Source organism: Phycicoccus endophyticus (assembly GCF_011326735.1).
In the GTDB taxonomy this organism is placed as follows: domain Bacteria; phylum Actinomycetota; class Actinomycetes; order Actinomycetales; family Dermatophilaceae; genus Phycicoccus; species Phycicoccus endophyticus.
Map to the genome: position 1 here is coordinate 1 of NZ_JAANCN010000004.1, position 55,631 is coordinate 55,631.

Annotated in this window: 58 protein-coding genes (1 of these 58 running past the window's edge); 13 read left to right on the forward strand and 45 right to left on the reverse strand. The window is 74.8% G+C overall.

Annotated features, from left to right (window positions below; translation table 11 throughout):
• The 4 genes from G8D98_RS05895 to G8D98_RS05910 form a co-directional block, all read right to left on the reverse strand.
• A partial coding sequence (locus tag G8D98_RS05895; protein WP_276509390.1) for a translation initiation factor IF-2 N-terminal domain-containing protein occupies nt 1-343 on the reverse strand: 343 nt, incomplete at its 3' end.
• A 110-nt stretch (nt 344-453) separates the two neighbouring features.
• Nucleotides 454-882: a YlxR family protein gene (locus G8D98_RS15655; RefSeq protein ID WP_308788827.1), complete on the reverse strand. Its 429-nt coding sequence runs from the start codon at nt 880-882 to the stop codon at nt 454-456.
• Nucleotides 801-1,865, reverse strand: coding sequence for a transcription termination factor NusA (nusA, locus tag G8D98_RS05905; RefSeq protein WP_166100346.1), 1,065 nt, complete (start codon nt 1,863-1,865; stop codon nt 801-803). The genes G8D98_RS15655 and nusA overlap by 82 nt, the downstream gene beginning before the upstream one ends.
• A 3-nt stretch (nt 1,866-1,868) precedes the next feature.
• Nucleotides 1,869-2,372 (reverse strand): ribosome maturation factor RimP, encoded by a 504-nt coding sequence (locus tag G8D98_RS05910; RefSeq protein ID WP_166100348.1) that lies wholly within the window; start codon nt 2,370-2,372, stop codon nt 1,869-1,871.
• 100 nt (nt 2,373-2,472) lie between these two features.
• Here G8D98_RS05910 and G8D98_RS05915 point away from each other — a divergent pair, with 100 nt between their 5' ends.
• Genes G8D98_RS05915 through G8D98_RS05925 form a run of 3 tightly spaced genes read left to right on the forward strand, consistent with a single transcriptional unit; the run spans nt 2,473 to nt 6,309 of the window.
• The gene (locus G8D98_RS05915) at nt 2,473-3,399 is read left to right on the forward strand and encodes a hypothetical protein (RefSeq protein ID WP_166100350.1); all 927 of its coding nucleotides are present in this window, start codon (nt 2,473-2,475) and stop codon (nt 3,397-3,399) included.
• Nucleotides 3,396-4,292, forward strand: a complete 897-nt coding sequence (locus G8D98_RS05920) for an aminoglycoside phosphotransferase family protein (RefSeq protein ID WP_205859716.1) — start codon at nt 3,396-3,398, stop codon at nt 4,290-4,292. Before G8D98_RS05915 ends, G8D98_RS05920 begins: the two co-directional genes overlap by 4 nt.
• 28 nt (nt 4,293-4,320) lie before the next feature.
• Nucleotides 4,321-6,309 (forward strand): thioredoxin domain-containing protein, encoded by a 1,989-nt coding sequence (locus G8D98_RS05925; protein ID WP_166100352.1) that lies wholly within the window; start codon nt 4,321-4,323, stop codon nt 6,307-6,309.
• Between the two features lie 486 nt (nt 6,310-6,795).
• On the opposite strand, the gene G8D98_RS05930 is transcribed toward G8D98_RS05925, so the two are convergent.
• The 19 genes from G8D98_RS05930 to G8D98_RS06020 form a co-directional block, all read right to left on the reverse strand.
• Entirely contained in the window at nt 6,796-7,575 is a 780-nt protein-coding gene (locus G8D98_RS05930; RefSeq protein ID WP_166100355.1) for an FAD:protein FMN transferase, read from the reverse strand.
• A complete protein-coding gene (locus G8D98_RS05935; RefSeq protein WP_166100357.1) occupies nt 7,572-8,165 on the reverse strand; it encodes an FMN-binding protein in 594 nt (197 codons plus the stop codon). Before G8D98_RS05935 ends, G8D98_RS05930 begins: the two co-directional genes overlap by 4 nt.
• Before the next feature lie 20 nt (nt 8,166-8,185).
• Nucleotides 8,186-9,616, reverse strand: coding sequence for a ferredoxin reductase family protein (locus tag G8D98_RS05940; protein WP_166100359.1), 1,431 nt, complete (start codon nt 9,614-9,616; stop codon nt 8,186-8,188).
• 91 nt (nt 9,617-9,707) lie between these two features.
• The gene (locus G8D98_RS05945; RefSeq protein ID WP_166100364.1) at nt 9,708-10,487 is read right to left on the reverse strand and encodes a TSUP family transporter; all 780 of its coding nucleotides are present in this window, start codon (nt 10,485-10,487) and stop codon (nt 9,708-9,710) included.
• 3 nt (nt 10,488-10,490) lie between these two features.
• Complete coding sequence (locus tag G8D98_RS05950; protein ID WP_166100367.1) at nt 10,491-11,246, reverse strand: HAD family hydrolase; 756 nt, start codon at nt 11,244-11,246, stop codon at nt 10,491-10,493.
• Nucleotides 11,243-13,012: a proline--tRNA ligase gene (locus G8D98_RS05955; RefSeq protein WP_166100369.1), complete on the reverse strand. Its 1,770-nt coding sequence runs from the start codon at nt 13,010-13,012 to the stop codon at nt 11,243-11,245. The genes G8D98_RS05950 and G8D98_RS05955 overlap by 4 nt, the downstream gene beginning before the upstream one ends.
• A gap of 81 nt (nt 13,013-13,093) precedes the next feature.
• Nucleotides 13,094-13,849 carry a sulfite exporter TauE/SafE family protein gene (locus tag G8D98_RS05960; RefSeq protein WP_166100372.1) on the reverse strand — a complete coding sequence of 252 codons (756 nt, stop codon included), beginning with the start codon at nt 13,847-13,849 and terminating at the stop codon, nt 13,094-13,096.
• Between the two features lie 24 nt (nt 13,850-13,873).
• Nucleotides 13,874-14,761, reverse strand: a complete 888-nt coding sequence (locus tag G8D98_RS05965; RefSeq protein WP_166100375.1) for a GNAT family N-acetyltransferase — start codon at nt 14,759-14,761, stop codon at nt 13,874-13,876.
• A gap of 18 nt (nt 14,762-14,779) precedes the next feature.
• On the reverse strand, nt 14,780-15,625 hold the full coding sequence (locus G8D98_RS05970; RefSeq protein ID WP_166100377.1) for a GNAT family N-acetyltransferase: 846 nt from the start codon (nt 15,623-15,625) through the stop codon (nt 14,780-14,782).
• A gap of 29 nt (nt 15,626-15,654) precedes the next feature.
• Nucleotides 15,655-16,815 carry a flavodoxin-dependent (E)-4-hydroxy-3-methylbut-2-enyl-diphosphate synthase gene (ispG, locus tag G8D98_RS05975; protein ID WP_166100380.1) on the reverse strand — a complete coding sequence of 387 codons (1,161 nt, stop codon included), beginning with the start codon at nt 16,813-16,815 and terminating at the stop codon, nt 15,655-15,657.
• Nucleotides 16,816-16,951: 136 nt separating this feature from the next.
• Nucleotides 16,952-18,316 (reverse strand): M50 family metallopeptidase, encoded by a 1,365-nt coding sequence (locus G8D98_RS05980; RefSeq protein ID WP_308788828.1) that lies wholly within the window; start codon nt 18,314-18,316, stop codon nt 16,952-16,954.
• The gene (gene dxr, locus G8D98_RS05985) at nt 18,313-19,509 is read right to left on the reverse strand and encodes a 1-deoxy-D-xylulose-5-phosphate reductoisomerase (protein WP_166100383.1); all 1,197 of its coding nucleotides are present in this window, start codon (nt 19,507-19,509) and stop codon (nt 18,313-18,315) included. Before dxr ends, G8D98_RS05980 begins: the two co-directional genes overlap by 4 nt.
• Before the next feature lie 47 nt (nt 19,510-19,556).
• Complete coding sequence (locus tag G8D98_RS05990; RefSeq protein ID WP_166100386.1) at nt 19,557-21,017, reverse strand: NAD-dependent succinate-semialdehyde dehydrogenase; 1,461 nt, start codon at nt 21,015-21,017, stop codon at nt 19,557-19,559.
• A gap of 85 nt (nt 21,018-21,102) precedes the next feature.
• Nucleotides 21,103-22,368 (reverse strand): saccharopine dehydrogenase family protein, encoded by a 1,266-nt coding sequence (locus tag G8D98_RS05995; protein WP_166100389.1) that lies wholly within the window; start codon nt 22,366-22,368, stop codon nt 21,103-21,105.
• Nucleotides 22,369-22,385: 17 nt separating this feature from the next.
• Nucleotides 22,386-23,189, reverse strand: a complete 804-nt coding sequence (locus G8D98_RS06000; protein ID WP_166100391.1) for an ABC transporter permease — start codon at nt 23,187-23,189, stop codon at nt 22,386-22,388.
• A complete protein-coding gene (locus G8D98_RS06005; RefSeq protein WP_166100394.1) occupies nt 23,186-24,103 on the reverse strand; it encodes an ABC transporter permease in 918 nt (305 codons plus the stop codon). Before G8D98_RS06005 ends, G8D98_RS06000 begins: the two co-directional genes overlap by 4 nt.
• Nucleotides 24,100-25,239: an ABC transporter ATP-binding protein gene (locus G8D98_RS06010; protein WP_166100396.1), complete on the reverse strand. Its 1,140-nt coding sequence runs from the start codon at nt 25,237-25,239 to the stop codon at nt 24,100-24,102. The genes G8D98_RS06005 and G8D98_RS06010 overlap by 4 nt, the downstream gene beginning before the upstream one ends.
• A complete protein-coding gene (locus tag G8D98_RS06015; protein WP_166100398.1) occupies nt 25,239-26,480 on the reverse strand; it encodes an ABC transporter substrate-binding protein in 1,242 nt (413 codons plus the stop codon). Before G8D98_RS06015 ends, G8D98_RS06010 begins: the two co-directional genes overlap by 1 nt.
• Before the next feature lie 10 nt (nt 26,481-26,490).
• Complete coding sequence (locus tag G8D98_RS06020) at nt 26,491-27,936, reverse strand: gamma-aminobutyraldehyde dehydrogenase (protein WP_166100401.1); 1,446 nt, start codon at nt 27,934-27,936, stop codon at nt 26,491-26,493.
• Between the two features lie 175 nt (nt 27,937-28,111).
• Here G8D98_RS06020 and G8D98_RS06025 point away from each other — a divergent pair, with 175 nt between their 5' ends.
• Genes G8D98_RS06025 through G8D98_RS06040 form a run of 4 tightly spaced genes read left to right on the forward strand, consistent with a single transcriptional unit; the run spans nt 28,112 to nt 32,540 of the window.
• Nucleotides 28,112-28,603, forward strand: coding sequence for an Lrp/AsnC family transcriptional regulator (locus tag G8D98_RS06025; protein WP_166100403.1), 492 nt, complete (start codon nt 28,112-28,114; stop codon nt 28,601-28,603).
• A complete protein-coding gene (locus G8D98_RS06030) occupies nt 28,600-30,039 on the forward strand; it encodes an aspartate aminotransferase family protein (protein ID WP_166100406.1) in 1,440 nt (479 codons plus the stop codon). Before G8D98_RS06025 ends, G8D98_RS06030 begins: the two co-directional genes overlap by 4 nt.
• 2 nt (nt 30,040-30,041) lie before the next feature.
• Nucleotides 30,042-31,415 carry an NAD(P)/FAD-dependent oxidoreductase gene (locus G8D98_RS06035; RefSeq protein ID WP_229661913.1) on the forward strand — a complete coding sequence of 458 codons (1,374 nt, stop codon included), beginning with the start codon at nt 30,042-30,044 and terminating at the stop codon, nt 31,413-31,415.
• Between the two features lie 30 nt (nt 31,416-31,445).
• The gene (locus G8D98_RS06040; protein ID WP_166100409.1) at nt 31,446-32,540 is read left to right on the forward strand and encodes an LOG family protein; all 1,095 of its coding nucleotides are present in this window, start codon (nt 31,446-31,448) and stop codon (nt 32,538-32,540) included.
• 19 nt (nt 32,541-32,559) lie between these two features.
• Here G8D98_RS06040 and rlmN read toward each other — a convergent pair whose 3' ends face one another.
• Nucleotides 32,560-33,756 carry a 23S rRNA (adenine(2503)-C(2))-methyltransferase RlmN gene (gene rlmN / locus G8D98_RS06045; protein WP_166100411.1) on the reverse strand — a complete coding sequence of 399 codons (1,197 nt, stop codon included), beginning with the start codon at nt 33,754-33,756 and terminating at the stop codon, nt 32,560-32,562.
• A 201-nt stretch (nt 33,757-33,957) separates the two neighbouring features.
• On the opposite strand from rlmN, the gene G8D98_RS06050 reads away from it, so the two are divergent.
• Complete coding sequence (locus G8D98_RS06050; protein WP_166100414.1) at nt 33,958-34,686, forward strand: hypothetical protein; 729 nt, start codon at nt 33,958-33,960, stop codon at nt 34,684-34,686.
• A 15-nt stretch (nt 34,687-34,701) separates the two neighbouring features.
• Here G8D98_RS06050 and G8D98_RS06055 read toward each other — a convergent pair whose 3' ends face one another.
• From G8D98_RS06055 to pyrH, 3 genes are all read right to left on the reverse strand, one after another.
• The gene (locus G8D98_RS06055) at nt 34,702-35,655 is read right to left on the reverse strand and encodes a phosphatidate cytidylyltransferase (protein ID WP_166100416.1); all 954 of its coding nucleotides are present in this window, start codon (nt 35,653-35,655) and stop codon (nt 34,702-34,704) included.
• 5 nt (nt 35,656-35,660) lie between these two features.
• The gene (gene frr / locus G8D98_RS06060) at nt 35,661-36,218 is read right to left on the reverse strand and encodes a ribosome recycling factor (RefSeq protein WP_166100418.1); all 558 of its coding nucleotides are present in this window, start codon (nt 36,216-36,218) and stop codon (nt 35,661-35,663) included.
• 91 nt (nt 36,219-36,309) lie between these two features.
• Complete coding sequence (gene pyrH / locus G8D98_RS06065; protein WP_229661914.1) at nt 36,310-37,068, reverse strand: UMP kinase; 759 nt, start codon at nt 37,066-37,068, stop codon at nt 36,310-36,312.
• Nucleotides 37,069-37,182: 114 nt separating this feature from the next.
• Here pyrH and G8D98_RS06070 point away from each other — a divergent pair, with 114 nt between their 5' ends.
• A complete protein-coding gene (locus G8D98_RS06070) occupies nt 37,183-37,671 on the forward strand; it encodes a phosphoribosyltransferase (protein WP_166100421.1) in 489 nt (162 codons plus the stop codon).
• Nucleotides 37,672-37,692: 21 nt separating this feature from the next.
• Here the strand turns inward: G8D98_RS06070 and G8D98_RS06075 are convergent, their stop codons facing one another.
• The 3 genes from G8D98_RS06075 to rpsB form a co-directional block, all read right to left on the reverse strand.
• A complete protein-coding gene (locus tag G8D98_RS06075; protein WP_166100424.1) occupies nt 37,693-38,445 on the reverse strand; it encodes an endonuclease/exonuclease/phosphatase family protein in 753 nt (250 codons plus the stop codon).
• A 105-nt stretch (nt 38,446-38,550) separates the two neighbouring features.
• Nucleotides 38,551-39,381: a translation elongation factor Ts gene (gene tsf / locus G8D98_RS06080; RefSeq protein WP_166100426.1), complete on the reverse strand. Its 831-nt coding sequence runs from the start codon at nt 39,379-39,381 to the stop codon at nt 38,551-38,553.
• 42 nt (nt 39,382-39,423) lie between these two features.
• A complete protein-coding gene (rpsB, locus tag G8D98_RS06085; protein ID WP_166100428.1) occupies nt 39,424-40,383 on the reverse strand; it encodes a 30S ribosomal protein S2 in 960 nt (319 codons plus the stop codon).
• Between the two features lie 283 nt (nt 40,384-40,666).
• Here rpsB and G8D98_RS06090 point away from each other — a divergent pair, with 283 nt between their 5' ends.
• Both G8D98_RS06090 and G8D98_RS06095 read left to right on the forward strand, forming a co-directional pair.
• Nucleotides 40,667-41,833, forward strand: coding sequence for a pyridoxal phosphate-dependent aminotransferase (locus G8D98_RS06090; protein WP_166100430.1), 1,167 nt, complete (start codon nt 40,667-40,669; stop codon nt 41,831-41,833).
• A gap of 111 nt (nt 41,834-41,944) precedes the next feature.
• Nucleotides 41,945-42,535 (forward strand): murein hydrolase activator EnvC family protein, encoded by a 591-nt coding sequence (locus G8D98_RS06095; protein WP_229661915.1) that lies wholly within the window; start codon nt 41,945-41,947, stop codon nt 42,533-42,535.
• Nucleotides 42,536-42,551: 16 nt separating this feature from the next.
• Here the strand turns inward: G8D98_RS06095 and G8D98_RS06100 are convergent, their stop codons facing one another.
• The 9 genes from G8D98_RS06100 to rplS all read right to left on the reverse strand — a co-directional run bounded on the left by G8D98_RS06100 (nt 42,552) and on the right by rplS (nt 49,363).
• Nucleotides 42,552-43,463, reverse strand: a complete 912-nt coding sequence (locus G8D98_RS06100; protein WP_166100432.1) for a tyrosine recombinase XerC — start codon at nt 43,461-43,463, stop codon at nt 42,552-42,554.
• An 86-nt stretch (nt 43,464-43,549) separates the two neighbouring features.
• Nucleotides 43,550-44,704, reverse strand: coding sequence for a DNA-processing protein DprA (gene dprA / locus G8D98_RS06105; RefSeq protein WP_166100435.1), 1,155 nt, complete (start codon nt 44,702-44,704; stop codon nt 43,550-43,552).
• Entirely contained in the window at nt 44,701-46,245 is a 1,545-nt protein-coding gene (locus G8D98_RS06110; RefSeq protein ID WP_166100437.1) for a YifB family Mg chelatase-like AAA ATPase, read from the reverse strand. Before G8D98_RS06110 ends, dprA begins: the two co-directional genes overlap by 4 nt.
• Complete coding sequence (locus tag G8D98_RS06115; protein WP_166100440.1) at nt 46,242-46,628, reverse strand: YraN family protein; 387 nt, start codon at nt 46,626-46,628, stop codon at nt 46,242-46,244. The genes G8D98_RS06110 and G8D98_RS06115 overlap by 4 nt, the downstream gene beginning before the upstream one ends.
• 126 nt (nt 46,629-46,754) lie before the next feature.
• Nucleotides 46,755-47,069, reverse strand: a complete 315-nt coding sequence (locus G8D98_RS06120) for a DUF2469 domain-containing protein (RefSeq protein WP_166100443.1) — start codon at nt 47,067-47,069, stop codon at nt 46,755-46,757.
• A complete protein-coding gene (locus G8D98_RS06125) occupies nt 47,066-47,806 on the reverse strand; it encodes a ribonuclease HII (protein WP_229661916.1) in 741 nt (246 codons plus the stop codon). The genes G8D98_RS06120 and G8D98_RS06125 overlap by 4 nt, the downstream gene beginning before the upstream one ends.
• On the reverse strand, nt 47,803-48,570 hold the full coding sequence (gene lepB / locus G8D98_RS06130) for a signal peptidase I (RefSeq protein WP_420813542.1): 768 nt from the start codon (nt 48,568-48,570) through the stop codon (nt 47,803-47,805). The genes G8D98_RS06125 and lepB overlap by 4 nt, the downstream gene beginning before the upstream one ends.
• Nucleotides 48,571-48,572: 2 nt before the next feature.
• Nucleotides 48,573-48,947, reverse strand: coding sequence for a S26 family signal peptidase (locus G8D98_RS06135; RefSeq protein WP_166100445.1), 375 nt, complete (start codon nt 48,945-48,947; stop codon nt 48,573-48,575).
• Nucleotides 48,948-49,003: 56 nt separating this feature from the next.
• Nucleotides 49,004-49,363, reverse strand: a complete 360-nt coding sequence (gene rplS, locus G8D98_RS06140) for a 50S ribosomal protein L19 (protein ID WP_166100447.1) — start codon at nt 49,361-49,363, stop codon at nt 49,004-49,006.
• A gap of 269 nt (nt 49,364-49,632) precedes the next feature.
• On the opposite strand from rplS, the gene G8D98_RS06145 reads away from it, so the two are divergent.
• Nucleotides 49,633-50,391 carry an ABC transporter permease gene (locus G8D98_RS06145; RefSeq protein WP_166100450.1) on the forward strand — a complete coding sequence of 253 codons (759 nt, stop codon included), beginning with the start codon at nt 49,633-49,635 and terminating at the stop codon, nt 50,389-50,391.
• 20 nt (nt 50,392-50,411) lie between these two features.
• Here the strand turns inward: G8D98_RS06145 and trmD are convergent, their stop codons facing one another.
• From trmD to G8D98_RS06170, 5 genes are all read right to left on the reverse strand, one after another.
• Nucleotides 50,412-51,632, reverse strand: a complete 1,221-nt coding sequence (trmD, locus tag G8D98_RS06150; RefSeq protein ID WP_166100452.1) for a tRNA (guanosine(37)-N1)-methyltransferase TrmD — start codon at nt 51,630-51,632, stop codon at nt 50,412-50,414.
• Between the two features lie 4 nt (nt 51,633-51,636).
• Nucleotides 51,637-52,173, reverse strand: coding sequence for a ribosome maturation factor RimM (gene rimM, locus G8D98_RS06155; RefSeq protein ID WP_166100454.1), 537 nt, complete (start codon nt 52,171-52,173; stop codon nt 51,637-51,639).
• A 96-nt stretch (nt 52,174-52,269) separates the two neighbouring features.
• The gene (locus G8D98_RS06160; RefSeq protein ID WP_166100455.1) at nt 52,270-52,512 is read right to left on the reverse strand and encodes an RNA-binding protein; all 243 of its coding nucleotides are present in this window, start codon (nt 52,510-52,512) and stop codon (nt 52,270-52,272) included.
• Between the two features lie 2 nt (nt 52,513-52,514).
• Nucleotides 52,515-52,991 (reverse strand): 30S ribosomal protein S16, encoded by a 477-nt coding sequence (rpsP, locus tag G8D98_RS06165; protein WP_166100458.1) that lies wholly within the window; start codon nt 52,989-52,991, stop codon nt 52,515-52,517.
• Between the two features lie 161 nt (nt 52,992-53,152).
• A complete protein-coding gene (locus G8D98_RS06170; protein WP_166100460.1) occupies nt 53,153-53,614 on the reverse strand; it encodes an RrF2 family transcriptional regulator in 462 nt (153 codons plus the stop codon).
• A 124-nt stretch (nt 53,615-53,738) separates the two neighbouring features.
• Between G8D98_RS06170 and G8D98_RS06175 the strand changes: the two genes are divergently transcribed.
• Complete coding sequence (locus tag G8D98_RS06175; RefSeq protein WP_166100462.1) at nt 53,739-54,665, forward strand: sulfite exporter TauE/SafE family protein; 927 nt, start codon at nt 53,739-53,741, stop codon at nt 54,663-54,665.
• Here G8D98_RS06175 and G8D98_RS06180 read toward each other — a convergent pair.
• Nucleotides 54,655-55,631, reverse strand: partial view of an amidohydrolase family protein gene (locus G8D98_RS06180; RefSeq protein ID WP_166100465.1) — the 3' portion only. Its footprint extends 106 nt past the window's final position; only the last 977 of its 1,083 coding nucleotides appear in the window; its start codon lies beyond the right edge, outside the window — the gene reads right to left on this strand; it ends in the stop codon at nt 54,655-54,657. The two genes, G8D98_RS06175 and G8D98_RS06180, sit on opposite strands and share 11 nt — an antisense overlap.

A 55,631-nucleotide genomic window follows, 5' to 3' on the forward strand; every position in this document is an offset into this window, starting at 1 on the left:
CCGCGGCCGGGGTGGCCTGCGCGGCGGGCGCCTGCGGGGCCGGGGTCGGCTCGGTGGGGGCCGCCGGCGACGGGGCGGGCGGGGTGGGCTCGGCCGGTGCCTCGGGGGCCGGTGCCGGGGTGGCCTCGACGGCGGGTGCCGGCTTCGGGGCCGGGGCCTTCTTCGCCGGGGCCTTCTTCGCCGGCGCCTGGGGCTTCTCGGCGGCCGGGAACTTCTCGTTGTAGCGCCGGACGACCGGGGCCTCGATCGTCGAGCTGGCGCTCTTGACGTACTCACCCATGGCGTTGAGGCGCTCGAGGACGACCTTGCTGGTCTCCCCGCGCTCCTTCGCGAGTGCGCTCACACGGACTTTCGACACATCTCTCCTGTCCAGGTCCGTGCCGGGGTGGCGCGGACCGTCGTTACTGCTGGGGGGTGCTCATCGCTGAGTACTCATCGGGTGCTCATCGCGTGTCAAACCCGCTTCCGGTTCTCGTGCATCTGTGACGGTTGTCCCTGCGCGAGGCTCTCGACCCACCGGGCCACCTGTGTGGTGTCCGGGCCGGCCGCGGATCGCAGCGCACGCCCGAACGCCCGACGGCGGACGGCGAGGTCGAGACACGAGACGCTCGGGTGCAGCCAGGCGCCGCGCCCCGGGCGACGGCGCCCGGGGTCGGGGACGACGGCGGGGCCGTGCTCCCCCTGCCCGAGAACCACTCGCAGGAGTGCCGACCGGCTATCCGTCCGACGGCACCCGATGCACGTACGCAGCGGGCCCGGCGGCCGGGGTCCAGTCCGGTCGGTCGCCACGAGTCTACCGCCTAGGCAGGCTCGGGTGGGTCGGCGGGGCTCGCCGTCGTCGACTCCCCGGGCTGGGTGTCGGGCCGGATGTCGATCCGCCACCCGGTGAGCTTGGCCGCGAGCCGGGCGTTCTGGCCCTCCCGGCCGATCGCGAGGGAGAGCTGGTAGTCGGGGACGATGACACGGGCCGCGCGCAGCGTCGGGTCGACGACCTCGACCGAGGAGACCCGGGCGGGCGAGAGGGCGGCCGCGATGAACTCGCTCGGCTCGCTGCTCCAGTCGACGATGTCGATCTTCTCCCCCTGCAGCTCGGCCATCACCGCCCGCACCCGGCTGCCCATGGGCCCGATGCAGGCGCCCTTGGCGTTGAGCCCGGGGACGGTCGAGTGCACGGCGATCTTCGTGCGGTGGCCGGCCTCGCGGGCCAGGGCCGCGATCTCGACGCTGCCGTCCGCGATCTCGGGCACCTCGAGGGCGAACAGCTTGCGCACGAGGTTGGGGTGGGTGCGCGAGAGGCCGATCTGCGGGCCGCGCAGGCCCCGCTTGACGGACACGACGAAGGTGCGCAGCCGCTGCCCGTGCTGGTAGGTCTCGCCGGGCACCTGCTCGGCCGCCGGGAGGATGCCCTCGACGGCCCCGAAGTCGACGGTGACGTGCCGAGGGTCGGGGCTCTGCTGGACGATGCCGGCGACGATGTCGCCCTCGCGTCCCTTGAAGTCCCCGAGGATGGCGTCGTCCTCGATGTCGCGCATCCGCTGGACGATGACCTGGCGCGCGGTGGCGGCGGCGACCCGCCCGAAGCCGCTCGGGGTGTCGTCGAACTCGGGGCCGAGCTCGCGCCGCGGGCGGGCCGGGTTGCCCTCGTCGTCGACCTCGCCCTCCTCCGGCTCGACCTCGTTCTCCTCACGGGCCCAGATGACGACGTGGCCCGTCGTGCGGTCCAGCTCGGCGCGGGCGCTGCGGTAGTGCCCCTCGGTGCGCTGGTAGGCCAGCAGGAGGGCCTGCTCGATCGCCGGCACGATGACGTCCAGGGGGATCCCGCGCTCCCGCTCCAGGGCGCGCAGGGCGGCGAGGTCGATGTCCACCGGTCAGCTCTCCTTCTCGTCGTCGGGCCGCGAGAACTCGACCTGCACGCTGGCCCGGTCGACGTCGGCGTAGGCGAGGGTCTCGGGGACCCCGCCCGCGGGCTCCAGGGTGACCCCCCGACGGTCGGCCGCGGTGAGCCGGCCGGTGCGCTCGCCGCCGGCCGTGGCCACGGTGACCAGCCGGCCGACGTTGCGCTGGAAGTGCCGCGGCGCGGTGAGTGGCCGGCCGACACCCGCCGAGGAGACCTCGAGGGTGTAGGGCGACTCACCGAGGACCCCCGACGCCTCGAGAGCGTCCTCGACGACCCGGGTGGCCGCGGCGACCTCGTCGAGCGAGAGCGGAGGCGTGGGGGTGCTCACGCTCTCGACGTCACCGAGGTCGCGGTCGAGGAGCACCCGGACGACGCGTCGCCTGCCCGCCGGGGTCACCGTGACGTCCTCGAGGACGAGCTCGCCGCCGGCCAGGCCCTCCTCGAGGACGGGCCGGATGCGGTCCGCGGTCGCCATGGCGGTGCTCCTCTCGCTGTGCAGTTCTCGTGCCGGCGGCTGCCGAGCACCCCACTGTAGGCCCCGGGGACGCCCGGCCGCACCGTGGGATGATGACGCCGTGCCGGGCCAGGACCACCGGCGCCGCACGCCGCGGCGCCTCCTCCTCGTCGGGGCGGGGGCGGCGCTCCTCGCCCCGCTGTCCGGGTGCCGTGTCCGGCTCGAGGACGACGCGCCACGGGTCCCCCTCCTGCCCTCCCGGACGCCGGTGCCCGAGGAGGAGCGGCTCACGGCCCTCTCCCGCGGGTGCCAGCGGCTCGCGGCACTGGCCGACGGCCTCGGCGGGACGCTCGGGGCGCAGCTCACGGTGGCCCACCGGCGCCAGCACACCGTCGTGCGCACCGCGCTGCTCGCCGCCGGCGTCCCGGCGGACACCCTCGACCTCGACCCGGGTGCCGGGTCCTCGAGCCAGGCGCCGGACGGCCCGCGGGCGGTGCTCGCCCGGGCCGAGGCTGCCGGGACCGCCACCGCCGCCCGCTTCGCCGAGGTCGACGAGGACCTGCGGGTCCCCCTCGCGTCCCTGCACGCCCAGCGGTACGCCGCCGCCACGCTGCTCGGGGCGAGCCCCCGGGCCGACGGCGAGCCGGTCGACGCCGACGTCGTCGACGACCTCGGGCGGGCGGTGGAGACCTCCGCCTACCTGCTCGAGGTGGCCGGCGCGCGCTCGAGCGGTGCCGCGCGCCGCCGGGCGGCGCTGACGGTCCGGGCCCTGCGCCGCCTGCGCACCGACCTCGCCACCGGGCGTGAGCCGGCCGAGCCGGTGCTCGGGGTCCCCCTCCCCTACCGGGTCCGCACCGACGCCGACGCCTCCAGGCTGGCCGCCGACACCCTGAGCGACCTGCGGGCCACGATCGGGCAGGCCGCCCCGCGGCTGCTCGCCACCGACCCCGCCTCCGGGGCGGCCGCCGTGACCCGGTGGCTCGGCACCGCCGAAGCCGAGGCCCACCGCTGGGGCGTGCCGCTCGAGCCGTTCCCCGGGCTGTCGTGAGCAGCCTGTCCCTGCCGCCGGCCTGGACCGCCCGGGTGTCCGGCTACCCCCCGGACGGCGGCCCGAGCGGAGCGGAGTGGCTCACCCGCGTCCCCCGGCTCGTCGACGAGGCCCTCGAGCGCTGGGACCTCACCCGGGAGGAGGGCCTGCTCGGCTCCGGGTGGAGCGCCCTGGTCCTGCCGGTCCGGCGCGGCGGGGAACCGCTCGCGCTCAAGGTGGTCTGGCCGCACCCGGAGGCCGAGCACGAGCCGCTGGCCCTGCGCACCTGGGCCGGGCAGGGCGCGGTGCGGCTCGTCGCCGCCCTGCCGTCGGCGGGTCTGCTGCTCCTCGAGCGGCTCGAGGCCGAGGACCTGAGGACGACGTGGGACGAGGAGGCGTGCGAGGTCGTCGGCGGCCTGCTGCGCCGGCTGCACGTCCCGGCACCGCCGCAGCTGCCGCGGATCGCCGGCTACCTCGGGCCGCACCTGGAGCGGATGGCCGCCCGTCCCGCCGTCCCCGGGCGCGTCGTCACCCGGACGCTCGGGCTGGCCCGCGAGCTGCTCGACGACGACCCCGGCCTGCTCCTGCACACCGACCTGCACTACGAGAACGTCCTGCGCTCGCCCGAGCACGGCTGGACCGCCATCGACCCCAAGCCGGTCGCCGGGCACCCCGGCTTCGACCTGTGGCCGATGCTGCGCAACCGCTGCGACGAGCTCGGCACGGGCCGGGCCCTGCGGTGGTCGCTGCGCCGCCGGCTGTCGGTCCTGGCCGAGGCGGCCGGCATCGACGTCGAGACCGCTCGCGCCTGGACCCTGCTGCGAGCCGGCGTCGAGGTGAGCTGGGCGAGCGTCGTCGAGGGCGAGGAGGCGCTCACGACGTGCATCGCGCTGCACAAGGCCCTCGAGGACTGACCCGCGGCTCGGCACCTACCGTGGGGTGATGGCGAACCGGCTCGCGGCATCCCGCTCTCCCTACCTGCTCCAGCACGCCGACAACCCCGTCGACTGGTGGGAGTGGGGGCCCGAGGCCTTCGCCGAGGCCCGGCGCCGGGACGTCCCGGTCCTGCTGTCCGTCGGCTACTCGGCCTGCCACTGGTGCCACGTCATGGCGCACGAGTCGTTCGAGGACGAGGAGGTGGCCGAGGTCGTCAACGCGCACTACGTCGCGGTCAAGGTCGACCGGGAGGAGCGCCCGGACGTCGACGCCGTCTACATGGCGGCCACGACCGCGCTCACCGGCCAGGGCGGGTGGCCGATGACCTGCCTGCTCACCCCGGAGGGCGACCCGTTCTTCGCCGGCACCTACCTGCCGCGCACGCACCTGCTCGGCCTGCTCGCGAACGCCACGCAGGTGTGGCAGGACCGGCGCGCGGAGGTGCTCGCCTCGGGCGCGCACGTGGCGGCTCGGCTGCGGGAGGTCACCGGCCCGCCACCGGCGACGCCGCTGCCGGCCGAGGCCCTCGACCGCGCCGCCACGCGGCTGCGCACGGACTACGACGAGGCTCGCGGCGGGTTCGGCGGCGCCCCGAAGTTCCCTCCGTCGATGGTCCTGGAGTTCCTGCTGCGCCACCACGCCCGCACCGGCTCGCCGGACGCGCTCGCCATGGCGCGGGGCACCTGCACGGCGATGGCCCGGGGCGGCCTCTACGACCAGCTCGCGGGCGGGTTCGCGCGCTACTGCGTCGACGCCGAGTGGGTGGTCCCCCATTTCGAGAAGATGCTCTACGACAACGCCCTGCTCGTGCGGGCGTACGCACACCTGTGGCGGGCCACCGCAGACCCGCTCGCGCGCCGCGTGGCACTGGAGAGCGCCGACTTCCTGCGCCGCGACCTCGGGACACCCGAGGGTGCCTTCGCCTCGGCCCTCGATGCCGACACCGAGGCCGAGGGGGGTTCGCACGAGGGGCTGACCTACGTCTGGACCCCGGCCCAGCTCGTCGAGGTGCTGGGCCCCGAGGACGGCGCGCGGGCCGGCGCCCTCCTCTCGGTCACCGACGCCGGCACCGTCGAGCACGGTGCCTCCACGCTCCAGCTGCGCAGCGACCCCGAGGACGCCGACTGGTGGGCGGGTGTCCGCCGTCGTCTCCTCGCCGCCCGCCGGGCCCGCCCCCAGCCGGCGCGGGACGACAAGGTGGTCACCGGGTGGAACGGGCTGGCGGTCGCCGCGCTCGCCGATGCCGGGGCGCTGTTCGGGCGCAGGGACCTCGTCGAGGCCGCGGCCCGGGCGGCGAACCACGTCCTGGCCACCCACGACGTCGACGGTGTCCTGCGCCGGACCTCCCGGGCGGGCGCGGTGTCCTCCGCTCCGGCCGTGCTCGAGGACCACGGGGACCTGGCCGAGGGGCTGCTGGCCCTGCACCAGGCGACGGGCGAGGCGCGCTGGCTCACGGCCGCCGGTGACCTGCTCGACCGTGCGCTCGCCCGGTTCGTCGACGCACAGGGCACCGTCCACGACACCGCACACGACGCGCCCGCACTCCTCGCCCGCCCGGCGAACCGCAGCGACAACGCCGAGCCCTCGGGGGCCGCCGCCCTCGCCGGCGCGCTCGTCGGCTACGCCGCACTCACCGGCTCGCCCCGCCATCGGGAGGCCGCCGAGGGGGCGCTCGCCGCCTGCGGGGCGGTCGCGACGCGCGAGCCCCGGTTCGCCGGCTGGGCACTGGCCGTCGCGGAGGCGGTGGTCGCCGGCCCGCTCCAGGTGGCGGTCGCCGGGGAGGGACCCGGCGCCGCGGCGCTGCTCGCCCGGGTGCGCGCGTCGTCCTCGCCCGGCCTGGTCCACGTCGCGGGGGCGCCGGACGCGCCCGGCGTCCCGCTGCTCGCCGGGCGGCCCCTGGTCGGCGGGGCCGCGGCGGCCTACGTCTGCCGCGGGTTCGTCTGCGAGCGCCCGGTCACCGAGGTCGCGGACCTCGACGCGGCGCTGCGGGGCTGAGCCCGGTGCCGCCCCACGGTGCGGGGCGGCTCACCGTGGGACGGCCCCGCGGACACCGGGAGGCGCAGAGGGGAAGTGACCGGCGCCGCGGCCCCGGTCACCGCCGTCCCGGCATCCGCCGACCCGCCCCGGTGCCGCGCGGGCGTCCGGGAACGGGCCGAGCGGGTACCTCCGCGCGTGGCGGAGGTCCCACTGGGTCAGGACGGCGTGTCGTGCCCGGGAGTCGGCCCCGGGGACGGCAGGAGGCGCACGCCGGAGGAGGCGCCAGCGACCGGGCGCCGACGTGCGGCGCGGGCTGGGCGTCCGAGGAGGTCCGGGCCGGTCCGTGGACCCGTCCGGGCGGTGCGATGGACACATGGCACAGCCTGTGCTCGAGCCGGGTTCCCCTGCTGAAGCCCGACGGAACATGACGAATGTAGCAGCAGGGAGGGCCCGGTGGCAGGGCGCGAGCGCGGGACTGGACGCCGTCGGGGAACCCCTCGGGGCTCAGAGCACGACGAGCCGGTAGCCGGGGTCACGCTCGGCGAGCAGCCTCGCCGCCCGCCCCGGGTCGACCCATGCCGCCGTCGCCCACACGTCGGCCCAGGTCAGGTCGGGACCGACCACCGTGCACGAGCCGGCGCGCCGCACCGGGCGACCGGAGCGGGGGTCGAGGACGTGACCGCCGCGGGCGGACGCCCCGGAGGTGGCCACGCCCCCGCGGCGCAGGGTGAGCACCTCGGCCACCCGGCCCGACCGGTACGGGTCCTGCACCCCGACCCGCCAGGGTGGGCCGTCCGCGGACGGACCGGGTCCGGCACCGACGACGACGTCGCCCCCGGCGCCGATGCTGTAGGAGATCTCGGGGACGACGTCGAGGTGGGCTGCCGCGCCGGCCACCGCCCACCCCTTGACGAGGCCGGTCGGGTCGAAGACGGTCCGCCCGCCGGTGCGCGAGCGCCACGCGCGGAACAGGCCGTCGGTGCGCTCCTCGGCCTCGAGGGCCAGCTCGGCCACGTCGGCCACCCAGGCATGGGCCGTGTCGGTCTCGCCGTGCTGGAGACGCAGCAGGTCGCTGTCGGCCCGCCAGGTGGACAGCACCGTCTCGACCCTCCGCAGGTGGGCGACGGCGCGGTCGACCGCCGCCTCGACGTCGGCCCGGCCCGGGTCGAGCGCCCGGACGTGCACGCTCACCGCGGTGCCCATGACGTGCTCGACCCAGGCGCGGCGGGCCAGCACGGGCGGTCGGGGCCCGGCCGACGTCACGGGGATCTCCAGGGTGCTCATCGGCTCGCCTCGTCGATCGCCGACTGCAGCGACCCGAGGTAGCCCTGCGAGGTGAACGTCGCGCCCGAGACCATGTCGATGTCGGCACTCTGGGCCTGCACGGCCTCCGCGTTGAGGATAGGCACCGCCGCGGCGTTGATCTCCTGGTCGCGGTGGTCGCTCCACGGAACCTGGGTGACGACCGAGGAGGTGATCTTCCCGCCGGAGACGGTGATCTTCACCTGGACCGGCCCGTACCGGGTCTGGACCGCCTCGCCGGTGTACGTGCCGTCGGCGAGCCCGCCGGACGCCCCGCTCGCCGCGGACCCGGTGCCGGTGTCGCCCGAGGTGTCACCCGTCCCGGTACCGTCCGAGGCCGCGCCGGAGCCGTCCGACCCGGTGGTCGAGGAGCCGGTGGCGTCCGAGCCGGTGGCGTCCGAGCCGGTGGCGTCCGAGCCGGTTGCCGAGGAGTCCCCGGAGGTCGAGCCCGCGGCGCCGTTGGCGTCGGCGGCGACGGCGGTGCCGCCACCGGAGCCGGTCGAGGTGTGGTAGCTGAAGAGGAGGACGAGGGCCGAGACAGTGCTGAGCAGCCAGGTCGTGATCCGTCGCATCGTGGGGTCCTTGAAAGGTCTCAGTAGGTGAAGCGCTCGAGGTGGATGGCCGGCGCCGGCACCCCGGCGTCGAGGGCGGCCGTCCGGACGGCGTGCATCCAGCCGTCGCTGCCGCAGACGTAGACGTCGTGCTCTGCCACGTCGGGCACGAGCTCGCGCAGGGCCTGCACGTCGCTGAGGTGTGCGGCCTGCGTGGGCAGCCAGCTCTCCCGGCCGGCGACGCGCCGCCCCTCGACCTGGACGTAGCGGGCGCCACGGGTGGCGGCCAGGGAGCGCAGTTCGTCGGCGAGCACGGCCTCCTCCCGGCTGCGGACGCGGTGGACCACGGTGACGTCACCGGGTTCCTGGGGCAGCTCCTCGAGCAGCGCCCGCATGGGGGCGATCCCGATGCCGGAGCCCATGAGCAGCACCTTGCGCCGGGTGCGGACGCCGGCGTGCATCCGGCCGTAGGGCCCCTCGAGCAGGACGCGGGTACCGGGGCGCAGGCCGGCGAGGCGGGCGGTGCCGTCGCCGACGCGGGCCGCGGTGAGCCGCAGCGTCCGGCCGTCGGGGGCGGCGGAGACCGAGTACGGATGGGCGCGGCTCCAGCCCGGGCCGTCGAGGAAGCGCCACTGGAGGAACTGCCCGGCACGTACCGGCAGGTACCCCACGCCGGCGCCGCCGACGGTGACGGTCGTGGCGCCGGGCCCCTCGGGCCGCACCTCGAGGACCCGGACGGGCCCGCGCAGCGAGCGCCACAGGGGCAGCCCGAGGCGGAAGAGGAGGACCGCGAGCGCCGCGAGGGCCCACAGCCCCCACCAGAAGGCGGTCGCCACCGGTCCGTCGACGAAGTCCGCACCGGTCCACAGCTGGTGCGGGAGGACGAGCCCGGCACCGAGGTAGCCGTAGAGGTGGACCAGGTGCCAGGACTCGTAGCGCAGCCGGCGTCGAGCGGCCCGCAGCGAGGTGAGCACGACCATGACGAGCGCGGCGGTCCCGGCCCAGGCGAGCAGCATCCCCGGGTAGCTGACCGCGAGGTCCCACGTCGTGCCCCAGAGCCCGAGCGGCCCGCTCGCCGCGTAGCCCGCCGTGACGAGCACGATGTGGGTGAGCAGGAGGGTGAACGAGGTCAGCCCGACGAGCCGGTGGACGCGCGCGAGCTCGTCCTGGCCCCAGGCCTGCTCGAGCCAGGGCACCCGGGCCATCAGGGTGACCTGGACCAGGAGCAGGGCGGAGGCGAGCAGCCCGGTGAGCCGGCCGGTCGAGGTGAGGGCACCGGCGAGCGTGGACATGGCCTGCAGCCCGCCCCCGGCCACCCAGAGGGCGACGACGGCGAGCAGCACCGCCCATCCCGCCCCGGCCGTGGCGTCGCGCCACCAGCGTGGCACCGGCCGCGGGGCCGCCGGGGTACGGCGGTGCCGGGGGCCGGCACCCGAGAACGCATCCCCGGGGCTCGCGATACTCGTGGTCATGGCAGGACTGTGCGCACCCTGCCTATGTGCCACCTGTGAGGGCCCGGGGACCTGACCGTGAACGCGGGGGCGGCGAGCGCCCGGCCCCGGCTCACCACACGCCGAGCAGCTCCCCGCCGAGCCGGAGGGTGAACGCGACGACCACGACGACGAAGACCAGCCGGATGAACCGGCTCCCCCGGGCGACCGCCGTGCGGGCGCCGACGTACCCGCCGAGGAGGTTGGTCACCGCCATGACGGCACCGACCGCGAGCACGATGTGACCCCCCGGGGCGAAGACGGTCAGCGCCCCGAGGTTGGTCGCGAGGTTGGTGATCTTCGCCGTGGCGCTCGCCTCGAGGAAGGCGTACCCGAGCAGCCCGACGAGGGCGAAGACGAGGAAGGAGCCGGTGCCCGGACCGAGCGCGCCGTCGTAGGCGCCGATGACGAGGCCGGTGAGCACCGCGGCGGCGGTGTGCCGCCCTCCGCTCCACCGCAGGCGCGTCAGCTCCCCCACCGAGGGCCGCAGGAGGGTGTAGCCCCCGACGAGCAGGAGCATGACGAGGATGACCGGCGTGAAGACCGCCTTGGGGATGTGCAGCCCGAGCAGCGCTCCCCCGATCGCCCCGACGTAGGCCACCGCGGCCATCGGCAGGGCCGTGCGCAGGTCGGGTCGCACCCGGCGGTAGTACGTCACCGAGGCCGTGGCGGTCCCCCACACCGAGGCGACCTTGTTCGTCGCGAGCACCTGCGCGGGGCTGGCGCCCGGCAGGCCGAGGAGCAACGCGGGGAGCTGGACCAGCCCGCCGCCACCGACGACGGCGTCGACCCATCCCGCGAGGAAGCCGGCGAGCGCGAGGAGGGCGAGGACGTGCGGTGCGACGTCGCCCACGGCTCAGGCGGCGTTCCAGCCGTCGACGACACCGAGGACGTCGAGCAGCTCGTGGGCGCGCGCGTCCGGGACGGCGGTCACCTCCACCCGCTGGGCGGCGGGGATGTCGGAGTGGGGCACCCAGATGGCCCGCATCCCCACCTGCTGCGGTCCGTGGACGTCCTCGAACATCCGGTCCCCGACGTAGACCGCCCGTGTCGGCTGCACGTCGAGCGCGCGGCAGATCTCCCGGAAGACCTCCGGGTGCGGCTTGACGTGCTCGAGCTCGCTGGAGTACCGGTCGGCGTCGAGCAGCTCCAGCACGCCGTCCCGCGCGAAGATCTCGCGGTGGTACTCGCGCGTCCAGATGGTGTTGGAGAGCACGCCGACCTTGATCCCGCGCTCGCGCAGCCCGGTCCACAGCGGTCCGACCTGGGGGTCGGTGTGCGTGTGCGGCTCCCAGAACCGGCGGTAGGCGGCGAGCGCGAGGTGGTGGCGGTCGTGCGCGGCGTCGACGCCCGCCTCGGCGAGGATCGCCGAGAGTGCGGCCGAGGAGTGCTCGTCCCGCCCGCGGCGCCACGCGGCACTCTCGGCGGCGTGGATGCGCTCGGCGAGCCGGTGGGCCTGCTCCAGGTCCTCGGCGGAGACCTGCGAGGAGCCCACGGGCACGCCGTGGACCTCGCGGGCGAACACCCGCCACTGCTCGGGCAGGTCGACGTCGTGCCAGGGGGTGAGGGTGCCGCCCCAGTCGAAGACGACGGCCTCGACGGGACGGCTCACGAGCGGCCGACCTCCGCGAGGACCGCGGCGACGGCGTCGCCGGTGGCGACCTCGCGCCGCTCCCCCGAGCGCCGGTCACGCACCTCCACGCTGCCCTGGGCCAGGCCCCGGCCGACGACGACGAGGGTCGGTACCCCGATGAGCTCGGCGTCCTTGAACTTCACCCCGGGGCTGGCCTGGCGCCGGTCGTCGAAGAGCACCTCGACACCGGCCGCCTCGAGCTCGCGGGTCAGCTCCTCGCCGACGGTGAAGACGGCGTCGTCCTTGCCGGTGGCGACGACGTGGACGTCGGCCGGCGCGAGCTCCCGGGGCCAGACGAGCCCGAGCTCGTCGTGGTTGCTCTCGGCCACGCAGGCGACGGCGCGCGAGACGCCGACCCCGTAGGAGCCCATGACGACGGTGCGCAGCTTCCCGTTCTCGTCGAGCACCCGCAGGTCGAGCGCCTCGGCGTACTTCGTCCCGAGCTGGAAGACGTGCCCCATCTCGATGCCGCGCGCGGTCTCCAGCGCGTGGCCGCAGGACGGGCAGGCGTCACCGGGGCGCACCTCGGCCGCCTCGACCGTGCCGTCACCGGTGAAGTCCCGGCCGGCGACGAGGTCGACGACGTGGTGCCCGTGCTCGTCGGCACCGGTCACCCACGCGGTGCCCTCGACGACGCGCGGGTCGAGCAGGTACCTGATCCCGGAGGCCTTCTCGGCTCCGAGCACCCCGGGGCCGATGTACCCCTTGGCGAGGGTCGGGTGGGCGGCGAAGTCCTTCTCCTCGAAGGGCTCGACCCGGGCCGGCTCGACCTGCGCGCCGAGCCGCTTCTCGTCGACCTCCCGGTCGCCGGGCAGGCCGATGGCCAGCGGCTCGCGGGTGCCGTCGGGGTGGACGAGCATGACGACGACGTTCTTCAGCGTGTCGGCGGCGCTCCAGGCCCGACCGTCGGCGCGCGGGAACGCCGACTCCAGGTGGGCGACCAGCGTCTCGATGGTCGGGGTGTCCGGGGTGTCCTCGACGTGCGCCGCCGGCGTGCCCGAGGCGTCGACTGCGTCCGGCACCGGGACCCGCACGGCCTCGACGTTCGCGGCGTACCCGCACTCCGGGCAGCGCACGTAGGTGTCCTCGCCGTTGTCCGCGGTCGCGAGGAACTCCTCGGACTTCGACCCGCCCATGGCGCCGGCCATCGCCTGGACGATGACGTACTCGAAGCCGAGGCGGTCGAAGATCCGCACGTAGGCGTCCCGGTGCAGCTGGTAGCTCCTGTCGAGCCCGGCCTCGTCGATGTCGAAGGAGTAGCTGTCCTTCATGACGAACTCGCGCCCGCGCAGGATGCCCGCCCGGGGGCGCGCCTCGTCGCGGTACTTCGTCTGGATCTGGTAGATCGCGAGCGGCAGGTCCTTGTAGGAGGAGAAGAGGTCCTTGACCGCGAGGGTGAACATCTCCTCGTGGGTCGGCCCGAGGAGGTAGTCGTCCCCGCGGCGGTCGGTGAGCCGGAAGATGTTCTCGCCGTACTCGGCCCAGCGACCGGTGGCCTCGTACGGCCCGCGGGGCAGCAGGGCCGGGAAGAGCAGCTCCTGGGCGCCGATCGCGTCCATCTCCTCGCGCACGACGGCCTCGACCTTGCGCAGCACCTTCAGCCCGAGCGGCAGCCAGGTGTAGATGCCCGGGCTCACCCGGCGGATGTAGCCCGCTCGCACGAGCAGCTGGTGGCTCGGGACCTCCGCGTCCGCCGGGTTCTCGCGAAGGGTTCGCAGGAACAGGGACGACATGCGCATGGCCACGGGGAGGCTCCTGGGGTCGGGCTGGGCAACCCCGCAAGGATAACGACCGGGCGCGCGCGGCCCGCACCGGATTCCTCGGGGTCAGGCGGTGAGGACGCTCTGGCCGAGGACGACGGCGCCCATGACGAGGACGAACCAGCCGAACCCCTTGCGGAGCCCCTCGTGGGGGACCCGGCCGGCGAGCAGCCCGCCGGCGAGGCTGCCGACCACGGCCATCGCGGTCACCGCGAGCGCGAGTCCCCAGTCGACGGACACCGAGGAGAGGTAGCCGGCGAGCCCGGCGAAGGACTTCATCGCGATGACGAGCAGCGAGGTGCCGACAGCGACCGGCATCGGCAGCCCGCCGATGAGCACGAGCGCCGGGACGACGAGGAAGCCTCCCCCGGCGCCGACGATCCCGGTGACCAGGCCGACGACCACGCCCTCGGTGAGGACGAGCAGGAGGGGGAGGTGGTGGTCCTCGCCCTCGCCCGCGTCGCGCACGCTGCGCCCGCGGATCATCGCCACGGCCGTCGCGAGCATCATCAGCGCGAACGCCACGAGCAGCACGGTGCCGGGCACGAAGACGGCGAGGCGGCCACCGGCGTACGCCCCGGCCATCGCGGCGAGCCCGAAGACCACCCCGGTGCGCCAGCGCACGCGCCCGGCCCGGGCGTGCGGCAGGAGTGCGGCGATGCTCGTGACGCCGACGACGAGCAGCGAGGTGGCGATGGCCTCCTTGGCCGGCAGCCCGGCGACGTAGACGAGCAGCGGCACGGTGAGGATCGAGCCGCCGCCGCCGAGGAGACCGAGGGAGACACCGACGAGGACGGCGAGGACGAGGGTCAGCCAGAGCACGGCGGAAACATACCCGCCGGGGTATCAGGACGACAAATCGCCCTCCCCCGGGACCGCCCGCTCCCACCGCGAGCGCAGCCCGGCGTCGAGAAACCCCAGCCGCCGGTAGAGGTCGTGCGCCGGGTTGTCCACCCCGACCGCGAGCCAGGCCTCGCCGCACCCCGCCCGGGAGAAGGCGCGCAGCGACCGGGCGACGAGGTGCCCCCCGAGCCCCTGCCCGCGCCACCGGGGCACGACGCCCACCTGGTCGAGCCAGCAGTCCGAGAGGGTGACGAACCCCGCGACCCGCCCCTCCCGGTCGAGGACGACGCGGGAGCGCTCCGGCCGGAACCCCGGGTCCTCGACGAGGCCCCTCACCCACGCCCCGAGCGGAGGGTCCGGGAACCCCGGGCGCTCGGCGAAGGAGGCCCGGTAGGCCCGGTGGAAGAGCGTGGCGGTGTCCTCGCTCCACGGCAGGGAGACCATCCCGGCCGGCCGGCGCACCCGGGGGACCTCGGCCAGGTCGTGGCGCATGACGTGCTCGGCGAAGGTGGGCTCGAGCCCGAGCCCCGCGAGAAAGCTCTCGGTCTGTGGGGAGGTCGACTCGACGACGACCCGCAGCAGGGTGCCACCGGCACGCTCGGCGCACCACGCGGCCAGCTGTCGGCCGAGGCCGCCGTAGCGCGCCGAGGGCCGCACGAGCCCGGTGGCCGAGCGGGCCTGCGGGCCCTCGAGGCGCACCGCGGCCGCGGCGACGAGGTCGCCGGTCTCGTCCCGACCGCCGATGCCGGCACCGACGAGGAAGAGCCGGCGCAGCATGCTCTCGTCGGCCAGCTGCGGCAGGCCGCCGTCGGCCCGCAGGCAGGCCAGGGCGAGCTCGCGCAGGTCGGGCAGGTCGGCCTCGCCGAGGGGGGTCCAGACGACGGTGGACACCTCAGCCGTGCCCCGCGCTCACAGCAGGACCGTCGCGAAGTCGCCGACCTCGCGGAACCCCAGCCGCTCGTAGGCCGCGCGCGCGGGGGCGTTGAAGTCGTTGACGTAGAGCGAGACGAGAGGCGCCGGGCCGGCCATCACCTGCTCGAGGACCGCGGCGAGCATCGGCACCGACAGGCCCCGGCCCCGCAGCCGCGGCGCCAGCCAGACCCCCTGGAGCTGGGCACAGCCGAGCGCCAGGCTGCCGATGTCGGTCTTGAAGACCACCTCGCCGTCCTCGACGACGACGTAGGTGTGGCCACGCTCGACGAGGGCCGCGAGCGAGGCCCGGTAGCCCCGGTCGGACCCGCTGTAGGGCCGGTAGCCGATCTCCGCGGTGAACATGTGCTCGGCCGCCGGCAGGACCAGGTCGACCTCCTCGGCGCGTGCGGGGCGGACCCGCTCGTCGAGGGCGACCCCGAGCGCCGAGGGCGGCTCGTGGGCGACGAGCAGCGGCTGCCGGACGCGCACCGCCCGCGGCCGCCCCCAGCTCGGCTCCAGCTGCGACCACAGGCCCTCGACCTCCTCGCGGGGGCCGAACACCGAGGCCGCACGCCCCCTCCAGCGGCGCAGCCGCTCGGCGAACTGGGGCTGGTCCGCCGTGGTCGTGCCGACGGGGACGACGTTGGCGCTGGCCCAGCACAGGGCCCGCAGCTCGCCGTCCTCGTGGTGGCCGAGCACCGACCCGAGCGAGCCGGTGCGGGCGCCCTCGAGGACGCGGGCGGCGACGAAGACGCCCCGGGGCAGGTCGCGCGCACACAGCGCGAGGGCGGCGTCGCGGTCGGCGAGCGACAGCGGACGGACCGGGGAGCGTGTGCGCAGCACGTGCTCCAGCCTAGGGCCGCGGACCGGCCTCAGCCGACCGAGACGGTCGGCGACCCGGCGGAGTCACCGTCGCCGCTCTCCCCCATCTCCTCGGCGATCCGCATGGCCTCCTCGATGAGGGTCTCGACGATGTCCTTCTCGGGGACGGTCTTGATGACCTCGCCCTTGACGAAGATCTGGCCCTTGCCGTTGCCGGAGGCCACCCCGAGGTCGGCCTCGCGCGCCTCCCCGGGGCCGTTGACGACACAGCCCATGACCGCGACCCGCAGCGGGACGGTCATGCCCTCCAGCCCAGCGGTGACCTCGTCGGCGAGGGTGTAGACGTCGACCTGGGCCCGGCCGCACGAGGGGCACGAGACGATCTCGAGCTTGCGCGGGCGCAGGTTGAGGCTCTGGAGGATCTGGGTGCCGACCTTGACCTCCTCGACCGGCGGGGCCGAGAGCGAGACCCGGATGGTGTCGCCGATGCCCTGGGAGAGCAGGGCGCCGAAGGCGGTGGCCGACTTGACCGTGCCCTGGAAGGCCGGCCCGGCCTCGGTCACCCCGAGGTGCAGCGGCCAGTCGCCCCGCTCGGCGAGCAGCTGGTAGGCGCGGACCATGACGACGGGGTCGTTGTGCTTGACCGAGATCTTGAAGTCGTGGAAGTCGTGCTCCTCGAAGAGCCCGGCCTCCCACACGGCCGACTCCACGAGCGCCTCCGCGGTCGGCTTGCCGTACTTCTCGAGCAGCCGCTTGTCGAGCGAGCCGGCGTTGACGCCGATCCGCAGGGAGACGCCGGCGTCCTGGGCGGCCCGGGCGATCTGCTTGACCTGGTCGTCGAACTTGCGGATGTTCCCCGGGTTGACGCGCACCGCGGCGCAGCCGGCGTCGATCGCCGCGTAGACGTACTTGGGCTGGAAGTGGATGTCGGCGATGACCGGGATCTGGCTCTTGCGGGCGATGGCCGGCAGGGCGTCCGCGTCGTCCTGGCTGGGGCAGGCGACCCGGACGATGTCGCAGCCCGCCGCGGTGAGCTCGGCGATCTGCTGGAGGGTGGCGTTGACGTCGGTCGTCGGCGTCGTCGTCATCGACTGGACCGAGATCGGGGCGTCGCCCCCGACCGCAACGCTGCCGACCCGGATCTTCCGGCTGGCCCGGCGGGGGGCGAGGACGGGGGCAGGCGCGCTGGGCATACCGAGGGAGACCGACATGCCCACCAGCCTACGGCGCGCGGCTGGGGGTTCGGTGAACGCCCGCTGCACCCCCGGCCTCCCGCGCCGAGTGCGCACGCGGCTGCCAGGACAGCCACCTGCGCACTCGAGGCGGGGGGGAGGGGGGCGGGGGCAGTCAGCCGCCGAGCCTCACCGGGTTGACGAGGTCGGCGTAGATGAGCAGGACCGAGACGCCGATGAGGACCACCGCCACCGAGTACGCGACCGGCAGCGCCTTGGCGACGTCGACGTAGCCGGGGTCGGGAGCGCGCCGCAGCCGGGCCCACCCCCGCTTGGTCCCCTCCCAGAGGGCACCCGCGACGTGCCCTCCGTCCAGCGGCAGCAGCGGCACGAGGTTGAAGACGAACAGCATGAGGTTGAGGGAGGCGAGCAGCCCGACGAGGAACCACAGCCGGTCACCGACCGAGCTGCCGGTGAGGGCGTCGAGCTTGCCGGCCGAGGCGTCGCCGGCGACCCGGCCCACGCCGACGACGGAGATCGGCCCGTCGACCTCGCGCTCGGCGCCGCCGAACGCCGCGTCCCACACCCCGACCATCCGCTGCGGCACCTCGACGAGCGCCTGCGCGGTCCGGGTGACACTCGACCACAGCAGCCCGGGCACGGCCGTCACCGGCTGGCGCACGTAGGCCGTGGGTGCGGCGGTGGTCACCCCGAGGAAGCCGGCCTGGGTCGTCTCGACCGTGCCGTCGGCCCGGGTGACGGGGAGGCCGTCGTCGTCGAGGACGGCGACCGTGTTGGAGATCGGGGTCGCCGTGAGGGTCACCCGCTGCCCGTCCCGCTCGACGACGATCTGCACCGGGCGCCCCGTCGCGGGACGGATGAGCGTGCCGACGTCCTCGTTGCTCTCGACCGGCTGCCCGGCGATCGTCACGAGTCGGTCGCCGGCCTGCAGCCCGGCCACGAGGGCCGGCGTGGACTCCCGGCCCTCGCACGAGGTCGTGTCCGCGGCAGCTGTCGCCGGGACGACACACCGCGCCACCGAGACGACCTCCGCACCGGGCTGGGGCGTCGAGATGCCGTGGACGGTGGCGAGGAGGGTGAGCAGCACGACCCCGATGACCAGGTTCATGCTCGGCCCACCGAGCATGACGAGGACCTTCTGCCACACGCGCAGCCGGTAGAAGACCCGGTGCTCGTCACCAGGCCGGACCTCCTCGAGGCTGGCGGCCCGGGCCTCGTCCATGAGCTGGCTGAACCGCCCGGTGCTCGAGGCCCGCAGCATGCCCGGGGCGTCGCCGGCACGCGGTGGGAACATCCCGATCATCCGGATGTAGCCGCCGAGCGGCACGGCCTTGACCCCGTACTCGGTCTCCCCCCGCCGCCGCGACCAGACGGTGGGGCCGAAGCCGACCATGTACTGCGTCACCCGCACGCCGAAGCGCTTGGCGGGGACGAGGTGGCCGACCTCGTGCAGCGCGATCGACAGGGCCACACCGGCGGTCATGGCGAGCACGCCGAGGACGAAGGCCAGCGTCGTCACGGGGGTCCTCCCGAGGTCTGGGCGGTCGGCAGGCCCAGCAGGGTCCGCGCGCGGTCACGTGCCCACCGGTCGGCGGCGAGCACCGAGTCAACGCTCGAGGCGTCGTGTTCGCTCCCAGTGTGCGCCTCGAGGACCCGCTCGACGGTCTCGACGATCGCCGTGAACCCGATGAGCCGGTCGTGGAAGGCGTCGACGGCCACCTCGTTCGCCGCGTTGTACACCGCCGGCGCGGCGCCGCCGGCGCGCCCCGCCTCGCGGGCGAGCCGGACCGCCGGGAACGCCTCGTCGTCGAGCGGGTGGAACTCCCAGGTCTGCGCGCGGCTCCAGTCGCACGGCACGTCGACCTCGACGAGGCGCTCGGGCCAGGAGAGGCCGAGGGCGATGGGGACGAGCATCCGGGGCGGCCCGAGCTGGGCGAGGGTCGAGCCGTCGTGGAACTCGACCATCGAGTGCACCTGCTGCTGGGGGTGGACGACGACGTCGATGCGCTCGTCGGGGATGCCGAAGAGCAGCTGGGCCTCGATCACCTCGAGCCCCTTGTTGACCAGGGTCGCCGAGTTCGTCGTGATGACCCGGCCCATGGCGAAGTTGGGGTGGGCGAGCGCCTGCTGCGGGGTGACGTCGGCGAGCTCGGCCCGGGACCGGCCCCGGAAGGGGCCACCGCTGGCGGTGAGGACGAGCCGGCGCACCTCCTCGGCACGGCCCCCCCGCAGGCACTGCGCGATCGCGCTGTGCTCGGAGTCGACGGGCACGATCTGCCCCGGCGCCGCGGCCGCGGTGACCAGCGGACCACCGACGATGAGCGACTCCTTGTTCGCCAGGGCGAGGGTCGAGCCGGCGCCGAGCGCCGCGAGGGTGGGGCGCAGGCCGATCGAGCCGGTGATGCCGTTGAGGACGACGTCCGCGCCGCAGGCCGCCGCCACCGTCGCGGCGTCCTCGCCGACGAGGATTTCGGGACGGTAGGACGGGTCGCCGGCGGCGGCGACCGCCGCGGCGAGCTCCTCGGCGCTGCCGCGGGCCGCCACGACGAGGGGTGCCCTGGTCGCGGCCGCCTGCTCGGCGAGCAGGGCGGTGTTGCCGCCCGCCGAAAGAGCGGTGACCCGGAAACGGCCAGGGTGGGCGGCGACCACCTCGAGCGCCTGGGTGCCGATCGACCCGGTCGAGCCGAGGACGGCGACGGTGCGGGGGCTCACGCCGCCCCATCCTGCCCCATGCGTCCCGCCGACTCGCGGGCCCGGGGTCAGGTGGCGATGCCGACGTACTTGACCTCGAGGTACTCCTCGATGCCCTCGAAGCCTCCCTCGCGGCCGAAGCCGGACTGCTTGACGCCACCGAAGGGTGCCGCGGGGTTGGAGACGATGCCGGTGTTCACCCCGACCATGCCGAACTCCAGCGCCTCGGCGACCCGCAGCACCCGCGCGTTGTCCCGCGTGAACAGGTACCCGACGAGGCCGTACTCGGTGGCGTTGGCGCGCTCGACCGCCTCGGCCTCGTCCCGGAAGGTGCACACGGGCGCGACCGGTCCGAAGATCTCCTCGGTGAGGCAGCGGCTCCCCTCGGGCACGTCGGCGAGCACGGTGGGCGCGTAGAAGTGGCCGCGGCCGGGCACGGGGGCTCCGCCGGTGAGCACCCGGGCTCCTCGGCCGACGGCGTCCTCGACGAGGTCGTGGACGCCGGCACGCGCCTTCTCGGTGATCAGCGGCCCGACGTCGACCCCCTTCTTCGTGCCCTTGCCGACGGTGAGCGCGCCCATCCGCTCGGCCAGCCGGCGCGAGAACTCCGCGGCGACGTCCTCGTGGACGAAGAACCGGTTGGCCGCGGTGCACGCCTCGCCGATGTTGCGCATCTTGGCGAGCATCGCGCCCTCGACGGCCGCGTCGAGGTCGGCGTCCTCGAAGACGAGGAAGGGGGCGTTGCCCCCGAGCTCCATCGAGAGCCGCAGCAGCTGCTGGGCGGACTGCTCGACGAGCCGGCGGCCCACGGCGGTGGACCCGGTGAAGGTGAGCTTGCGCAGCCGGGGGTCGCGGATGACCGGCTCGCAGACGCCGCCGCTGTCGGTGGTCGTCACGACGTTGAGCACGCCCTCGGGCAGCCCCGCCTCGATGAGGATGTCCGCGAGCAGCAGCATCGTCAGCGGGGTCTCGGCCGCCGGCTTGACGACCATGGTGCAGCCCGCGGCGACGGCGGGGGCGATCTTGCGGGTCCCCATGGCCAGCGGGAAGTTCCACGGCGTGATCATCAGCGTGGGCCCGACCGGCTGGGCCATCGTCACCAGCCGGGTGGCACCGTTGGGCGCCACGGCGTAGCGGCCGTGGACGCGCACCGCCTCCTCGGAGAACCACCGGAGGAACTCGGCCCCGTAGGTGACCTCCCCGCGGGCCTCGGGCAGGGTCTTGCCCATCTCGAGCGTCATGAGCAGCGCGAGCTCCTCGGCACGGGCGGTGACCAGCTCGAAGGCCCGGCGCAGGATCTCGCCGCGCTCCCGGGGTGGCGTCGCGGCCCAGGACGCCTGGGCACCGGCCGCCGCGGCGAGCGCCGCCAGGCCGTCCTCGGGGGTGGCGTCCGCGCAGGTGGCCAGGGTCGCCCCGCTGCTCGGGTCGTGGACCTCGAACCGGGCACCGCCGCTGGCCTCGCGCCACCGGCCCCCGACGAGCAGGCGGGTGGGGACGGACGCGAGCAGGTCCTTCTGGGTGGTCGCCATGGGGTCTCCCTCGGGTCGGCGGACGGCGCTGCGCTGCGCCGGTGGGACGAGCGTAGGACGCTGCGGGGCGCGCCCGGGCGCCGGGTCAGCGGTCCTCCATCCCCCACGGCGAGCCGTAGCCCTGCGGCCGGGGGGCGGCGAGCAGGTCGAGGAAGGGGAGCGCGTCGAAGGCCTCCGGCCCGAGCACGCCGGCTCCCGACCACGTCCCCGCGGCGAGCAGCTCGAGGGCGACCACCGGGTTGAGCGCGGTCTGCCAGACCACGCACTGGCTCTCGTACTCGCGCATCGAGTCGGCGTTGTCGACCACGTGGTAGAGGTAGGTCCGCCGGGGCGCGCCGTCGGTCCCGGTGCCGGTGACCCACAGCCCGGCGCACGTGCGCCCCTCCATCCGTGGGCCGATGGTCAGCGGGTCGGGCAGGACGGCGGCGACGACGTCCCGGGGGCTGACCTGCACCCCCCGGACGGTCACCGGCTCGGTGCGGTCCAGGCCGAGGGTGTGCAGCGTGCGCAGGATGCCGACCATCTCCTCACCGAGGCCGTACTTGAAGGTCACCCGCTCGGCGTCGAGCCAGCGGGGCATGAGGAGGACCTCCTCGTGCTCGACGTGCACGCACTCGACCGGGCCGATGCCCTCCGGGAAGTCGAACACCTCCGGCTCGCTGAACGGCGGGAGGGTGAACCAGCCACCGTCGGGCTCGTCGGCGCGGGCCTTCTCCCAGACGACCGGCGGGTTGAGGCACTCCTCGATCGTGGTCCACATCGAGAACCCCGGCGCGAACACCTCGCGGCCCTCCTCGTCGCGGACGACGAGGTTGGCGCCGTCCCGGGTCCCGAGCTCCTCGATCCGCGAGAACAGGTGGTCGGCGGCGTAGCGGGCGAAGACGTCCGAGAGCCCCGGCTCGACGCCGATGCCCACGAGCGCGAGCCGCCCCGCGGCCTCCCACTCCCCCGTGCGCGCGAACTGCTCGTCGCCGAGCTTGACCCCGACCCGGGCGTGGGGCTGGTCGGGGTGGGGACGCGAGAGGCTCATCGCCATGTCGAGGTAGTGCGCCCCGGCCCGCCCGACGCCCTCGAAGATCGACACGACGAACCGTGGGTCGACGGCGTTGAGGACGTGCGTCGCCCCGACCTCGCGCACGAGCGCCTCGACGGCGGCGACGTCCGAGGCGTCGACCTGCCGGGCCGAGAACCGGCTCTCGCCCTCGCGGCGGGCGGTGGCCGCGGCCGCGGTCCGTTCGGCCCGAGCGGCGTCGTGGTCGGCGACGACCCAGGCCTCGAAGAAGTCGCGGTCGGCGGCGATCCGGGCCGCCGCGTCGCCGACCCCGCCGGCACCGATCATGAGGACACGCACGAGGAACCCCTTCCGGGTCAGCGCCGGCGCGCGGAGGCGACCAGCTGGCCGAGGACCACGAGCGCGAGCGCGATGACGAACATGGAGAAGCCGATGACGTTGGCCTGGGCGGGGATGCCGCGCAGGTAGGAGACGTAGACGAACTTCGGGAACGTCGTCTCGTTGCCGGAGACGAAGTTGGTGATGATGAAGTCGTCGAAAGACAGCGAGAAGGACAGCAGGGCGGCGCCGACGATGCCCGGCAGCACGAGCGGGAAGGTCACCCGCCAGAAGGTGGCGCCCGGGCCCGCGTACAGGTCCTGGGCGGCCTCCTCGATGCGGGGGTCGAGGCTCTGCAGCCGGGCCTTGACCGTGACGACGACGAAGCTGATGCAGAACATGATGTGCGCGATGAGGATCGTCCAGAACCCGAGGGCGAGCCCGACCCGGGAGAAGCCCTGGACGAAGATCGTCAGGAGGCTGGCGCCGAGGACGATCTCGGGGGTGGCCATCGGCACGAAGACGAGCACGTTGCTCGCCGACCGGCCGCGGAAGCGGTGACGGACGAGCGCGAAGGCGAGCAGGGTGCCGAGGACGGTCGCCATGAGGGTGGCGAGCACGCCGATGCGCAGCGAGACCCCGAGCGCCTCGCAGACTCCCGGCGCGCCGCACGGGTCCCGCCAGTGCTTCAGGGTCGGGCTGCCCTGCGGGTTCCAGACGATGTTGGACTTGCGGTAGTTGTTGAAGGAGAAGACGAAGGTGTAGGCGACCGGCAGGAACAGGTAGAGCAGGACCAGGAGCGCGACGAGGACCGAGAAGCGGTCCCTGACCCAGCGGGTCACAGCAGCTCCTCCGTCCCGAACCGGCGCACGTAGACGAAGACCATGGCGAGGATGAGCGCCATGAGCGTGAACGAGAGCGCCGCCGCCACGGGGAAGCCACCGAGCACCTTGAAGAACTGGCTCTCGATGACGTTGCCGACCATCTTGGTGTCGTCGGCGCCGAGCAGGTCGGCGTTGACGTAGTCGCCGGCGGCCGGGATGAACGTCAGCAGGGTCCCGGCGAGCACACCCGGCGCCGACATCGGCAGGGTCACCGTGCGGAAGGTGGTGAACCCGTTGGCGTACAGGTCACCGCCCGCCTCGATGACCCGGTGGTCGGCCCGCTCGAGCGAGGCGTAGATCGGCAGCACCATGAAGGGCAGGAAGTTGTACGTCAGCCCCGCGACGACCGCCGCCCAGGTCTCGGTGATGTGCCCGCCCGGCAGCAGGTGGAGGGCGTTGAGAGTGCTCGCCACCGGCCCCTCGTCGGCGAGGATCTGCCGCCAGGCCACCGTGCGGAGGATGAACGAGGTGAAGAACGGGGCGATGACGGCGATGAGCATGACGTTGCGCCACCGGCCCACCTTGAACGCCATCGCGTACGCGAGCGGGTAGGCCAGGACGAACGCGAAGAAGGTCGCGAGCGCCGCGAAGAGCAGCGAGCGGCCGAACTGCGGCGCGAAGTCGGTGAGCGCACGCAGGTAGTTGCCCGCGTTGACGTCCCGGTAGTAGTAGCCGGGGTACCCGGGGAACTGTGACTGCAGGCTCACCGTGAACAGCTGCACGAGGGGCACGACGAAGAAGACGAGCAGCCACAGCCCACCGGGCAGGAGCAGCAGGTACGGGACCCAGCGCCGGCCGGGGCGCTCCTGGTCGTCCGCGGGGGGTGTGGGCCCTCCCCCGCCGGCCTGCCCGACGTGGGCGAGGGCGGTCATCCGGTCGCCTCCGCGGCCGCCGCCGCCTCGGCCTCGTCGAGGGGCACGGTGAAGGCGTGCGCGGGGTTCCACGAGATCCACACCTCGTCGCCGGGGCGCAGGTCGACCGGGTCGACGTCGAGGTTCTGCTCGTAGCAGCTCCACACGGTGCCGCTCGGGAGCCGCACGAGGTACTCGGTGGCGACGCCGGTGAACGAGACGTCCAGGACGGTGCCCCGCACGTCGTCGCCGGTGCCCTCGGGTGCCTCGCGCAGCACCCTGACCTTCTCCGGGCGGATCCCGAACAGCACCGCGCCCTCGCGGGCCTGGGCCCGCGAGAGCGGCACCGTGACCGTCGTGCCCTGCACCTCGGCGCTCAGGTGCTCGCCGTCCCGCCCGAGCACCGTCCCGGCGCCGAGGTTGGACCGGCCGACGAAGTTGGCGACGAAGGCCGTCCGCGGCAGGTCGTAGAGCTCGGCGGGCGCCCCCATCTGCTCGATCCGGCCGTGGTTCATCACCGCGACCGTGTCGGCCATCGTCATGGCCTCCTCCTGGTCGTGGGTGACGTGGACGAACGTCAGCCCGACCTCGGTCTGGATGCGTTTGAGCTCGACCTGCAGCTGCCGGCGCAGCTTGAGGTCGAGGGCGCCGAGCGGCTCGTCGAGCAGGAGCACCTCGGGACGGTTGACGAGGGCCCGGGCCAGCGCCACCCGCTGCTGCTGCCCGCCGGAGAGCTGGGCCGGCTTGCGGGAGGCGAGGTGGTCGACCTCGACGAGGGCGAGCGCCTCGTCGGCGAGCGCGCCCGCCTCGCGCACCCGACGCCGCGTGGGCCCGAAGGCGACGTTGTCGCGCACCGTGAGGTGGGGGAAGAGCGCATAGCTCTGGAAGACCGTGTTCACCGGGCGCTCGAAGGGCCGGCTACCGGTGAGGTCGGTGTCGCCGATGAGCACCCGCCCCGAGGTGGGCTGCTCGAGCCCGGCGACCATCCGCAACGTCGTCGTCTTGCCGCAGCCGGAGGGGCCGAGCAGGGCGAAGAAGGACCCGCGCGGCACGAGCAGGTCGAGGTCGTCGACCGCCGTGAAGCCGCCGAAGGACTTCGTCACCGACTCCAGGCGCAGGTCGCCCGTCGCCTCGCGCACACCACTGCTGCGTGCCATCAGTTGCCCATCACCTTCTGCCAGAGGGCGCTGTACTCCTGGTCCTCCTCGGGCGTGAGCGCCCGGAAGCCCTGGATGTTGTTGCGCGCGATGTAGTCCGCGCTCGGGAAGATGAAGGGGCTCTCGGCGAGCTCGGGGTCGGTCTTGGCCAGCTCCTCCTGCGCCCCCTGCACCGGGCAGACGTAGTTGACCCAGGCGGCGACCTGGGCCGCGACGGCCGGGTCGTAGTAGTAGTTCATCAGGGCCATCGCGTTGCGGCGGTGGGTCGAGGTGATCGGGACCATCATGTTGTCGCTCCACAGGGTCCCGCCGGACTCGGGGACCGTGAAGGTCCAGTCGTCGTTGCCGGTCTCGGCCCGCAGGACGAACAGGTCCCCGCTCCACACGATCCCGGCGAGGGCGTTGCCCGACTTGAGGTCCTCGAGGTAGCTGTTGCCCTTGATCCGCCGGATGTACCCCTCGGACATCTTCTGCTCGACGACCTCGACGGCCTTCTCGAACTCGGCCCGGCCCCAGTCGGAGGTGATGTCGACGCCCTGGCTCTGCATGACGAGCGCGACGGTGTCGCGGAACTCGGACAGCACGACGATCCGGCCCTTGAGGTCCTCGGTCCACAGGTCATCGAGGGTCCTGATCTCCCGACCCAGCGCGGAGCGGTCGTAGCCGATGCCGGCGAACCCGGACTGCCAGGTCAGCGAGTGGGTGCGTCCCGGGTCGAAGCTGACGTCCTTGAGGGAGTCCAGCAGGTTCGGGGCGTTGGGCATCGAGATGATCTCCAGCGGCTGGCACAGCTGGTCGGTGATCACCCGGTTGGCCATCCAGTCGGTGAAGACGAAGATGTCGGCGCCGACGTCCTGCCCGGCCCGCAGCTGCGGGGCGATCTTGTTGAAGTAGGAGTCGTTGTCCTCGATGTCCTCGGAGTACGTGGCCCGGATGCCGGTCCTGCGCTGGAAGGCCTCGAGGGTGGGGTAGCGCTTGGTGTCCTCGTCGTAGTCGAGGTAGGCCGTCCAGTTCGACCACCGGACCACCGGCTCGGAGCCGGAGACGTCACGCGGCAGCTCGAGCTCGGCGGTGCCCGCGGCGGGCGGCTGCGGCGGTGCGCACGCACCGAGGGTCGCGGCGGCGCCCCCGACGGCGGCCACGCCGAGGAGGGAGCGGCGCGAGACCTGCGAGGCGCGCGCGGCGCGCACCAGGCCCCCGACGGCGGGGTCGAGCGGCGGGCGGAGGCGGCGGGGTGGCATCGGCGGGTCCTCAGCTGTCGATGTTGGCCATGACGTGCTTGACCCGGGTGTAGTCCTCGAAGCCGTACATCGACAGGTCCTTGCCGTACCCGGAGCGCTTGAAGCCCCCGTGCGGCATCTCGGCGACGAGCGGGATGTGGGTGTTGATCCACACGCACCCGAAGTCGAGGGCCCGCGACATCCGCATGGCGCGCCCAAAGTCCTTGGTCCACACCGAGGACGCGAGGCCGTAGTCGACACCGTTGGCCCAGCGCACCGCCTCGTCCTCGTCGGTGAAGCGCTGGACGGTGATGACCGGACCGAAGATCTCGTTCTGCACCGCCTCGTCGTCCTGGCGCAGCCCGGACACGACGGTGGGCTCGAGGAAGAACCCGTCGCCGAGGGCCGCGACCCGGTTGCCGCCGGCCGCGACCGAGGCGTGCGAGGGCAGCCGTTCGATGAAGCCGCTCACGCGTTCGAGCTGGGTGGCGTTGTTGACCGGACCGAAGAGGGCGTCCTCGTCGTCGGGCAGGCCCACCGGCGCCGAGCCCTTCGCGTACTCGGCGAGCGCCGCGACGAAGTCGTCGTGGATGCCGGGGGCGGCGAGCACCCGGGTCGCGGCCGTGCAGTCCTGGCCGGCGTTGAAGTAGCCGGCGACCGCGATGCCCTCGACCGCCGCCTCGAGGTCGGCGTCGTCGAAGACGACGACCGGTGCCTTGCCCCCGAGCTCGAGGTGCACCCGCTTGACCGAGGGCGCGGCGCTCGCCGCCACCTCCGCGCCGGCCCGCACCGAACCGGTGATCGCCACGAGCGAGGGGGTCGGGTGCTCGACGACGAGGCGGCCGGTGTCGCGGTCGCCGGTGACGACGTTCAGGGTGCCCGGCGGCAGGAACTCCGAGGCGATCTGCGCGAGCAGGAGGGTGGACTGCGGGGTGGTCTCGCTCGGCTTGAGGACCACGGTGTTGCCCGCGGCGAGCGCCGGGGCGATCTTCCACACCGCCATGAGCAGCGGGTAGTTCCAGGGCGTCACCTGACCGACCACCCCGATCGGCTCGCGCCGGACCCACGAGGTGTGCCCGGCGAGGTACTCGCCCGCCGCCTTGCCCTCGAGGATGCGCGCGGCGCCGGCGAAGAACCGCAGCTGGTCGACCATCGGGGGGATCTCCTCGCTCGCGGTGAGCGCCTTGATCTTGCCGGTGTCCTGGGACTCGAGCTCGATGACCTCCTCGGCCCGGGCCTCGAGGGCGTCGGCGATCTTCAGCAGCGCCTGCTGCCGCTCGCTCGGCGTGCTCCGGCCCCACTCACCGAAGGCGCGCGCCGCGGCGGCATAGGCGGCGTCGACGTCCTCGGCGCCGCTGACCGGCGCGGTCGCGACGACCGCCCCGGTCGCCGGGGCGAGGATGTCGGTGGTGGTCTCGGTCCGGGCCTCACGGGGCCCGCCGTCGACGAAGTTGCGCAGGACGCGTGGGCTGCTCATCTCGGGTGCTCCCAGGGGGGTCGGCGGTCATGCTCGCTGTGCGGGGAGAGTAGTACGCGAGGCCGCGAAATCACTAGAGTGCTTCCACATTTCTTGGCGGATGGCGTGGGATTGCCCCACCGAACTTGCGGATTCAGTGTGTTTCCTCTTGCGTCGTCGGCGCCCGCCAGCCACCATGGGGCGGGTGACCACGCGCCAGCACCGCGACCGCTCGCCGGAGATCCGGCTCGACGACGTCGCCAAACGGATCATCGAGCTCCTCCAGGAGGACGGCCGGCAGTCCTACGCCGCGATCGCCAAGGCGGTGGGCCTGTCCGAGGCGGCGGTACGCCAGCGGGTCCAGCGCCTTCTCGACGCCGAGGTCATGCAGATCGTCGCGGTGACCGACCCCATGCAGGTGGGCTTCCGCCGCCAGGCGATGATCGGCATCCGCGCCTCCGGCGACCTGGTCGACCTCGGCCACTCCCTCTCGCAGATGCCCGAGGTGGACTACGTGGTGACCACCGCCGGCTCCTTCGACGTCCTCGCCGAGGTCGTCTGCGAGGACGACGACCACCTCCTGGAGCTGCTGACCAAACGGATCCGGCCGCTGCCGGGGGTCACCGCCACCGAGACCTTCGTCTACCTCAAGCTCAACAAGCAGCACTACAACTGGGGAACCCGATGAGCATCGAACCGAACGACGTGTGGGAGCCGGCCTCCGAGCGCCGCACCCCGACCGGAGCCCGCTACTCCGACGCCGCCCGCGAGCACCTGTGGATGCACTTCACGCGCCACTCGGTGTTCGAGGACCCGAGCGGCGGGGGGCTCGGGCACTCGGTGCCCGTCATCACCCGCGGCGAGGGCTGGCGGGTGTGGGACGACCGGGGCAACGAGTACCTCGACGGGCTCGCCGGCCTCTTCGTCGTCAACGCCGGCCACGGGCGCACCGAGATCGGCGAGGCGATGGCCCGGCAGGCCTCCGAGCTGGCCTTCTTCCCCCTGTGGTCCTACGCCCACCCCCGCGCCATCGAGCTCGCCGAGCGGCTCGCCGCGCTCGCCCCCGCCGACCTGAACCGGGTGTTCTTCACCACCGGTGGCGGCGAGGCCGTCGAGACCGCGTGGAAGCTGGCCAAGCAGTACTTCAAGCTCACCGGCCGGCCGACCAAGCACAAGGTGATCTCCCGCGCGGTCGCGTACCACGGCACCCCCCACGGCGCACTGTCGATCACCGGCATCCCCGCCGCGAAGGCCGACTTCGAGCCCCTCGTCCCCGGCGCCCACAAGGTCCCGAACACCAACATCTACCGGGCGCCGGAGCACCTGCGCGAGGACGAGAAGGCCTTCGGACGGTGGGCCGCGGACCGGATCGCCGAGGCCATCGAGTTCGAGGGCCCCGAGACCGTCGCCGCGGTCTTCCTCGAGCCGGTGCAGAACTCCGGCGGGTGCTTCCCGCCGCCGGCGGGCTACTTCGAGCGCGTCCGGGAGATCTGCGACGAGTACGACGTCCTGCTCGTCTCGGACGAGACCATCTGTGCGTTCGGGCGGGTCGGGTCGATGTTCGCGTGCGACGACTTCGGCTACGTCCCGGACATCATCACGACCGCCAAGGGCATCACGAGCGGGTACGCGCCCCTCGGGCTGATGATCGCCAGCGACCGGCTCTTCGAGCCGTTCCGCTCGGGAACGACCTCCTTCGCCCACGGCTACACCTGGGGCGGGCATCCCGTCTCGTGCGCCGCGGCCATGGCCAACCTCGACATCTTCGAGCGCGAGGGCCTCACCGACCGGGTCAAGGAGAACGCGCCCGCCTTCCGTTCCACCCTCGAGCGGCTGCTCGACCTCCCCCTCGTCGGCGACGTCCGCGGCGCCGGGTACTTCTACGGCATCGAGCTGGTCAAGGACAAGGCGACCCGGGAGACCTTCGACGAGGAGGAGTCCGAGCGGCTGCTGCGCGGCTTCCTGTCCAAGGCCCTCTTCGACGCCGGCCTGTACTGCCGGGCCGACGACCGCGGCGACCCGGTGATCCAGCTCGCGCCGCCGCTGACGATGGGACCGGAGCAGTTCGCGGAGATCGAGCGACGACTGCGCTCGGTCCTCACCGAGGCCGAGAGCCACCTCTGAGCGTGGCCGCGCCGTCCGGGACCCCGCCCCTGTGGTGGGACATCCGCCGCAGCGACGCGCCCCCGGCCACCGGGGAGGTGCCCCGCGCGGCGGACGTCGTCGTCGTCGGTGGCGGCTTCACCGGGCTGTGGACTGCGTACTACCTCCTGCGTGCCGAGCCGGCGCTCGACGTGCTCGTCCTCGAGGCCGAGCACGTCGGGTTCGGGGCGAGCGGCCGCAACGGCGGCTGGGTCTCGGCGCTGTGGCCGGTCTCACCGGACACCCTGGCCGCGCGCTCCGGTCGCACGGCGACGCTCGCCCACCTCGCGGCCCTGCGGGACACGGTCGACGAGGTGGGCCGCGTCGAGGAGCAGGAGGGGCTCGGGTCGGGGTTCGTCAAGGGCGGCACGCTGGCCGTGGCCCGCACCCCCGCCCAGGTCGAGCGGGCCCGGGCCGCGGCGCGGGCGGGTGCGCAGTGGGGTGACGGCACCCGGTGGCTCGAGGCCCCCGAGGCGCGCGAGCGGCTGCGGGCCCCGGCGACCCTGGGGGCCACGCTCAACCCGCACTGCGCCCGGGTCCAGCCGCGCGACCTGGCCGACGGGCTCGCCGCCGCGGTGCGCCGCCTCGGGGGCACGGTGCTCGAGGGGGTCCGGGTGGCCCGAGCCGGTGACGGGGTCGCCGTCCTCGAGGACGGCCGCCGGGTCACCGCGGGCTCTGTGGTGCTCGCGACCGAGGGCTGGACCCCGCGGCTGCCGGGGCACGAGCGGGCCCTCATCCCGGTGTACTCGCTCATGGTCGCCACCGAGCCGCTCACGCCCCAGCAGTGGGAGCGGCTCGGGCTGGCCGACCGGGAGGTCTTCACCGACCACGGGCACATGGTCATCTACGGCCAGCGCACCGTCGATGACCGGATCGCCTTCGGCGGCCGTGGGGCGCCCTACCACCTCGGGTCGGCGGTGCGCCCCGAGTTCGACCACGAGGAGCGGGTCTTCGCCGCGTTGCGGCGCACCCTGACCGAGCTGCTCCCGGACCTCTCGGGCGTGCGGTTCACCCATGCGTGGGGCGGGCCGCTCGGGATCCCGCGCGACTGGCACCCGTCGGTCACCTGGGACCCCTCGACCCGTACCGGCCGGGCCGGGGGGTACGTCGGCGACGGGGTCGCCGCGACCAACCTCGCGGGGCGCACCCTCGCCGACCTCGTGCTCGGGCTCCCCAGCGGCCTGACCGAGCTGCCCTGGGTCGGCCACGCCTCGCCGTCCTGGGAGCCGGAGCCGCTGCGCTGGCTCGGGGTCAACGCCGGCCTGCGGCTGGCCCGGCTGGCCGAGGCCGAGGAGGCGCGTACCGGGCGGCCCAGCCGCCTGGAGCCGCTGCTCTCCCGGCTCACCGGGGGCCACTGAGGCCGGCTGCTCCACCGGTAGGTTCGGGGGATGCGCGAGATCGAGACCCTGGCGGCCCTCGACGCGGCACTCGGGGACGGCGGCACGCTGCGCGGGCTGCGGCTGCAGGACCTCGACCTCACCCCGCGCGCGGAGCGGCTCATGCGGCGGGTGGACGTCGAGGGCCTCGTCGTCCTCGGTGGCCGCCTGCCCCGCGACCTCGAGGACCACCTGCGCCGGCACGGGGCGCTCGTCTTCCCCACCGACCCGCGCGCGCCGGTCGACCCCTACCGCGCGCGGCTGTACTCCCCCGCCGAGCTCTACGACGGGCTGCTCGAGGTCGGCTACGAGTCGACCCCGGACGCGCGCGCCTACCGGTGGTCGCGCGACGCCGCCGTCGGCCACGACGCCTTCGTCACGCTGCTGCGCGCGATCCACGACGACTCGATGAGCGACGCCCTGAGCGACGTGCTCGAGGGCCACCCCGTCGTCGGCGTCATGGGCGGTCACGCCCTGCGGCGCGACGAGGAGGCCTATGCCCGGGCCGCGGCCCTCGGCCACGCGCTGGCCCGCGCCGGCCTCGTCGTCGCGACCGGAGGCGGGCCCGGGGCCATGGAGGCGGCCAACCTCGGCGCCTTCGCACCGGACACCGGCGCGCTCACCGAGGCGGTGGCCCGGCTGGCGGCTGCCCGCGGCTTCACCGACGTGCGGGCCTGGGCGGCCGCGGGCCTCGAGGTGCGCTCCTGGCTGGAGGGCGGCTCCGGGCCGGTCCGCAGTATCGGCATCCCCACGTGGTTCTACGGGCACGAGCCGCCGAACGTCTTCTGCGACGGCATCGCCAAGTACTTCTCGAACGCGATCCGGGAGGACGGTCTGCTCGCCCGCTCGAGCGCGGGCGTCGTCGTCCTCCCGGGGGCCGCCGGCACCGTCCAGGAGGTCTTCCAGGCGGCCACCCGCCTCTACTACGGCGTCGAGCCGTCCGACGGCGCGCCCCTGCCCCGGCTCGTGCTCGTGGGTGCGGGGTACTGGCGCGAGAGCGTCCCGGTGTGGCCGGCGCTCGCGGCCCTCGCCGCCGACCGCCCGATGGCCGGTGCGGTCCACCTCGTCGACGACCTCGCCGAGGCCGTGCGGCTGCTCACCGGCTGACCGGCCGGTGACGCGCCCCTTAAGCGGTGGACGCGGCGAGCTGGCCGCAGGCCCCGTCGATCTCCGACCCGCGGGTGTCGCGCACCGTCGTCGGGATGCCGTGCGCGCGCAGCCGCTCGACGAACTGCTGCTCGACCCCCCGCCGCGACGCCGTCCACTTCGAGCCCGGTGTCGGGTTGAGCGGGATGGGGTTGACGTGGACCCAGCCCTTGCCGCGGGCGGTGAGCTTCTGCGCGAGCAGGTCCGCGCGCCATGCCTGGTCGTTGACGTCGCGGATGAGGGCGTACTCGATGCTCACCCGGCGTCCGGTGGCCTCGTGGTAGCGGCGGGCGGCGTCGATGGCCTCGTCGACCCGGTAGCGGGTGTTGATGGGGACCAGCTCGTCGCGCAGCTCGTCGTCGGGTGCGTGCAGGGAGAGCGCGAGGGTGACCGGGATGCCCTCGGCCGCGAGCCGGTCGATGCCGGGCACGAGCCCGACGCTCGACATGGTGATCCCGCGCGCCGACATCCCGAGGCCGCCCGGTGCCGGCTCGGTGAGCCGGCGGATCGCCCCGACGGCGGCCCGGTAGTTGGCCAGGGCCTCCCCCATCCCCATGAAGACGACGTTGGTGACCCGTGCCGGGCCACCCGCCGGCGCCGGTTCCTCCGCCTCGTCGCCGAGGGCGATCCCGCCGGCGGCCCCGGCGGCCTCCGGGAGGCCGCCGTGACGCAGCAGCCGGGCCGCCGCGAGCACCTGCTCGACGATCTCGGCGGTCGACATGTTGCGGGTCAGCCCCTCCTGACCGGTCGCACAGAACGGACAGTTCATCCCGCAGCCGGCCTGGCTGGAGATGCACACGGTCACCCGGTTCGGGTAGCGCATGAGGACCGACTCGACGAGCGCCCCATCGAAGAGCCGCCACACCTGCTTGACGGTCGCGCCCGAGTCGGCCGAGATGCTGCGCACGGGCGCGAGCAGCGGCGGCAGCAGGTCACGCACGAGGTCCTCGCGGACCGCCCGCGGCAGGTCGGTCATCTCCTCGGGGGAGTCGACGAGCCGCTCGAAGTAGTGCGTCGAGACCTGGTTGGCGCGGAAGGCCGGGTGGCCGAGTGCGACGACGGCCTCACGGCGCTCGGCGACGGTGAGGTCGGCCAGGTGCCGGGGCGGCTTGCCCCGGCGGGGTGCCCGCAGCGTCAGCTGCCCGGGCGCGGGTCGGGGGTCGGTGTTCTCGGTCATGGTCCACCCATTCTCGCAGGTCCGGGTGGGTGCCGGCGGCGCGCGCCGGTCTCGGTCCGCGACACGGGGTTTGCGGATCCTCGCGTTCGCCCGCGCCCGCTCGGCGCAGGCCGTACCCTGAGCGCAGTCCCGTTCAGCAGGGGAACGGGACATGCAGGGAAAGGCACGGCCATGGGTCCGTACCACGATCGGCGTGCGCCCGTGCTCGGGGCACCACACCACGCGGGGAGCCCAGCCCCCCGCGGCCACACGCGCCACCGGCCCGACCGGGGCGGGGGCGAGCCGTCCCCTCCGGCCCTGGAGCGGGCGCTGACCTCCTGGCTCGTCGGCGCCCCGGGGACCGTCGACGACGGCGAGGACGCCCGGGCCACCGGGTTCGCCGACCACCTCGCCGAGGCGCTCTCCCTCGACCTGCCGCCGCGGGTCGTGACGCCCGCGGACACCACGCTCGCCGCCGCCCGGCGACCGGACCGCACCCTGCTCGAGCTCGGCCGGGCCAACCTCCTGCTCCGGCTACGGGCCGCCGAGCTGGACGTCGTCCACCTCGGCCCGGCCCGGCGCGGGGTCGTCGCGCTCGTCGGCGACTCCCCGTACGTGGCCTCCTTCGCGCTCTTCCTCCCCGCCGCCATCGAGCGCTGGCTGCCGGGGGCCGACCTCTCCGGCGGGGTCCTCTTCGCGGTCCCGCACCGACATGCCCTGCTCCTGGCCCCGAGCCCGGGAGCGGTGGAGACGCGCGAGGGGCTGGACCTGCTCCCGACCTACGCCGCCCAGATGTACGCCGACGGCGAGGGCGCGCTCACCCCCCACGTCTACCACTGGGCCGAGGGGCGGGTGCGCTGCGTCACCACCGAGCTCGGCGACGGGACGCTGGGCGTCCTGCCCACCGCCCGGCTTGATGCCCTCCTGGGTACCGACCGGCGCGCCGGCTGAGCCGGCCGCCCCCGTTCAGCCGGTGGGCACGAAGGCGAGCAGCAGCGCCCAGGCGATCGGGGCGACGACGACGAGCGAGTCGAGCCGGTCCATGATGCCGCCGTGCCCCGGCAGCAGGGTGCCCATGTCCTTGATGCCGAGGTCTCGCTTGACGCTCGACTCGATGAGGTCACCGAGCGTCGCGGCGCCGGCGGTGACCGCGCCGAGCACGGCGCCGGCCCACCACGTCCCCCCGAGCAGCAGCGGGAGGGCAGCCGCGCCGATCGCGGCGCAGGTGAGGACCGAGCCGGCCAGCCCCTCCCAGGACTTCTTCGGGCTCAGCGAGGGCGCCATCGGGTGGCGTCCGAGGAGGACCCCGACGGCGTAGCCCCCGATGTCGGAGAAGACCGTGACCAGGACGAAGGTGATGATCCGCAGGCGGCCGTCCGGCGAGGCGAGCATGAGCGAGGCGAAGCCGCCGAGGAAGACGGGGTAGAAGGCGACGAGCACCGAGGCGGACAGGTCGCGCGCGGCGTCGGAGAGCCCGTCGGCGACCCGCCAGACGAGCAGGGCGACCACGGTGAGCCCGAAGGTGACCACGAGAGCCTCGGCGCCGCGCAGGTAGGCCGAGACGGTCATCCCGACGCTGCCGAGCACCAGCGGGACGAGCGGGACGTGCATCCCCCTGGTGGCGACGGCCCGGCGGACCTCCCAGGCGCCGAGGGTCACCGCCGCGGTGACGACGGCGAGAAAGGCGCGCGCGTCGAGGACGAGGGTCCCGACGACGACGGCACCGAGGAGCAGCCCGACGACGATGGCCGCCCGCAGGTCGCGCCCGGCACGCGGGGTGCGGCCGGCGGGGTCCTGCGCGGTGGGCGGCTGCGCGTCGGCCGGCCCTGGCGGCCCGGACCCGTCCGCCGTCGCGAGCGTCCCCGTACCGGGACCCGTGTCCTCGGCCGGGGTCACGCGCTCCTCGGGACGGTCCGGCATCGCACTCAGACCTCGAGCAGCTCGGCTTCCTTGTGGCGCAGCAGGTCGTCGATCTGCTCGACGTGCCGCTTGGTCACCGTCTCGAGCTCCTTCTCGGCCCGCACCCCCTCGTCCTCCCCGACGTCGCCGTCCTTGACGAGCCGCTCGAGCGAGGTCTTGGCCTGCCGGCGGATGTTGCGCACGGAGACCCTGGCCTCCTCGGCCTCGGTGTGCGCCATCTTCACGTACTCGCGGCGGCGCTCCTCGGTCAGCTGGGGCATGGTGCAGCGGATGATCGTGCCGTCGTTGCTCGGGTTGACCCCGAGGTCGGCCTGCTGGATCGCCTTCTCGATGGCGTGCATCGAGGACTTGTCGAACGGGCTGATGACGATCGTGCGTGCCTCGGGCGTCTGGAAGGACGCCAGCTGCTGCAGCGGCGTCGGGGCGCCGTAGTAGTCGACGAGGATCTTCTGGAACATCCCCGGGTGGGCGCGTCCGGTGCGGATGGCGGCGAAGCTGTCCTTGGCGACCTCGACGGCCTTCTCCATCTTCTCCTCGGCGTCGAACAACGTCTCGTCGATCATCGGGGCGCTTCTCCTTCGGTCGGCGCCGCGGTCGCGGCGCACTGCGGGGTCCAGTGTGTCAAACGCCCGGGGCACGCCGGGCCGGCGCGGATCAGCCGGCGTGGACGAGGGTGCCGATGGGCTCGCCGCGCAGGGCCCGCGTGACGTTGCCGTCGCCCTCCATACCGAAGACGACCATGGGCAGCCGGTTGTCCATGCACAGGCTGAACGCGGCGGCGTCGACGACCTTCAGCCCGGTGCGCAGCGCCTCCTCGAAGGTGACGCTCTCGAGCTTGCGGGCCTCGGGGTTGGTCCGCGGGTCGGCGTCGTAGACGCCGTCGACCCCGTTCTTGCTCATCAGGACCGCGTCGCACTGGCACTCCAGGGCCCGCTGGGCGCTCACCGTGTCGGTCGAGAAGTACGGCATGCCGGCTCCGGCCCCGAAGATGACCACCCGGCCCTTCTCCAGGTGACGGATGGCGCGGCGCGGGATGTACGGCTCGGCGACCTGGCCCATCGTGATGGCGGTCTGGACGCGGGTGTCGACCCCCTCCTTCTCGAGGAAGTCCTGCAGGGCCAGGCAGTTCATCACGGTGCCGAGCATCCCGATGTAGTCGGCACGGGCGCGCTCCATCCCCTTCTGCTGCAGCTCGGCGCCCCGGAAGAAGTTTCCGCCGCCGACGACGATCGCCACCTCGATGCCGTCGCGGACGGCCTCGGCGATCTGGTGGGCGACCCCTCGGACGACGTCCGGGTCGACCCCCACCCGGCCCCCGCCGAAGACCTCGCCGGAGAGCTTGAGCAGGACCCGGCGCGTGCGGCCCGAGGACGCGGCGGCCGCCGGGGCCTCGTCGGTGGCAGGCAGGGTCACGGGGGGCCTCCTCGGGCACAGGTGCGCAGCGCGGTCACCCGATCCTGTCACACGCCGGCGAGGTCGACCCAACCGGGAAACCCGCAGGTAACCTGCGGCTGCGACGATGCCCGGATGGACGCCGAGCGCGAGGTGCTGACCTGGGCCGCCTTCGACGAGGCCGTGTGGTCGCTCGCCGAGCGGGTCGCCGGCGACGGGGTCCCCGACGCCGTCCTCGCCGTCGCGCGCGGTGGGCTGGTCGTCGGCGGGGCCCTCGCCTACGCGACCGGGGTCAAGTGCACCCCGGTCCTCAACGTCGAGCTCTACACGGGGGTCGACGAGCGCCTGCCCGAGCCCCGGCTCGTGCCCCCGGTGCCGGACCTCGGCGGCCTGGCCGGGGCCGACGTGCTCGTGGCCGACGACGTCGCGGACACGGGCCTGACGCTCGTCGCGGTGCGGGACTTCCTCGCCGGGCGCGTCGGGCGGGTCCGCACGGCCGTCGTCTACGAGAAGCCGGGCTCGCTCGTGCGTCCGGACTACACGTGGGGGCACACCGACCGGTGGGTGACCTTCCCGTGGAGCGACCGCGAGCCGGTCTGCGCGCGCAGCGCCGCCACCGCCTGACGGCCACGGGCCACCACCGGGTCAGCCCGGCACGCGGAGGGTCGCGAGCACCGGGTGGTGGTCACTGACCGGCGGGCCGTCGTCGAGCACCTCGGCCCCGAGCACCTCCACGCCGCGCGCCAGCACCCAGTCGATGCACCCGCTGCCGGTGCCGTACCCGTGGAACGTCCGCGGCGCCCGCCCCGCGGTCGGGAGAACCGGCTCGAGGCACCCGGCGAGCACCCCCGCGAGCTGCGAGCCGGGCTCGGCGTTGACGTCCCCCGTGAGGACCACCGGGGCGTCACCGGCGACCTCGCCCACCAGCCCGCACAGCTGACGGGCCGCGAGCAGCCGGCTCTGCGGGCAGACGTGGTCCAGGTGGGTGTTGACGAGCACCACCTCACCGGTCCCCCCGCGGGACGCGAGACGGACCCAGGTCGCCATCCGGGGGAAGCCCTGGGTCGCCGTCCACCGCGTCCCGAGCCGGTCCGGGGAGGCCGAGAGCGCGACGTCGCCGCCCGCCACCGGCCGCCAGCGGTCACTGCGGTACACGACGGCGCAGTGCTCGTCCTCGTGCCCACCGAGGCGGTCGCGCCCGGACCACGCGAGCGGCCGCTCGGCCGGCGCGTCGGCGCACAGCTGCTCGAGCATCGGCGCGAGCGCCTCCTGGGTCCCGACGACGTCGGGCTCGACCCGCGCGAGCAGGGCCGCGAGCCTCGGGCGACGGCTCGGCCAGTCGTGCGGCGGCGGGTCGTCCGGACCGCGCAGGTTGAGGGACATCACGGCGAGCTCCACCCCGGCACGCTAGCCGCAGCCGGCGCGGGCTACGCCCCCGGGGACGACGACGCCGCCGCCGGGCGGACCCGGGGGCGGCGTCGTGGTCGGTGCGGTGGGCCCGCGTCAGGCGCCGACGCGGAACCGGACGAAGCCGGTGGCCTGCGCGCCCGCCTCCTCGAGGACCTTCGCCACGGTCTTCTTCGGCTCCTTGGCGAACGGCTGCTCGAGCAGCACCCGGTCCTTGAAGAAGCCGTTGACGCGGCCCTCGACGATCTTGGGCAGGGCCGCCTCCGGCTTGCCCTCCTCCTTGGCCGTCGCCTCGGCCAGCCGGCGCTCGTGCTCGACGGTCTCGGCGTCGACCTCCTCGCGGGTGAGCACGCTCGGCGCGAACGCCGCGACGTGCATCGCGACGTCCCGCGCCACGGTGTCCTCGCCGCCGGTGGTCGAGACGAGGACGCCGATCTGCGCGGGCAGGTCGGGGCTCGTCTTGTGCAGGTAGGACACGACGTGCTCGCCCTCGAGCCGGGCGACCCGCTTGACCTCGATCTTCTCGCCGATCGTCGCGTTCGCGTCGTCGAGCAGCTCCTGGACCGACCGGCCGTCGGCGAGGGTCGACTTCAGGAGGCTGTCGGCGTCGGCGGCCCGCGTCGAGACGGCCTGGGCCAGCACCTCGTCGGCGAGGGCGCCGAAGCGCTCGCCCTTGGCGACGAAGTCGGTCTCGCAGAGGACCTCGACGAGGGTGCCCACGCCGTCACCGGCCCGGGCGGCGACCAGCCCGTTGGACGTCGTGCGCCCCTCGCGCTTGGTGACGCCCTTCTGGCCCTTGACGCGCAGGATCTCCTCCGCGGCGGCCAGGTCGCCGTCGGCCTCGTCGAGGGCGTGCTTGACGTCCATCATGCCGGCCGCGGTCTTCTCGCGGAGCGCCTTGATGTCAGCGGCGGTGTAGTTCGCCATGGTTCCTATCTCGCTCGTGGTGGGTGGACGGGGATGCCCGGGTCAGGCCTGGTCGGCGGTCGCCTCGGCCTCGACGGGAGCGGCCTCGACGGCCGGAGCGGCGTCCGCGGCCGGAGCGGCCTCGGCGGCCGGAGCGGCCTCGGCGGCCGGAGCAGCCTCGGCGGCCTCGGGGGCCGTGGCGGCCGCGGTCTCGCCGGCCTCCGGGGCGACCTCGGCAGCGGCCTGCTCGGCCTCGCCGCCGAGCAGCTCGCGCTCCCACTCCGCCAGCGGCTCCTCGCCCTGGGCCTGCTCGCCGGTGGCGGCCTGCCCGCCCGAGCGGGCGATGAGGCCCTCGGCGGCGGCGTCGGCGATGACGCGGGTCAGCAGGGTGACCGAGCGGATGGCGTCGTCGTTGCCGGGGATCTTGTAGTCGACCTCGTCGGGGTCGCAGTTGGTGTCGAGGATGGCGATGACCGGCAGCCCGAGCTTGCGGGCCTCGTCGACCGCGAGGTGCTCCTTCTTGGTGTCGACGACCCAGACGGCCGAGGGGACCTTGGACATCGAGCGGATGCCACCGAGGGTCTTCTCGAGCTTGTCCTTCTCGCGCTTCATCATCAGGAGCTCCTTCTTCGTGCGGCCGCTGCCGGCCACGTCGTCGAAGTCGACCTCCTCGAGCTCCTTCAGGCGCGTGAGGCGCTTGGAGATCGTCTGGAAGTTCGTGAGCATCCCGCCGAGCCAGCGGTGGTTGACGTAGGGCATCCCGACCCGCGTGGCCTGCTCGGCGATCGGCTCCTGGGCCTGCCGCTTGGTCCCGACGAAGAGGATCGTGCCCCCGTGGGCGACGGTCTCCTTGACGAACTCGTAGGCGTTGTTGATGTAGGTCACCGACTGCTGCAGGTCGATGATGTAGATGCCGTTGCGCTCGGTCATGATGAAGCGCTTCATCTTCGGGTTCCACCGGCGGGTCTGGTGCCCGAAGTGGACGCCGCTCTCGAGGAGCTGGCGCATGGTGACGACGGCCATCGTCGTTCTCCTTGTGCTGTGAGGTTGTCAGTTGTCGTCGGTGGAGCCCGAGCCCCGGAGGGTGGACCCACCTGCCTGGCGCCCTGACGCACCCCGGACGACCGTGGCCACGAGGGCCGCGCTCGCCACTGCCGTGGTGCGCCCCTGCGTGAAGCTCGTCGCAGGAGGATGACGCGCGAGATGTGGCTCCCCGCGTGCACGCACACGGAGGCCATCGGACATGGTACGTGCCGCCCGGGCCGCGACGGAAATCGGCCGGGGGTGGCCGCGTAGCCTGCGAGCCATGCCCCGCACCCCCGGACACCCCGCGCTCGCCGAGCTCGGCACGACGGTCTTCGCGACGATGACCCAGCTGGCGCTCGAGAAGGACGCGGTCAACCTCGGTCAGGGCTTCCCGGACACCGACGGCCCGCGCGAGGTGCTCGACGCCGCGGTCGAGGCCATCCGCAGCGGGCGCAACCAGTACCCGCCAGGTGCCGGCTACCCCGAGCTGCGCGCGGCGGTCGCCGCCCATCAGGAGCGCTTCTACGGGCTGCGGCTCGACCCGGCACGCGAGGTGCTCGTGACGGTCGGTGCGACCGAGGCCATCGCGGCCGCGGTGCTCGCGCTCGTCCGACCGGGCGAGGAGGTCGTGACGTTCGAGCCGTACTACGACAGCTACGCCGCGACCATCGCGTTGGCCGGCGGGGTGCGCAGGACCTCCCTGCTGCGCTTCCCCGACTTCGCCGTCGACGAGGCCTCCCTGCGGGCCGCCTTCTCACCGCGGACGTCGATGGTCCTGCTCAACACCCCCCACAACCCGACCGGCCGGGTGTTCTCGCGCGAGGAGCTCGAGCTCGTCGCCGAGCTGGCCCGCGAGTACGACGCCTGGGTGGTCACCGACGAGGTGTACGAGCATCTCGCCTTCGACGGGCGCCGGCACGTGCCCATCGCCACCCTGCCCGGGATGGCCGAGCGGACCGTCACCATCTCCTCGGGCGGGAAGACGTTCGCGACGACCGGGTGGAAGGTCGGCTGGCTCAGCGGGCCGGCGGAGGCGGTGGCCGCCGCCCGGGCGGTCAAGCAGTTCCTCACGTTCGTCGGCTCGGGACCGTTCCAGCCGGCCGTCGCCGCCGGGCTCGGCCTGCCCGACGCGGTCTTCGAGCGGCTCGCGGCCTCGATGGCCGGCAAGCGCGACCGGCTGGTCTCCGGGCTGCGCACGGCCGGCTTCGAGGTCCCCGTCCCCGAGGGGGGCTACTTCGTGCTCGCCGACGCCGCTCCCCTCGGGGTGCAGGACGCGGTACAGCTGTGCTTCGACCTGCCCGACCTCGCCGGCGTCGTCGGCGTGCCGGCCTCGGCGTTCCACGACTCACCGCGCAGCGCCCCCACCCTCGTGCGGTTCGCGTTCTGCAAGGAGGACGCGGTCCTCGACGAGGGGTGCCGGCGGCTCGCCCGGCTGCGCGGCGCCTGAGCACGGGCCGCCCGGCCCCACCCGTCCACAGGGCGCGCCGGACGGTGCCGTCGTCCACAGTCCCGGGCGCGTGTCTGGCCGTGTCGGCGGGTCCACCCCGACCGTGGGGGCGTGACTACCGTGAGCGCCGCCACCGCCGCCGTCCTGACCGCCCTGGCCGTTGCCGGGGCGGCGGCCGCCGCTCCCCGGGCCGGGGATCTGACCGGCTCGGGGTGGCCCCTCGGCGAGGCCCCGCGCGACCTGCCCTCGGTGCTCCCCGCGCCGGAGCGGGCGGTGCCCCGGTGGCGCTGGCCTCTGCGCCCCCGGCCGGAGGTGGTGCGGCCCTTCCTCGCGCCCTCCTCGCCCTGGGGTGCCGGCCACCGCGGCCTCGACCTCGCGGCCGGACCAGGGGCCGGGGTGTCGGCGGTGGAGGCCGGTGTGGTCACCCACGTGGGCCGGGTCGCCGGGCGGGGCACCGTGACGGTGCAGCACGCCGACGGGCTGCGCAGCACCTACGAGCCGGTCGCCGGGTCGGTGGCCGCCGGGGACCGGGTCGCGGCCGGCGACCGGCTGGGCACGCTGGAGCCGCGCGCCTCCGCCGGCGCCCACTGTGTCCGCTCCTGCGTCCACCTCGGGGCGCTGCGCGGCCAGGCCTACCTCGACCCGCTGCCGCTGCTCACCGGTCGCGGGCGCATCCGGCTCCTGCCGCTCGGGGACCGCTGATCCGCGCCCGCAGGTGTCACGCGCGCGGGTGGGCCTGGGCGTAGGAGCGCTTGAGCCGGTCCACGGACACGTGGGTGTAGATCTGGGTCGTCGCCAGCGAGGCGTGCCCGAGCAGCTCCTGGACCATCCGCAGGTCGGCCCCGCCCTCGAGCAGGTGGGTGGCGGCACTGTGCCGCAGGCCGTGCGGCCCGATGTCCGGGGCGTCCTCGACGTGGGCGAGCAGCCGGTGCAGCGCCTCGCGGACCTGACGTGGGTCGACCCGCCGGCCCCGCCGGCCGAGCAGGAGCGCCGGCCCGCTCTCTGGCCTGACCACCCGGGGGCGGCCCCGCGCGAGCCAGTCGGTGACGGCGTCGCGTGCGGGGGCCCCGAAGGGCACGCGACGCTCCTTGTCGCCCTTGCCGACGACCCGCAGGACGCACTCGCCGAGGTCGACGTCGTCGACGTCGAGGCCCGCCAGCTCGGCGACCCGGATCCCGGTGGCGTAGAGCAGCTCGAGGGCGGCCCGGTCGCGCAGGTGCAGCGGGTCGTCGTCGTCCGCCGCCACGGCGGCGACCTGCAGGAGGGCGGCCGCCGAGCGCTGGGCCAGTACCGGTGGCAGTGTCCGCTGGCGCTTTGGTGCGGCGAGCCGCAGCGACGGGTCCTCGGCGACCCGGCCGGTGCGCTCGCACCAGCGGAAGAACGCGCGCAGCGAGGCCGCGGTGCGGGCCAGGGTGGAGCGCGCCACCCCGCGACGGGCCAGGGTGCCGAGCCACCCCCGCAGGTCGGCCAGGGTGACCGCGCCCACCGCGCCCTCGTCGGTGGCGCCGACGGCCTCGAGGAAGGCCGCGACGTCGCGCGTGTAGGCGCGCACGGTGTGCTCGGAGCGGCCTCGCTCGGAGCGCAGGTGTCGCTCGAAGGCCGAGAGGACCTCGGGAGGGTCGACGCTCACGCCGCCACGGTGACACCCTCGCCTCCCCGGTGCAACGAGAACCGCCGCGGCCGTGCAACTCCCGCCGACCCCGACCCCGCTGCCGCTCACGGGTCTCGGCCGGCACCGAGGCCGGCCGTGGTGCTCAGCGGCGGGGTGCGGGTCTTGCGCCAGCACCCCTCGCGCTGCTCGAGGAGGCCGAGCGCCTCGAGGACCGCGACCGCGGCCGGGACGCGTGCGGGGTCGACCCCCGCGACGACCGCGAGGCGGTGGGACGGCAGCCAGCGGCGCACCGGTGCCGCGGACCACACCGCGTGCTCCACGGCGTCGAGGTCGTCGGTCGGCAGCGGCACGGGGCGGGGCTGGGGGGCGAGCTCGTCGCCGATCCGAGCGGCGAGCTCGGCGACCTCGGCGGTGTCGGTGACGAGCACGGCGTCGGTCTCGCGCAGCAGCTGGTGGCAGCCCGCGGAGGTCGCGCTCGTCACCGGGCCGGGGACCGCCGCCACCGGCAGGTGGTGCTCGCGGGCCTCGCGCGCCGTGGACAGCGAGCCCGAGCGCAGCCCGGCCTCGACGACGACGGTGGCCCGGGCCAGCAGGGCGATGACCCGGTTGCGGGCGAGGAAGCGGCTGCGGTGCGGCAGCGCGCCGGGGGGCATCTCGCTGACGACGGCCCCGCTGGCGCGCACGGCCTCGATCAGCGCCCGATGTGCGCGCGGGTAGGCGACGTCGGCACCGCAGGCGAGCACCGCGACCCCGGGACCCTCGGCCGCCAGCGCCCCGCGGTGTGCCGCGGCGTCGATCCCGTAGGCGGCCCCACTGACCACGGTCCACCCCCGGGTGGCCAGGCCCTCGCCGAGCTCGCTCGCCACCCGCAGCCCGTACTCGCTCGCGGCCCGGGAGCCGACGACGGCGACCGAGCGCTCGGCGAGCGCGGCGAGGTCGGGCTCGCCCCGGACGTAGAGGCAGTACGGCGGTGACGTGTGCCGGTCGAGGCCGACCGGCCACCCCGGGTCTCCCGGGACGAGGACCCGGGCCCCGCTGGCCTCGACGGCGTGCGCGAGAGCGCCCAGGTCGAGCTCCGGCAGGCGCACGGAGGACTCCGGCCCGGCGGCGCTCTCCCGTCGGCGGACCCGGGCCAGGGTCGCGACCGCCCCCTCGGCGGCGAGCCCGCGCACCGTCGACCCGTGCTTGGGCTCGACGAGGAAGGACAGCGCGACCCGGGCCCAGCGCTCCTCGCGCTCGAGCGGGTGGGCCGGCCTCATGCCGCCACCCCCTCGGCGCGGCGCAGGGCCAGCCCGGCGGCGACGTCCTCGCGGGTCGGCGCGACCCGACCGGCGAGGTCGGCCGAGGACCAGGCGACGCGCAGCACCCGGTCGTAGCCGCGCAGGGTGATCCTCCCCGCGTCCAGGGCACGGTCGACCGCGAGGGTCACGGCCGGGGGCAGCCGGTAGGGGGCCCGGCGGAGCACGTGCCCGGGGACCAGCCCGTTGACACCCCAGCCGCCGGCCGCCCAGCGCTCGGCCTGGGCCCCCCGGGCGGCGAGCACCCGCTGCGCCACGACGGCGCTGGGCTCGCCGGTCTCCGCCCCGAACGCGGCCCGCCGCACGGGCGGCACGTGGACGCGCAGGTCGACCCGGTCCAGCAGGGGGCCGGCGAGCCGGCCGGTGTACGCCCGGATCTCGCGGGGCTGGCACGTGCACTCGACCCCCTTGCCGAACCCCATGCCGCACGGGCAGGGGTTGGCCGCGAGCACGAGGAGGAAGCGCGCCGGGTACCGGACCACCTGGCGGGCACGGGCGATGACGACCTCACCGCTCTCCAGCGGCTGGCGCAGGGTCTGCAGCACGGCACTGCGGAACTCCGGGGCCTCGTCGAGGAAGAGCACGCCCCGGTGGGCTCGGGAGACCGACCCCGGCAGCACCGCACCGGAACCACCCCCGGCCAGCGCGGCGGCCGAGGTGCTGTGGTGCGGCGCGACGAACGGCGGGGTGCGCTCGAGCGCGGTGACCTCGCCGACCGGTGCGACCAGGGAGCGCACCGCGTGCACCTCGAGCGCCTCCTGTCGGCTCAGCGGCGGCAGCACGGTGACGAGCCGTTCGGCGAGCATCGTCTTGCCCACCCCCGGCGGGCCGGTCATGAGCAGATGGTGGGCGCCGGTCGCGGCGAGCTCGAGGGCGGCCCGCGCCTCGGGCTGGCCGACGACGTCGGCCAGGTCGAGACCCGGGGAGCCCACGGGTGCCGGCGCGCCGGCGCGGGGCGCGACCGGTAGTGCCGCCACGTCGGCCGCGGCCCGGTACCACTGGACCACCTCCGCGAGCGAGCCGGCGCCGTGGACGGTCACCTCCTGGACGAGCTGGGCCTCGGCCACGTTCTCGCCCGGCACGACGACGTGCCGGGCGCCCCGGCGCGCCGCGGCGAGGACGGCCGGCAGGACACCGCGCACGCCACGCAGCCGGCCGTCGAGGGAGAGCTCACCGAGGTGGACCACCCCCTCGACGAGCGAGCGCGGCAGCACCCCCGCGGCGGCGAGCACGGCGACGGCGATGCCCAGGTCGAAGGCGGAGCCGCGCTTGGGGACCGACGCCGGCGAGAGGTTGACCGTGACCCGGTGGGGCGGGACGGGGACCCCGACGGTGGCCGCCGCGGCCCGGACCCGGTCCGGCGCCTGCGCGCAGGCGGTGTCGGGCAGGCCCCCCACGGTGAAGCTCGGCAGGCCGGACCCGATGTGCGCCTCGACGTCGACGAGCGTGCCCTCGAGGCCGGTGAGCGCGACGGCGTGGGTCCGGCCCAGGCCGAGGGTCACGACCCCACCCCGGCGACATGCCGCACCCGGGCCGGCTCGCCGGGCCGGCAGAGCACCCCGACGACGTCGACCCGCAGCCCCTGCCCGGCCTGCGGGTGCCGGCGCGCGTACGCCGCGGCGAGCCGGCGCAGCCGGAGGGCCTTGGCCGCGGTGACCGCCTCGACCGGCTCTCCGAAGGCCGTGCCCCGGCGGGTCTTGACCTCGCAGATGACGAGGCACTCGCCGTCGCGGGCGACGATGTCGACCTCCCCGTGCTCACAGCGCCAGTTGCGCTCGAGCACCTCAAGGCCCCGCTCACGCAGGTAGCGTGCCGCCAGCTCCTCGCCGTAGCGGCCGAGCGCCGCCCTCGGCGCGGCCGGGCCGGCGCCCGTCGGTGTCGTCATGGCCCGACCCCACCGTCGGGCTGGCGCCGGCGCCAGCCCCGGCCGGCAACCTGTGGACACCGGGCCCGGCGTGGAGTGCCTGTGGACGAGCCGCGCGGGCCGGACGGACGGCCGCCCGGCCCGGTCTCAGAACTCGCCCTTGGGCAGCTCGAGCTCGCTCTTGGCCAGCTCCTCGACGTTGACGTCCTTGAAGGTCACGACGCGCACGGTCTTGGCGAACCGGGCAGGGCGGTAGATGTCCCACACCCAGGCGTCGTGCATCGTCACGTCGAAGAAGACCTCGCCACCGTCGCTGCGGACCTTCACGTCGACGCTGTTGCACAGGTAGAAGCGCCGTTCGGTCTCCACGACGTGGCTGAAGAGGCCGACGACGTCGCGGTACTCGCGGTAGAGGGCGAGCTCGGCCTCGTTCTCGTACCGTTCGAGGTCCTCCGAGCTCATCGCTCTCCCACCGGGGTCAGGTCGGTCGTCGTCACCAGGGCATCATCGCCCATCGCCCCGGGCAGCCGCCACGAGCGTCGGTGCCAGACCGAGGGGCCGTGCACGCGCAGGGCCTCCAGGTGCTCGGGGGCGGCGTAGCCCTTGTTACCGGCCCAGTCGTAGACGGCGTGCTCACCCTCCGGCGCCCCGAGGTCGACCATGATGGCGTCCCGGCGCACCTTGGCGAGCACACTGGCGGCGGCCACCGACGAGCAGCGCAGGTCGGCCTTGACCATCGTCGTCACCGGTGGGGTCGCGACGTCCTGCTCGTGGGCGAAGGCGAGCAGGCCGACGTCCTCGGGGGCGGTGAGCCAGTCGTGGTTGCCGTCGAGGATGACCAGGTCGGGCCGTACGGTGCAGTCCGCGAGCGCACGCATCCCCGCGAGCCGCAGGGCGGCGATGATGCCGACCGCGTCGATCTCCGCGGCGCTCGCGTGACCCACCGCGTGGCAGAGCGCCCAGCGCTCGATGCGCGGGACCATCGCCTCACGCGCGTGCGGCTGGAGCAGCTTGGAGTCGCGCACTCCCTGGGGCGCCGTGCGGCAGGTCTCGTCGACGACGACGACCCCGACGGTCACCGGGCCGGCGAGCGCGCCGCGGCCGACCTCGTCCATCCCCGCGAGCACCCGGTGCCCGTCGCGCTGGAGCCGGCGCTCGACCCGCAGGCTGGGGCGCGTGCTGCGCGGGGCGGAGCTCACGGCTTCGGCGCCGTGGCCGGCACGCCGGAGAAGGTGTCGGCGAAGTCCGAGAGCCACCCCAGCCGGGAGAACGGCCACACGACGGCGACCGCCCGCCCGGTGACCCGCGAGACCGGGACCGAGCCGTCGCTGCCGTCGCCGGCGTCGTCGTGGTAGCGGGAGTCCTCGCTGTCGGAGCGGTGGTCCCCCATGACCCAGACGTGGTCGGCCGGCACGGTGATGTCGAAGGTCATCGAGCTCGCGGCGTCCCCGGGGTGGACGTACGGCTCGTCGAGCGGCTCGCCGTTGACCGTGAGGCGTCGCTGGGCGTCGCAGCAGACCACGTGGTCACCCGGAAGGCCGACGACCCGCTTGATGAGGTGGTCCTCGGACTCGCTCGGGAGCAGCCCGACGAACACGAGCGCGTCGTGGACGACCGCCGAGGCGCCGGAGCGCTGCACGGTCGGCCCCTCCTGGAGCCACCCGCCGGGGTCCTCGAAGACGACGACGTCGCCGCGCTGGAGGTCGACCGGGCCCGGGGTCAGCTTGGAGACGACGACCCGGTCGCCGACGAGGAGGGTGTTCTCCATCGAGCCGGAGGGGATGTAGAACGCCTGCAGCAGCCAGGTCTTGACGACGAAGGAGAGCACCATCGCCATGGCCAGGACGAGGACGACCTCCTTCAGGGCCGCCCCGAGGACGGCGACCGGGGCGCGCCCGGGGGTGGCCTCCGGCGTGCCGTCGGCCTCTCCCGGCCCGCCCGCGTCCTGGGTGCGCTCGGGCACGGTCACGACCGGCCCGCGGCGGTGAGCGCGCCGAGCCGGTCCAGGGGCCAGTAGCGCCACTGCAGGGTGCCGACGGGCTCGGCGCCCGACGCTGCCGGCTCGCCGGCCCGACGCACGCGCAGGGTCCCGCCGTCGTCGTCGAGGACGAGGGCGTCCGTCGCCGGGTGGCGGTCGGTCTTCAGGACGAGCACGCGGTCTCCTGGCTCGAGGGTGGGCACGGACGCGGCCGACGGCACGTGGTAGGACTCGAGCAGCAGCCCGCGCACGAGCCCGGCCGCGACGAGCGCGGTGGCAAGGACGAGGAGAGCCCCGGGACGCCGCGACCCGGTGCCTGCCCTGGGGGCGGGCACCGGGTCGGTGGCGGGTCGGGCACTCACTGCCCCGAGGGTATCCCCCCGGCTCTCGCGGTGCGCCCGGGTGACCGGCGCGCCGCTCAGGCGTTCGCGGGGGTCTCGCGCTTCTCGCGGATCTTGGCGGCCTTGCCGCGCAGCTCGCGCAGGTAGTACAGCTTCGCGCGGCGCACGTCGCCGCGGGTCACGACCTCGATCTTGTCGATGACCGGGGTGTGCAGGGGGAAGGTCCGCTCGACGCCGACGCCGAAGGAGACCTTGCGCACGGTGAAGGTCTCGCCGACGCCGCCGCCGTGGCGCCGGATGACGACGCCCTGGAAGACCTGGATCCGCGAGCGCGTGCCCTCGACCACCTTGACGTGCACCTTGACGGTGTCGCCGGCGCGGAAGTCGGGCAGGTCGGTCTTGAGGGAGGCGCGGTCGAGCTCGTCGAAGCGCTGCATGACGGTTCGCTTTCTCGCGGGCTGCCACAGGTCGTCCGCGGGGGTGGGTACTGCACGGCTGTCGTTCGGGCGCCCCCGCCGGGCCACATGCCGGTCGGACCTCGGTCCGGGCACTCCCCCTGTGGCGGGGGCCGTTCGTCGGCGGGCGCAGCGACCCAGTCTGCCAGAGGAGGCCGGTCACCGGGAAATCCGCGGTGGGTGGCCCCCCTGCACCGGTCCACGGACCCGTCGGTCACGACCGGCCCTGCGGGCACCCTAGGCTGCCCCCCGTGACGATCGACCCGGGGCTGCCCGTCGCGCTCGCCGTCGCCCTGCTCCTCGCCGTGACCGTCGTCGCCTACGTCCTCGGGCGGCTGCCCCGGCCGGCCTCCCCCGCCCTGGCGATGGCCCGGGCCGTCGGCCAGCTCGGGCTCGCGGCGCTCGTCATCACGGCCGTCCTGCGGTCGCTGGCGCTGTCGGTGGTGCTGCTCGTGCTGATGTTCGCCGTCGCCGTGGTGACGACGACCGGGCGGGTGGGTGCCCGGCGCGCCTGGCCCTGGGCGACGGCCGCGATGCTCTGCGGGCTGGTGCCCGTCGTCGTCGTGGTGCTCGCGACCCGCACCGTCCCGCCGACGGGAGTCGCGCTCATCCCGGTCGTCGGCATCATCACGGGCAACACGATGAACGGCCACACCCTCGTGTGCCGGCGTGCGTTCGCGGCGCTGCGCGAGGAGCGCGGCCAGTACGAGGCCGCCCTCGCGCTGGGACTCACCCGGGCCCAGGCGGTCGAGGAGGTCGTCCACCGGCGGGTCCCGGAGGCACTCGTCCCCGGGCTGGACCAGGTGCGCACCGCCGGCGTGGTCACCCTCCCGGGTGCCTTCATCGGCGTGCTGCTCGGCGGCGGCAGCCCCGCGCAGGCGGCGGCCGCGCAGGTGCTCGTCCTCGTCGGGATCATGGCCGCGCAGACGGTGACGGCGGTGGTGGCCGAGCGGCTCATCGGCCGGGCGCTGCTGCTGCCCGAGGACCTCGCGAGCTCGCTCCAGCCGTGACCGGGGCGCCGGCGCCCCGCTCAGGGCCGGCGTGCTCGCGTGAGGTCCACCGTGCCCGGGAAGCTGCCCTCGCCCGGGACCGGCCGGTACCCGGCGCGCCGGTAGCGGCGCAGGTTCGCCTCGCTGACCCGGCCGGTGTTGAGCCAGTAGGTCCTCACCGAGGTCGGCGCCCCGGCCTCGGCGAGCGCGAGCAGGGCGCGGCCGAGCCCTGCGCCCTGGAGGTCGGGCGCGACCATGAGCCGGCCGGTCTCCCACACCGAGGGGTCCCCGGGACGCACGCGACCGCGCACCGAGCCGACGAGGCGGCCCGGTGCCGACCCCCCGGCGGGCACCCGCGCCACCCACGTGGTCCAGTCGGCGAGTCCGCGCCGGACGTCCTCGAGGGTCTCCTCGAGGGGCGGGATGCTCCACTCCCCCGAGATCCGTCCCTCGGGCGCCCAGCAGGCTCGCTGGAGCACGAGCAGCTCGGGGGCGTCCGCCGGCACCGCGGCACGCACCTGGAGGTCCTCGAGCCCACCGACGGCGGCCGAGGCCGCCGCGAGGTCGGGGCGACGGGCCACGGTGCGGGCGACGCGCTGCTCCTGGCGCCACCGGGCGACGGCGGCGTGGTCGCCGGAGCGCAGGACCGCGGGCACCTCGCGCGGCGTGCCGTCGTCGTCCCAGAGCGCCGGGCGCGTGTAGACGGGGTACTCGAGCAGGCCCCCCTCGTGGGACTCCTCCACGAGCGACTCCGCGTTGCCGACGACGCCGGGCAGCAACCGGGCGACCGCCTCGACGACGGCGAGCACGGCGACCTCGCCCCCACCGAGGACGTAGTCGCCGAGCGAGACGACGGTGACGGGCATCCGCTCGGCCGCGTGCTCGTAGACCCGCTCGTCGATTCCCTCGTAGCGGCCGCACGCGAAGGCCAGCCAGGGCTCCTCGGCCAGTGCGTGCGCCATGGCCTGGCTGAAGGGGACCCCGCCGGGCCCGGGAACGAGCAGGTGCGGCACGGGCGCACCCTCGGTCGCGCCCGCGTCGAGCACGTGGTCGAGCGCCTCGGCCCACGGCTCGGGCTTCATGACCATGCCCGCACCGCCACCGAAGGGGGTGTCGTCGACGGTGTGGTGCCGGTCGTGGGCGAAGCCGCGCAGGTCGTGGACGTGCAGGTCGAGCACGCCCTCGCGCCGGGCCTTCCCGATGAGCGAGAGGTCCAGCGGGGCGAGGTACTCGGGGAAGATCGAGACGACGTCGAGGCGCATCGGGTCAGCCCTCGAGGTCGAACAGGCCGCCGGGCGCCAGGAGCACGACCCGGCCGGCGGCCAGGTCGACCTCGGGGACGAGCGCGGTGACGAAGGGCACCCGGCCGACGCGGCCGTCCTCGAGCCGGACGACCAGCCGGTCCTGGGCCGCGCCGAGCTCCAGGCCGGTCACCTCGCCGAGGTGCCTGCCCTCGCCGTCGAGGACCGCGAGGCCGCGCAGCTGGTCCTCGGTGAAGGTGTCCTCGTCGTCGGCGCCGTCCGAGGGCGGGTCGGCGTCGGCCAGGAGCCGGGTGCCCCGCAGCCCCTCGGCACCGGTGCGGTCGGGAACCTCCTCGAACGCGACGAGCCAGATCCCCCGGTGCACCCGGGTCGAGCGCACGGTCAGCTCGCGCGGCACCCCGGACCCCGGGTCGGCCTGGGTCGAAAGGACCGCCCCGACCTCGAGCCGGCGCTCCGGGTCGTCGGTGTGCAGGCGCACGGTGGCCTCGCCCCGCAGGCCGTGGGGCTTGCCGATCCGGGCGACGAGGACGGGCTCGCTCACGGGTCGCTCCTTCCTCGGGGGCGCGGGCTGGGCCGGCCCTCACGACAGCCGCGGGGCGTCCCGGGGTGCCCGGGACGCCCCGCGGGGTGGGCCGGGTCAGCGCACCCGGTCGGTGTCGACGATGTCGATGCGCACCTGACGGCCACCGGCAAGCGCACCCATGACGGTGCGCAGGGCGCCGGCGGTCCGCCCGGAGCGGCCGATGACCCGGCCGAGGTCGTCGGGGTGCACCCGCACCTCGAGGACCTCACCGCGTCGGTTGTCGCGCCTGCGGACCTCGACCTCGTCCTTGTGGTCGACGATCCCGGTCACGAGGTGCTCGAGCGCCTCCTCGAGCACGGTCAGGCCTTGTCCGCCGCCGCGTCGGCGTCGGCGTCGGTGCTCTGCGCCGCGGCCTCACCGGCGTCGGTGTCGGCCGCGGGGGCCGCACCCTGCTCGTCGGTGGGCGCCTCGGCCTTGGGGGTGGCCTTCTTGCGCGGGGTCGGAGCGGGCGCCCCGGCCTCCGCGGAGCCCGCGGCGGCGACCGCGGCCTCGTAGAGGTCCTTCTTGCTCGGGCCGGTCTCGGCGACCTTGAGCGTGCCCTCGTCGTAGTGCCTCAGGAGCGCGGCCACGGCCTCGGTCGGCTGGGCGCCCTGGGCGAGCCAGTAGTCGGCGCGCTCCTTGTCGATCTCGATGAGCGAGGGCTCCTGGTTCGGGTCGTACTTGCCGATCTCCTCGATCGCCCGGCCGTCCCGCTTGGTGCGGGAGTCCATGACGACGACGCGGTAGATGGCGGTGCGGATCTTGCCCATCCGCTTCAGTCGGATCTTGACGGCCACAGGCGTGGTCTCCTCGGTGTTGTGAGCGCGGCGAGACCACACGGACTGTGTGGGGTGCCGGCACTCGGTGTGTAGGCGTCCGGTCCGGCGCCACCTCGGGGCGGGCTCGGACGGGTACAGCGCTCCAGTCTGCCAGATGCCCGCCGGCCGGCCGAATCGGCTCAGCGGCCGCGCCAGGCGTCCGGGGCCGCGGCCATCGCCCGGACGTGCTCGGGCAGCTCACCGCGCAGGACGTCGGCGAGTGTCGTCTCGTCGAGCACCTCGCGCAGCGCCGCGCGCGCCGCGACCCACACGGTGGCCAGGTGCTCCGCTGCCCCGGAGTAGCTCGTCTCGTGCGGGCGGATGCCCCGCACCTCGGCGAGCGGCCCGTCGACGGCACGCAGCACCGCCCCGAGGGGGATGTCGGCGGGATCGCGGGCGAGCCGGTAGCCGCCACCGCTGCCCCGCTGGCTCGTGACGAAGCCGGCCCGACGCAGGTCGGCGAGGATCGCCTCGAGGAACTTCGCCGGCACCCCGGCCCGGCGGGCCAGCTGCTCGGCGGGGTGCACCGGCCCGTCCTCGGCGTCCTCGGCGAGGACGAGGAGGGCACGCACGGCGTAGTCGGCGCGAGCGGAGACGTCCACGTCGCCATCCTGCCACCGCAGCGCCCGGACCCGCCGACACGCCGGGTGTTGCGCCCCGCCACCACGCACCCTATATTTCCTAGTTGTCAAGTCTGTTTAATTGTCTATATCGGAGGAGGTCGCCGTGCGGCGTCTCGTTCTACTCGCACTCGTCGGGCTCGGGGCCCAGCTCGTCGACGGCTCGCTCGGGATGGCCTACGGGGTCACCTCGACGACCCTGCTGCTGGCCGTCGGTACCAACCCGGCAGCCGCGTCCGCGACCGTCCACCTCGCCGAGATCGGGACCACCCTCGCCTCGGGCGCCTCGCACTGGCGCTTCGGCAACGTCGACTGGGGGGTGGTGCGGCGCATCGGCATCCCCGGGGCGGTGGGCGCCTTCGCGGGCGCGACCTTCCTCTCCAGCCTGGACACCTCGGTCGCCGAGCCGGTGATGTCCCTCGTCCTGCTCGCGCTCGGGGTCTACGTGCTCGTCCGCTTCACGGTCAAGGGGCTGCGCCGCGACCGGCTCGGCCACCCCCTGCGCTCGCGCTTCCTCGCCCCCCTCGGGATCTTCGCGGGCTTCGTCGACGCGACCGGCGGCGGTGGCTGGGGGCCGGTCGGCACCCCGGCGATCCTCGCCAGCGGGCGGCTGGAGCCCCGGCGCGTCGTGGGCTCGATCGACACCAGCGAGTTCCTCGTCTCCCTCGCGGCGAGCGGCGGCTTCCTGCTCGCGCTCGGCTCGGCCGGTATCGACCTGGCCTGGGTGCTCGCCCTCCTCGCCGGCGGCCTGGTCGCCGCCCCCGTCGCCGCCTGGCTCGTGCGGCACATCCCCGCACGCGTGCTCGGGTCGGCGGTCGGCGGCGTCATCGTGCTGACCAACACCCGGACCATCCTCACGAGCGACTGGGTCGACGCGTCCGCCGGGAGCCGGTGGGCCGTCTACGCGCTCCTGTACCTGCTGTGGGCCGCCGCCGTGGGCTGGTCGCTGCGCGCCCACCGCGCCGAGCAGCGCGACCTCGAGGGCGAGCTCGCCGCTCTCGAGGACCGGGGGGAGCGGACCGTCACACCGTGAGGCCGCGCAGCACGACCGCCCGCGGGTGGGCCAGGACGCCCACGTCCACCCGCGGGTCGGCCCCGTAGACGACGAGGTCGGCGTCGGCCCCCTCCTCGAGGCCGGGGCGCCCGAGCCAGGCCCGGGCGGACCAGGTCGCGGCGTCGAGGGCGTCGAGGGTGCCGAACCCGCAGCGGGTGAGCCGCTCCACCTCCTGCGCCGCGAGCCCGTGGGGCAGCGACCCCCCGGCGTCGGTACCGACGTAGACCGGCACGCCGGCCTCCCGCGCCGCGGCGACCGTCTCGTAGCGGCGCGCGTGCAGGTCGAGCATGTGCCGGTGGTACTCGGGGAACTTCTCGCGGGCCGGCTCGGCGATCTGCGGGAAGGTGTCGATGTTGACCAGGGTCGGGACGACGGCGATGCCCTGCCGCGCGAAGGCGTCGATGCTCTCGGGGACCAGGCCGGTCGCGTGCTCGATGCAGTCGGTCCCCGCGGCGGCGAAGTCGTGGAGGCTCTGCTCGCCGAAGCAGTGCGCCGTGACCCGGGCGCCCTCCTCGTGCGCGGCGGCGACCGCCTGGGTCAGCACATCGACCGGCCAGCACGGGGTGAGGTCGCCGGCCTCGCGGTCGATCCAGTCGCCGACGAGCTTGACCCACCCGTCGCCGGCGCGGGCCTCGAGGCGGACCCGCTCGACGAGCTCGTCGGGCTCGACCTCCCACGCGAAGTTCCGGATGTAGCGGCGCGTACGGGCGATGTGCCGCCCGGCCCGGATGATCTTCGGCAGGTCCTCGCGCTCGTCGACCCACCGGGTGTCCGACGGCGACCCGGCGTCGCGGATGAGCAGGGTGCCGGCGTCGCGGTCGGTCGTGGCCTGCCGCTCGGCGGTCTCGGCGTCGGTGGCCCCGGTGGCGACGAGGCCGACGTGGCAGTGCGCGTCGACGAGGCCCGGCAGCACCCAGCCCTCGAGCGTCGTCACGTCGTGGTCAC

Excerpts from the sequence above, each read along its gene's own strand:
- G8D98_RS05910 (WP_166100348.1), bottom strand. The coding sequence starts at position 2,372 with ATGGCGACCGCGGACCGCATCCGGCCCGTCCTCGAGGAGGGCCTGGCC.
- G8D98_RS05925 (WP_166100352.1), top strand. The coding sequence starts at position 4,321 with ATGGCGAACCGGCTCGCGGCATCCCGCTCTCCCTACCTGCTCCAGCAC.
- G8D98_RS05930 (WP_166100355.1), bottom strand. The coding sequence starts at position 7,575 with ATGAGCACCCTGGAGATCCCCGTGACGTCGGCCGGGCCCCGACCGCCC.
- G8D98_RS05935 (WP_166100357.1), bottom strand. The coding sequence starts at position 8,165 with ATGCGACGGATCACGACCTGGCTGCTCAGCACTGTCTCGGCCCTCGTC.
- G8D98_RS05940 (WP_166100359.1), bottom strand. The coding sequence starts at position 9,616 with ATGACCACGAGTATCGCGAGCCCCGGGGATGCGTTCTCGGGTGCCGGC.
- ispG (WP_166100380.1), bottom strand. The coding sequence starts at position 16,815 with ATGTCGGTCTCCCTCGGTATGCCCAGCGCGCCTGCCCCCGTCCTCGCC.
- G8D98_RS05990 (WP_166100386.1), bottom strand. The coding sequence starts at position 21,017 with ATGGCGACCACCCAGAAGGACCTGCTCGCGTCCGTCCCCACCCGCCTG.
- G8D98_RS06005 (WP_166100394.1), bottom strand. The coding sequence starts at position 24,103 with ATGACCGCCCTCGCCCACGTCGGGCAGGCCGGCGGGGGAGGGCCCACA.
- G8D98_RS06010 (WP_166100396.1), bottom strand. The coding sequence starts at position 25,239 with ATGGCACGCAGCAGTGGTGTGCGCGAGGCGACGGGCGACCTGCGCCTG.
- G8D98_RS06015 (WP_166100398.1), bottom strand. The coding sequence starts at position 26,480 with ATGCCACCCCGCCGCCTCCGCCCGCCGCTCGACCCCGCCGTCGGGGGC.
- G8D98_RS06020 (WP_166100401.1), bottom strand. The coding sequence starts at position 27,936 with ATGAGCAGCCCACGCGTCCTGCGCAACTTCGTCGACGGCGGGCCCCGT.
- G8D98_RS06025 (WP_166100403.1), top strand. The coding sequence starts at position 28,112 with ATGGGGCGGGTGACCACGCGCCAGCACCGCGACCGCTCGCCGGAGATC.
- G8D98_RS06030 (WP_166100406.1), top strand. The coding sequence starts at position 28,600 with ATGAGCATCGAACCGAACGACGTGTGGGAGCCGGCCTCCGAGCGCCGC.
- G8D98_RS06040 (WP_166100409.1), top strand. The coding sequence starts at position 31,446 with ATGCGCGAGATCGAGACCCTGGCGGCCCTCGACGCGGCACTCGGGGAC.
- rlmN (WP_166100411.1), bottom strand. The coding sequence starts at position 33,756 with ATGACCGAGAACACCGACCCCCGACCCGCGCCCGGGCAGCTGACGCTG.
- G8D98_RS06055 (WP_166100416.1), bottom strand. The coding sequence starts at position 35,655 with ATGCCGGACCGTCCCGAGGAGCGCGTGACCCCGGCCGAGGACACGGGT.
- frr (WP_166100418.1), bottom strand. The coding sequence starts at position 36,218 with ATGATCGACGAGACGTTGTTCGACGCCGAGGAGAAGATGGAGAAGGCC.
- G8D98_RS06070 (WP_166100421.1), top strand. The coding sequence starts at position 37,183 with ATGGACGCCGAGCGCGAGGTGCTGACCTGGGCCGCCTTCGACGAGGCC.
- tsf (WP_166100426.1), bottom strand. The coding sequence starts at position 39,381 with ATGGCGAACTACACCGCCGCTGACATCAAGGCGCTCCGCGAGAAGACC.
- rpsB (WP_166100428.1), bottom strand. The coding sequence starts at position 40,383 with ATGGCCGTCGTCACCATGCGCCAGCTCCTCGAGAGCGGCGTCCACTTC.
- G8D98_RS06090 (WP_166100430.1), top strand. The coding sequence starts at position 40,667 with ATGCCCCGCACCCCCGGACACCCCGCGCTCGCCGAGCTCGGCACGACG.
- dprA (WP_166100435.1), bottom strand. The coding sequence starts at position 44,704 with ATGAGGCCGGCCCACCCGCTCGAGCGCGAGGAGCGCTGGGCCCGGGTC.
- G8D98_RS06115 (WP_166100440.1), bottom strand. The coding sequence starts at position 46,628 with ATGACGACACCGACGGGCGCCGGCCCGGCCGCGCCGAGGGCGGCGCTC.
- G8D98_RS06120 (WP_166100443.1), bottom strand. The coding sequence starts at position 47,069 with ATGAGCTCGGAGGACCTCGAACGGTACGAGAACGAGGCCGAGCTCGCC.
- rplS (WP_166100447.1), bottom strand. The coding sequence starts at position 49,363 with ATGCAGCGCTTCGACGAGCTCGACCGCGCCTCCCTCAAGACCGACCTG.
- trmD (WP_166100452.1), bottom strand. The coding sequence starts at position 51,632 with ATGCGCCTCGACGTCGTCTCGATCTTCCCCGAGTACCTCGCCCCGCTG.